Annotated in this window: 50 protein-coding genes (2 of these 50 running past the window's edge); 21 read left to right on the top strand and 29 right to left on the bottom strand. The window is 72.6% G+C overall.

Translation table 11 applies throughout. The annotated features are described in order from the left end of the window. From OHU34_RS23595 to OHU34_RS23550, 10 genes are all read right to left on the bottom strand, one after another. Positions 1-894 carry the 5' portion of a 4-coumarate--CoA ligase family protein gene (locus OHU34_RS23595; protein WP_142264880.1) on the bottom strand. The gene continues 675 nt to the left of window position 1, outside the view, so the window shows 894 of its 1,569 coding nt (coding positions 1-894); it begins with the start codon at positions 892-894; its stop codon lies off the left edge, out of view. A 42-nt stretch (positions 895-936) separates the two neighbouring features. After that, on the bottom strand, positions 937-2,112 hold the full coding sequence (locus tag OHU34_RS23590; protein ID WP_142264881.1) for an acyl-CoA dehydrogenase family protein: 1,176 nt from the start codon (positions 2,110-2,112) through the stop codon (positions 937-939). Positions 2,113-2,193: 81 nt separating this feature from the next. Beyond that, complete coding sequence (locus OHU34_RS23585) at positions 2,194-4,041, bottom strand: acetyl/propionyl/methylcrotonyl-CoA carboxylase subunit alpha (RefSeq protein ID WP_405768169.1); 1,848 nt, start codon at positions 4,039-4,041, stop codon at positions 2,194-2,196. A 5-nt stretch (positions 4,042-4,046) separates the two neighbouring features. Continuing rightward, complete coding sequence (locus OHU34_RS23580) at positions 4,047-5,654, bottom strand: acyl-CoA carboxylase subunit beta (protein WP_405768168.1); 1,608 nt, start codon at positions 5,652-5,654, stop codon at positions 4,047-4,049. Next, a complete protein-coding gene (locus tag OHU34_RS23575; protein ID WP_142264884.1) occupies positions 5,651-7,339 on the bottom strand; it encodes an acyclic terpene utilization AtuA family protein in 1,689 nt (562 codons plus the stop codon). The genes OHU34_RS23580 and OHU34_RS23575 overlap by 4 nt, the downstream gene beginning before the upstream one ends. Then, positions 7,336-8,130, bottom strand: a complete 795-nt coding sequence (locus OHU34_RS23570; protein WP_142264885.1) for a TIGR03084 family metal-binding protein — start codon at positions 8,128-8,130, stop codon at positions 7,336-7,338. The genes OHU34_RS23575 and OHU34_RS23570 overlap by 4 nt, the downstream gene beginning before the upstream one ends. A 134-nt stretch (positions 8,131-8,264) precedes the next feature. Further along, positions 8,265-9,500, bottom strand: coding sequence for an MFS transporter (locus OHU34_RS23565; protein ID WP_200839708.1), 1,236 nt, complete (start codon positions 9,498-9,500; stop codon positions 8,265-8,267). Between the two features lie 135 nt (positions 9,501-9,635). After that, entirely contained in the window at positions 9,636-10,604 is a 969-nt protein-coding gene (locus OHU34_RS23560; protein ID WP_200839709.1) for a DMT family transporter, read from the bottom strand. 151 nt (positions 10,605-10,755) lie between these two features. Then, positions 10,756-11,880 carry a peptidoglycan bridge formation glycyltransferase FemA/FemB family protein gene (locus OHU34_RS23555; protein WP_142264887.1) on the bottom strand — a complete coding sequence of 375 codons (1,125 nt, stop codon included), beginning with the start codon at positions 11,878-11,880 and terminating at the stop codon, positions 10,756-10,758. A 192-nt stretch (positions 11,881-12,072) separates the two neighbouring features. Then, positions 12,073-14,994 carry an FAD-binding and (Fe-S)-binding domain-containing protein gene (locus OHU34_RS23550; RefSeq protein ID WP_142264888.1) on the bottom strand — a complete coding sequence of 974 codons (2,922 nt, stop codon included), beginning with the start codon at positions 14,992-14,994 and terminating at the stop codon, positions 12,073-12,075. A 211-nt stretch (positions 14,995-15,205) separates the two neighbouring features. Here OHU34_RS23550 and serC point away from each other — a divergent pair, with 211 nt between their 5' ends. After that, complete coding sequence (serC, locus tag OHU34_RS23545) at positions 15,206-16,324, top strand: phosphoserine transaminase (RefSeq protein ID WP_054243943.1); 1,119 nt, start codon at positions 15,206-15,208, stop codon at positions 16,322-16,324. A gap of 129 nt (positions 16,325-16,453) precedes the next feature. Here serC and OHU34_RS23540 read toward each other — a convergent pair whose 3' ends face one another. Both OHU34_RS23540 and OHU34_RS23535 read right to left on the bottom strand, forming a co-directional pair. Then, entirely contained in the window at positions 16,454-17,995 is a 1,542-nt protein-coding gene (locus OHU34_RS23540) for a cellulase family glycosylhydrolase (RefSeq protein WP_142264889.1), read from the bottom strand. 154 nt (positions 17,996-18,149) lie between these two features. Further along, positions 18,150-19,166 (bottom strand): WD40 repeat domain-containing protein, encoded by a 1,017-nt coding sequence (locus OHU34_RS23535; protein ID WP_142264890.1) that lies wholly within the window; start codon positions 19,164-19,166, stop codon positions 18,150-18,152. 101 nt (positions 19,167-19,267) lie between these two features. On the opposite strand from OHU34_RS23535, the gene OHU34_RS23530 reads away from it, so the two are divergent. The 3 genes from OHU34_RS23530 (at position 19,268) to OHU34_RS23520 (ending at position 21,705) form a co-directional block, all read left to right on the top strand. Beyond that, positions 19,268-19,942 carry a GDSL-type esterase/lipase family protein gene (locus tag OHU34_RS23530; protein WP_142264891.1) on the top strand — a complete coding sequence of 225 codons (675 nt, stop codon included), beginning with the start codon at positions 19,268-19,270 and terminating at the stop codon, positions 19,940-19,942. A 113-nt stretch (positions 19,943-20,055) separates the two neighbouring features. Next, entirely contained in the window at positions 20,056-20,652 is a 597-nt protein-coding gene (locus tag OHU34_RS23525; protein WP_142264892.1) for a Uma2 family endonuclease, read from the top strand. A 60-nt stretch (positions 20,653-20,712) separates the two neighbouring features. Beyond that, a complete protein-coding gene (locus tag OHU34_RS23520) occupies positions 20,713-21,705 on the top strand; it encodes an aldo/keto reductase (RefSeq protein WP_142264893.1) in 993 nt (330 codons plus the stop codon). A 222-nt stretch (positions 21,706-21,927) separates the two neighbouring features. On the opposite strand, the gene thpR is transcribed toward OHU34_RS23520, so the two are convergent. Then, positions 21,928-22,500, bottom strand: coding sequence for an RNA 2',3'-cyclic phosphodiesterase (gene thpR, locus OHU34_RS23515; protein WP_230195390.1), 573 nt, complete (start codon positions 22,498-22,500; stop codon positions 21,928-21,930). A gap of 51 nt (positions 22,501-22,551) precedes the next feature. On the opposite strand from thpR, the gene OHU34_RS23510 reads away from it, so the two are divergent. Next, positions 22,552-23,097 (top strand): GNAT family N-acetyltransferase, encoded by a 546-nt coding sequence (locus OHU34_RS23510; RefSeq protein WP_142264895.1) that lies wholly within the window; start codon positions 22,552-22,554, stop codon positions 23,095-23,097. Positions 23,098-23,109: 12 nt separating this feature from the next. Here OHU34_RS23510 and OHU34_RS23505 read toward each other — a convergent pair whose 3' ends face one another. Together OHU34_RS23505 and OHU34_RS23500 are read right to left on the bottom strand one after the other, a co-directional pair. Beyond that, positions 23,110-24,474, bottom strand: coding sequence for an MFS transporter (locus OHU34_RS23505; RefSeq protein WP_372481733.1), 1,365 nt, complete (start codon positions 24,472-24,474; stop codon positions 23,110-23,112). 31 nt (positions 24,475-24,505) lie between these two features. Next, positions 24,506-24,943, bottom strand: coding sequence for a MarR family winged helix-turn-helix transcriptional regulator (locus OHU34_RS23500; RefSeq protein ID WP_020130246.1), 438 nt, complete (start codon positions 24,941-24,943; stop codon positions 24,506-24,508). A 152-nt stretch (positions 24,944-25,095) separates the two neighbouring features. Here OHU34_RS23500 and OHU34_RS23495 point away from each other — a divergent pair, with 152 nt between their 5' ends. Further along, complete coding sequence (locus OHU34_RS23495) at positions 25,096-25,278, top strand: CopG family antitoxin (RefSeq protein ID WP_020130247.1); 183 nt, start codon at positions 25,096-25,098, stop codon at positions 25,276-25,278. A 47-nt stretch (positions 25,279-25,325) separates the two neighbouring features. On the opposite strand, the gene OHU34_RS23490 is transcribed toward OHU34_RS23495, so the two are convergent. Further along, a complete protein-coding gene (locus OHU34_RS23490; RefSeq protein ID WP_405768157.1) occupies positions 25,326-26,777 on the bottom strand; it encodes an NCS2 family permease in 1,452 nt (483 codons plus the stop codon). Between the two features lie 117 nt (positions 26,778-26,894). On the opposite strand from OHU34_RS23490, the gene OHU34_RS23485 reads away from it, so the two are divergent. Then, positions 26,895-27,176: a DUF2530 domain-containing protein gene (locus OHU34_RS23485; RefSeq protein ID WP_142264898.1), complete on the top strand. Its 282-nt coding sequence runs from the start codon at positions 26,895-26,897 to the stop codon at positions 27,174-27,176. Positions 27,177-27,307: 131 nt separating this feature from the next. Continuing rightward, complete coding sequence (locus OHU34_RS23480) at positions 27,308-29,674, top strand: HAD-IC family P-type ATPase (protein ID WP_142264899.1); 2,367 nt, start codon at positions 27,308-27,310, stop codon at positions 29,672-29,674. 16 nt (positions 29,675-29,690) lie between these two features. On the opposite strand, the gene OHU34_RS23475 is transcribed toward OHU34_RS23480, so the two are convergent. From OHU34_RS23475 to OHU34_RS23455, 5 genes are all read right to left on the bottom strand, one after another. Beyond that, a complete protein-coding gene (locus tag OHU34_RS23475) occupies positions 29,691-30,503 on the bottom strand; it encodes a hypothetical protein (protein WP_142264900.1) in 813 nt (270 codons plus the stop codon). Between the two features lie 185 nt (positions 30,504-30,688). Continuing rightward, positions 30,689-31,618, bottom strand: a complete 930-nt coding sequence (locus tag OHU34_RS23470; protein ID WP_405768154.1) for a hypothetical protein — start codon at positions 31,616-31,618, stop codon at positions 30,689-30,691. Positions 31,619-31,780: 162 nt separating this feature from the next. Then, a complete protein-coding gene (locus OHU34_RS23465) occupies positions 31,781-32,548 on the bottom strand; it encodes a calcium-binding protein (RefSeq protein ID WP_142264902.1) in 768 nt (255 codons plus the stop codon). A 148-nt stretch (positions 32,549-32,696) separates the two neighbouring features. Continuing rightward, on the bottom strand, positions 32,697-35,900 hold the full coding sequence (locus OHU34_RS23460) for a sacsin N-terminal ATP-binding-like domain-containing protein (protein WP_142264903.1): 3,204 nt from the start codon (positions 35,898-35,900) through the stop codon (positions 32,697-32,699). A 592-nt stretch (positions 35,901-36,492) separates the two neighbouring features. Then, a complete protein-coding gene (locus OHU34_RS23455) occupies positions 36,493-37,455 on the bottom strand; it encodes a DUF3027 domain-containing protein (RefSeq protein ID WP_020130255.1) in 963 nt (320 codons plus the stop codon). A 387-nt stretch (positions 37,456-37,842) separates the two neighbouring features. Between OHU34_RS23455 and OHU34_RS23450 the strand changes: the two genes are divergently transcribed. The 4 genes from OHU34_RS23450 (at position 37,843) to OHU34_RS23435 (ending at position 41,450) form a co-directional block, all read left to right on the top strand. Next, positions 37,843-39,276 (top strand): MFS transporter, encoded by a 1,434-nt coding sequence (locus OHU34_RS23450; RefSeq protein WP_200839710.1) that lies wholly within the window; start codon positions 37,843-37,845, stop codon positions 39,274-39,276. 74 nt (positions 39,277-39,350) lie between these two features. Further along, positions 39,351-39,863, top strand: a complete 513-nt coding sequence (locus OHU34_RS23445; RefSeq protein WP_020130257.1) for a hypothetical protein — start codon at positions 39,351-39,353, stop codon at positions 39,861-39,863. Further along, entirely contained in the window at positions 39,833-40,582 is a 750-nt protein-coding gene (locus OHU34_RS23440) for a futalosine hydrolase (protein WP_200839711.1), read from the top strand. Before OHU34_RS23445 ends, OHU34_RS23440 begins: the two co-directional genes overlap by 31 nt. Continuing rightward, positions 40,572-41,450: a 1,4-dihydroxy-6-naphthoate synthase gene (locus OHU34_RS23435; protein ID WP_405768149.1), complete on the top strand. Its 879-nt coding sequence runs from the start codon at positions 40,572-40,574 to the stop codon at positions 41,448-41,450. Before OHU34_RS23440 ends, OHU34_RS23435 begins: the two co-directional genes overlap by 11 nt. A 41-nt stretch (positions 41,451-41,491) precedes the next feature. Here OHU34_RS23435 and OHU34_RS23430 read toward each other — a convergent pair whose 3' ends face one another. Continuing rightward, positions 41,492-41,875: a cold-shock protein gene (locus tag OHU34_RS23430; RefSeq protein ID WP_020130260.1), complete on the bottom strand. Its 384-nt coding sequence runs from the start codon at positions 41,873-41,875 to the stop codon at positions 41,492-41,494. 181 nt (positions 41,876-42,056) lie between these two features. Here OHU34_RS23430 and OHU34_RS23425 point away from each other — a divergent pair, with 181 nt between their 5' ends. Next, positions 42,057-42,308, top strand: coding sequence for a hypothetical protein (locus OHU34_RS23425; RefSeq protein WP_020130261.1), 252 nt, complete (start codon positions 42,057-42,059; stop codon positions 42,306-42,308). Here OHU34_RS23425 and OHU34_RS23420 read toward each other — a convergent pair. Both OHU34_RS23420 and OHU34_RS23415 read right to left on the bottom strand, forming a co-directional pair. After that, complete coding sequence (locus OHU34_RS23420) at positions 42,284-42,931, bottom strand: HAD family hydrolase (RefSeq protein ID WP_142264905.1); 648 nt, start codon at positions 42,929-42,931, stop codon at positions 42,284-42,286. The genes OHU34_RS23425 and OHU34_RS23420 overlap by 25 nt on opposite strands. 23 nt (positions 42,932-42,954) lie before the next feature. Then, on the bottom strand, positions 42,955-43,953 hold the full coding sequence (locus tag OHU34_RS23415) for a hypothetical protein (protein WP_405768145.1): 999 nt from the start codon (positions 43,951-43,953) through the stop codon (positions 42,955-42,957). Between the two features lie 185 nt (positions 43,954-44,138). Here OHU34_RS23415 and OHU34_RS23410 point away from each other — a divergent pair, with 185 nt between their 5' ends. Then, positions 44,139-46,805 (top strand): helicase-associated domain-containing protein, encoded by a 2,667-nt coding sequence (locus OHU34_RS23410; protein ID WP_405768142.1) that lies wholly within the window; start codon positions 44,139-44,141, stop codon positions 46,803-46,805. A 96-nt stretch (positions 46,806-46,901) separates the two neighbouring features. Here OHU34_RS23410 and OHU34_RS23405 read toward each other — a convergent pair whose 3' ends face one another. Continuing rightward, positions 46,902-47,456 carry a hypothetical protein gene (locus OHU34_RS23405; RefSeq protein ID WP_200839712.1) on the bottom strand — a complete coding sequence of 185 codons (555 nt, stop codon included), beginning with the start codon at positions 47,454-47,456 and terminating at the stop codon, positions 46,902-46,904. 161 nt (positions 47,457-47,617) lie between these two features. Here OHU34_RS23405 and OHU34_RS23400 point away from each other — a divergent pair, with 161 nt between their 5' ends. Beyond that, positions 47,618-49,264, top strand: coding sequence for a DNA repair helicase XPB (locus OHU34_RS23400; RefSeq protein WP_142264908.1), 1,647 nt, complete (start codon positions 47,618-47,620; stop codon positions 49,262-49,264). Position 49,265: 1 nt separating this feature from the next. Here OHU34_RS23400 and OHU34_RS23395 read toward each other — a convergent pair whose 3' ends face one another. Next, entirely contained in the window at positions 49,266-49,448 is a 183-nt protein-coding gene (locus OHU34_RS23395) for a hypothetical protein (RefSeq protein ID WP_020130267.1), read from the bottom strand. Positions 49,449-49,798: 350 nt separating this feature from the next. Here OHU34_RS23395 and OHU34_RS23390 point away from each other — a divergent pair, with 350 nt between their 5' ends. Continuing rightward, positions 49,799-51,871 (top strand): HelD family protein, encoded by a 2,073-nt coding sequence (locus tag OHU34_RS23390; protein ID WP_405772339.1) that lies wholly within the window; start codon positions 49,799-49,801, stop codon positions 51,869-51,871. Positions 51,872-52,059: 188 nt separating this feature from the next. Here the strand turns inward: OHU34_RS23390 and OHU34_RS23385 are convergent, their stop codons facing one another. Then, positions 52,060-52,770, bottom strand: a complete 711-nt coding sequence (locus OHU34_RS23385) for a copper homeostasis protein CutC (RefSeq protein ID WP_142264910.1) — start codon at positions 52,768-52,770, stop codon at positions 52,060-52,062. 122 nt (positions 52,771-52,892) lie between these two features. Between OHU34_RS23385 and OHU34_RS23380 the strand changes: the two genes are divergently transcribed. Both OHU34_RS23380 and OHU34_RS23375 read left to right on the top strand, forming a co-directional pair. Then, complete coding sequence (locus OHU34_RS23380; RefSeq protein ID WP_405768138.1) at positions 52,893-53,537, top strand: hypothetical protein; 645 nt, start codon at positions 52,893-52,895, stop codon at positions 53,535-53,537. Then, positions 53,534-54,043, top strand: coding sequence for a GNAT family N-acetyltransferase (locus OHU34_RS23375; protein ID WP_020130271.1), 510 nt, complete (start codon positions 53,534-53,536; stop codon positions 54,041-54,043). The genes OHU34_RS23380 and OHU34_RS23375 overlap by 4 nt, the downstream gene beginning before the upstream one ends. A 48-nt stretch (positions 54,044-54,091) precedes the next feature. Here the strand turns inward: OHU34_RS23375 and OHU34_RS23370 are convergent, their stop codons facing one another. Both OHU34_RS23370 and OHU34_RS23365 read right to left on the bottom strand, forming a co-directional pair. Next, positions 54,092-54,358, bottom strand: a complete 267-nt coding sequence (locus OHU34_RS23370) for a DUF4031 domain-containing protein (protein ID WP_142264911.1) — start codon at positions 54,356-54,358, stop codon at positions 54,092-54,094. 7 nt (positions 54,359-54,365) lie between these two features. After that, a complete protein-coding gene (locus OHU34_RS23365; RefSeq protein WP_142264912.1) occupies positions 54,366-54,749 on the bottom strand; it encodes a hypothetical protein in 384 nt (127 codons plus the stop codon). A 55-nt stretch (positions 54,750-54,804) separates the two neighbouring features. Here OHU34_RS23365 and OHU34_RS23360 point away from each other — a divergent pair, with 55 nt between their 5' ends. The 3 genes in view from OHU34_RS23360 to OHU34_RS23350 are tightly spaced (at most 51 nt apart) and all read left to right on the top strand, a layout consistent with a single transcriptional unit that may run on beyond the window. Then, positions 54,805-55,698 carry a MurR/RpiR family transcriptional regulator gene (locus OHU34_RS23360; RefSeq protein WP_405768135.1) on the top strand — a complete coding sequence of 298 codons (894 nt, stop codon included), beginning with the start codon at positions 54,805-54,807 and terminating at the stop codon, positions 55,696-55,698. Positions 55,699-55,749: 51 nt separating this feature from the next. Next, on the top strand, positions 55,750-56,685 hold the full coding sequence (gene murQ, locus OHU34_RS23355) for an N-acetylmuramic acid 6-phosphate etherase (protein WP_365118893.1): 936 nt from the start codon (positions 55,750-55,752) through the stop codon (positions 56,683-56,685). Between the two features lie 16 nt (positions 56,686-56,701). Further along, positions 56,702-57,117 carry the beginning of a PTS transporter subunit EIIC gene (locus OHU34_RS23350; RefSeq protein WP_405768133.1) on the top strand. 1,036 nt of this gene lie beyond the right edge of the window, so only the first 416 of its 1,452 coding nucleotides appear in the window; its start codon is at positions 56,702-56,704; its stop codon lies off the right edge, out of view.

Genomic DNA, 57,117 nt, shown 5'->3' with positions numbered 1-57,117 from the left:
CAGGGGCGCGGCCGCGCTGACGACGTACCGCAGGGACGACAGGTCGTACCGGGTGACCGCCGGGTGCTTGGCGAGGGCGAGGACGATCGGCGGGGCCACGTACAGGCCGGTGATGCGGTGGTTCTGGATGGCCGCGAGGAACGTCTCCAGGTCGAAGCGGGGCAGGACGACGACGGTGGCGCCTTCGCGCAGGGGCGCGTTCATCAGGGCGGTCAGGCCGTAGATGTGGAAGAACGGCAGCACGGCGAGGATGCGGTCGCCCGGGCCCACGGACATCGCCGGCCGCAACTGGGCGAGGTTGGTGGCGATCTGCCGGTGGGTGAGCATCACGCCCTTGGGGACGCCGGTGGTGCCGGAGGAGTACGGCAGGGCCGCCACGTCTTCCACCGGATCGATGTCCACCTGCGGTTCCGGGGCCGCCGAGGCGAGCATGTCGACGAGCGAGCGGTGCCCGGCGGCGGTGTCGCAGACGAAGATCTCCTCGACGCCGCCCGCGAGTTCGGCCGCCCGTCGGGCCGTCTGGAGCAGCGGGGAGACGGTGACGATCCAGCGGGCGGCGGAGTCGTCGAGCTGCTTGGCGAACTCCTCGGCGGTGGCGAGCGGGTGCACGGTGGTGACCGTGGCGCCCGCGCGCGTGGCCCCGTAGAAGGCGAGCGGGAAGGCGACGGTGTTGGGGCTGTGCAGGGCCAGTACGTCGCCCTTGCGGAGCCCGGCCTCGGCGAGAGCGGCGGCGACCCGCCGGTGGAACCGGTCCACCTGGTCGTACGTGAGGGTGGTGCCGTCCGTACCGTCGACGAGCGCCGGCAGTTCGCCGAACTCGGCGGCACGGCTCAGCACGGCGTCGTGGATGGGGAGTTCTACGGGCGGGACGTCTGCGAACTCGCTGCGGAACATGGTTCCTCCTCGCGCGCCGGACACAACGGTTGCCGGCTGCGGTCAGTACGACTTGGGCAGGCCCAGGGTCTGGTGGGAGACGTAGTTGAGAATCATCTCCCGGCTCACCGGGGCGATACGAGCCACGCGGGAGGCGGTTATCAGCCTGGCGAGGCCGAACTCGCGCGTGAGGCCGTTGCCGCCGAGGGTGTGCACGGACTGGTCGACCGCCTTCACACAGGCCTCCCCGGCCGCGTACTTGGCCATGTTGGCGGCCTCGCCCGCGCCGACGTCGTCCCCCGCGTCGTACAGCTGGGCGGCCTTCTGCATCATCAGGCGGGCCAGTTCGAGGTCGATGTGGGCCTGCGCGAGGGGGTGCGCGATGGCCTGGTGGGCGCCGATCGGGCTCTTCCAGACGGTGCGGTCGCGCGCGTACTCGATCGCTTTGGAGAGCGCGTGGCGGCCCATGCCGATCGCGAAGGCGGCCGTCATGATGCGCTCGGGGTTGAGTCCGGCGAAGAGCTGGAGCAGGCCCGCGTCCTCGTCGCCGACGAGCGCCTCCGCCGGGAGCCGCACCTCGTCCAGGACGAGCTCGAACTGCTTTTCCACGCTGTCGAGTTCCATGTCGATGCGGCGGCGGGAGAAGCCTTCGGCGTCGCGTGGGACGATGAACAGGCAGGGCTTGAGGCTGCCGGTGCGGGCGTCCTCCGTGCGGCCGACGATCAGGGTGGCGTCGGCGATGTCGACGCCGGAGACGAAGACCTTGCGGCCGGTCAGCAGCCAGTCGCCGCTCGCTGTGTCCCGGCGGGCGGTGGTGGTGATGCGGTGGCTGTTGGAGCCGGCGTCGGGTTCGGTGATGCCGAAGGCCATGAGGCGGCTGCCGTCGGCCAGGGCGGGCAGCCACTCCCGCTTCTGGGCCTCGGTGCCGAAGCGGGCGATGACCGTGCCGCAGATCGCCGGGGAGACGATCATCATCAGCAGCGGGGCTCCGGCGGCCCCGAGCTCTTCGAGGATCAGGGAGAGCTCGGCGATGCCGCCGCCTCCGCCGCCGTACTCCTCCGGCAGGTTGACGCCGATGTAGCCGAGCTTGGCGGCTTCCTGCCAGAGGCCGCGCCGCTCCGAGTCGGAGGCGGCGTCGGAGGCGGAGCCGGAAGCGGATGCGTGGGTGTGGCTCCTGGCGAAGGACGAGACCGCCTTGCGGAGTGCCTTGTGCTCGTCGGATTCGATCAGCGTGCTCAATGTGGCTCCTTCGTCTGCGGGTTCGTCATGGCCGGTCGCGCCCCACGCGGCGGAGCCGCATGATGTGGCGCCCCGCGGCCCCTAGCTCTCCTGCACCACCGCCAGCAGGGTGCCGACCTGCACCTGCTGTCCTGTCGTCACCGGCAGCGCCGTCACCGTCCCCTCCACCGGGGCCGAAATGACGTGCTGCATCTTCATCGCTTCGAGCCACAGCAGCGGTTCACCGGCCCGGACACTCGATCCGGTGATGAGACCGTCCGCGAGCTTGACGACCGTGCCGGGCATCGGCGCGAGCAGGGAGCCGGGGGCGTGCTGGGCCTCCGGGTCGGGGAAGCGGGGCAGCGCGGTGAGGGCGGCGTCGTTGACGTGGACGCGGTCGCCGTAGCGGGCGACCTCGAAGCGGCGCCGTACACCGTCGATCTCCAGGACGACCAGGCCGGGGTCGGCGTGCACCACCTGCACCCCCTCGGCCGTGAGGCCGGTCCGGGTGTGGCGGTAGCGGACCTCCGTCTCCTCGCCCGCCGCCGCGTACCGCTTCGTCTGCGGCTGGGACGGCAGGTTGCGCCAGCCGCCCAGCGGCGAGCGGGTGCGCGCGTCCGCGAGGGCGGCGGCCAGCGGGGCGTACGGGTCGGGCTCCGCGACGGTGAGGTCGCCGAGATGCCGGTCGTAGAAGCCGGTGTCCATGCGGGCGGAGGTGAACTCCGCGTGGCGCAAGGAGCGGACCAGCAGGTCGCGGTTGGTGACGGGGCCGTGCAGGACCGTGCGTTCCAGGGCGCCCGCGAGCCTGCGGATCGCCTCCGCGCGCGTGGGGGCGTGGGCGACGACCTTGGCGAGCATGGGGTCGTAGTGGACGCCGATGTCGTCGCCGTCGCCGAAGCCGGTGTCCAGCCGGACGCCCTCGGGGACGGCCAGACGGTGCAGGGTGCCGGTCTGCGGGGTCCAGTTGTTCGCCGGGTCCTCGGCGTAGAGCCGCGCCTCGACGGCGTGGCCCCGCGCGCGCGGGGGCTCGGGAGCCAGGGCGGCGCCCTCCGCGACCCGGATCTGCTCGGCCACCAGGTCGAGGCCGAACACGGCTTCGGTGACGGGGTGTTCGACCTGGAGGCGGGTGTTCATCTCCAGGAAGTGCGCACGGCCGTCGGTGACGAGGAACTCGACGGTACCGGCGCCGACGTACGAGACGGCCCGCGCGGCACGCACGGCCAGCGCGCGCAGCTCCTGCGCCGTCCGCTCGGACAGGCCCGGGGCCGGCGCCTCCTCGATCACCTTCTGGTGGCGGCGCTGGAGGGAGCAGTCGCGGGTGCCGAGCGCCCACACCGTGCCGTGCGTGTCGGCGAGGATCTGCACTTCGACATGGCGGCCGTTCTCGACGTACGGCTCGACGAACACCTCGCCGTCGCCGAACGCGCTCGCGGCCTCGGCCCGTGCGCCCTCCAGCGCGGCGCCCAGCTCCGCCAGTCGGCGCACGATGCGCATACCGCGCCCGCCACCGCCCGCGGCGGCCTTCACCAGCACCGGCAGGTCGGCCTCCGTCACCTCGTCCGAGGCGAGCGGGGCGAGCCCCATGAGCTGCTTGGCGCGGGTCTTGGACGCCATCGCCTCGATCGCCTCGGGCGGTGGCCCGATCCAGACGAGGCCCGCGTCCAGGACGGCGCGCGCGAAGTCGGCGTTCTCGGAGAGGAAGCCGTAGCCGGGGTGCACGGCGTCCGCGCCCGCGCTGACGGCGGCCTTCACCACGAGTTCGGCGCGCAGGTAGGTCTCCGCGGGCGCGCTGCCGGGCAGCCGTACGGCCGAGTCCGCCACGCGCGCGTGGAGGGCGCCCGCGTCGGCGTCCGAGTGCACGGCGACGGTGCGGATGCCGGCCTCGCGGCAGGTCCGGAAGACGCGGCAGGCGATCTCGCCGCGGTTGGCCACCAGAACGGAAGTAATCATGAGCCTCACATCCGGAAGACGCCGAAGCCACCCCGCGCGCCCTCGAAGGGCGCGGTGTGGACGGCCGACAGGCACAGGCCGAGAACGGTGCGGGTGTCGCGCGGGTCGATGACACCGTCGTCGTACAGCCGCCCGGACAGGAACATCGGCAGCGACTCGGACTCGATCTGCTGCTCCACCATGGCGCGCAGGGCGGCGTCCGCGTCGTCGTCGTAGGGCAGGCCCTTCGCGGCCGACGACTGCCGGGCGACGATGGACAGGACCCCGGCGAGCTGCTGCGGACCCATCACCGCCGACTTGGCGCTCGGCCAGGCGAAGAGGAACCGGGGGTCGTAGGCGCGCCCGCACATGCCGTAGTGGCCGGCCCCGTACGAGGCGCCCATGAGGACGGACAGGTGCGGGACCCTCGAGTTGGCGACCGCGTTGATCATCATCGCGCCGTGCTTGATGATGCCGCCCTGCTCGTACTCCCTGCCGACCATGTAGCCGGTGGTGTTGTGCAGGAAGAGGAGCGGGATGTCGCGCTGGTTGGCGAGCTGGATGAACTGGGCGGCCTTCTGGGACTCCGCGCTGAAGAGCACGCCCTGGGCGTTGGCCAGGATCCCGACCGGGTAGCCGTGCAGGGTCGCCCAGCCGGTGACGAGGCTCGTCCCGTAGAGGGGCTTGAACTCGTCGAAGTCGGAGGCGTCGACGATCCGGGCGATCACCTCGCGCGGGTCGAAGGGGGTGCGCAGATCGCCGGGGACGATGCCCAGGAGTTCCTCCTCGTCGTACTGGGGAGGGTCAGCGGGTCCCGGATCCCGGTACGCCTTGCGGTGGTTGAGGCGGGCCACCACGCGGCGTGCCTGCCGCAGCGCGTCCCGCTCGTCGACGGCGAAGTGGTCGGCGAGGCCGGACACGCGCGCGTGCATCTCCGCGCCGCCCAGTGACTCGTCGTCGCTCTCCTCGCCGGTCGCCATCTTCACCAGGGGCGGCCCGCCGAGGAACACCTTCGCGCGCTCCTTGACCATGATCGCGTGGTCGCTCATGCCGGGGATGTACGCGCCGCCCGCGGTCGAGTTCCCGAAGACGACGGCGACGGTCGGGATCCCGGCGGCGGACAGCCGGGTCAGGTCGCGGAAGACGGCCCCGCCCGGGATGAAGATCTCCTTCTGCGACGGCAGGTCGGCCCCGCCCGACTCCACCAGGCTGATGCAGGGCAGCCGGTTGGCGAGGGCGATGTCGTTGGCGCGCAGGGCCTTCTTCAGGGACCAGGGGTTGCTTGCGCCCCCGCGCACGGTCGGGTCGTTGGCGGTGATCATGCACTCGACGCCCTCGACGACCCCGATGCCGGTGACGAGGGAGGCGCCCACGGTGTACTCGGGGGAGGCGCTGCCCCAGGCGGCCAGCGGCGACAGTTCCAGGAACGGCGTGTCGGGGTCGAGGAGCAGCTCGATGCGCTCACGGGCGAGGAGCTTGCCGCGCGCGCGGTGCCGGGCGACGTACTTCTCCCCTCCCCCCGCCAGCGCCTTCGCGTGCTCGGTGTCGAGGTCGGCGAGCTTGGCGAGCATGGCTTCGCGGTGCGCGCGGTAGTCGGGGCCCTGGGTGTCCAGGGCGGACGTGAGAGCCGTCACAGGAGGGCCTCCGGGATGTCCAGGTGTCGGGAGCGCAGCCATTCGCCGAGTGCCTTGGCCTGCGGGTCGAAGCGGTGCTGGGCGGCGACCCCGGCGCCGAGGACGCCCTCGACGACGAAGTTCAGTGCGCGCAGCCGGGGCAGCGGGTGGCGGGTGACGGTCAGCTCGTGGCTCTCGGGGATGAGCTGCCGGAACCTGTCGGCCGTCAGTTCGTGGGCGAGCCAGCGCCAGGCCTCGTCCGTCCGGGCCCACACCCCCACGTTGGCGTTGCCGCCCTTGTCGCCGCTGCGGGCGCCGGCCACGAGCCCGAGGGGCGCGCGCCGTACGGGGCCGGGGGGTGGCGGATCCGGCAGGTCCGGTTCCGGCACCTCCTGGAGTACGCGGGTGCCGGCGGCCGTGGGCGCGGCGATGGGCAGGCGGCGGCCGTCGTGGAGGACGGCGAGGTGCTCGACGTCCTCCTGCGGCACGTACGCGGCCTCGAACACCCCGTAGGGGGAGCCCTTCCCGGGCGGCGCGAGCACATGGAAGCCGGGATAGCTGGCCAGCGCCAGCTCCACGGCCGCCCCGCTCAACGCCCTTCCCACGGCGTCCGGTTCGGGGTCGCGCACGACGAGCCGCAGCAGTGCGCTCGCGGTCTCCTCGGTGTCGGCGTCGGCCCGGTCGGTCCGGACCAGCTCCCAACGCACCTCGGCGGGGCGTGACTTGAGGAAGACCTGCGCCATCTGTTCCCGTACGAGCGCGGCCTTGGCCTCGATGTCCAGGCCGGTGAGCACGAAGACGACCTCGTTGCGGAAGCCGCCGAGGCGGGTGCGGCCGACCTTGAGGGTCGGGGGCGGGGCTTCCCCCCGCACGCCGTGGATCCGTACCCGGTCCGAGGCGTCCTGGGTGAGCCGTACGGTGTCGAGCCGGGCGGTGACGTCGGGGCCTGCGTACCGGGCGCCCGTCGTCTCGTACAGCAACTGGGCGGTCACCGTACCGACGTCGACGAAGCCGCCGGTGCCGGGGTGCTTGGTGATGACGCAGCTGCCGTCCTCGTGGATCTCGGCGAGCGGGAAGCCGGGCCGCCGCAGGTCACGGCCGCCCTCGGCGAAGAAGGCGTAGTTGCCGCCGGTGGCCTGGGTCCCGCACTCCAGGACGTGCCCGGCGACGACGGCGCCCGCGAGCCGGTCGTACTGCTCGGGGCCCCAGCCGAAGTGGGCGGCGGCGGGGCCGGTGACCAGGGCCGCGTCGGTGACCCGCCCGGTGACGACGACCTCCGCGCCCTCGCGCAGACACGCGGCGATGCCGGAGCCGCCGAGATAGGCATGGGCGGTGAGGCTGCCCGGATACCGGGCGCCGAGGTCGTCGCCCTCGACGTGCGCGACGCGCACCGGGATGCCTAGCCGGTCGGCCAACTGCCGTACGGCGTCGGCGAGTCCGGCCGGGTTGAGGCCTCCGGCGTTGGTGACGACACGTACGCCGCGGTCGTGGGCGAGGCCGAGGGACTCCTCCAGTTGCCGGAGGAAGGTGCGGGCGTATCCGCCGGCGGGGTTCTTCAGCCGGTCGCGGCCGAGGATCAGCATGGTCAGCTCGGCGAGGTAGTCGCCGGTGACGACGTCGAGTTCGCCGCCGGTGAGCATGTCGCGCAGGGCATCGAAGCGGTCGCCGTAGAAGCCGGAGGCGTTGCCTATCCGCAGGGCCGTCACCGGACGGCTCCCTTCGGCGTACGGCCACTGCCGGGCGGGCCCGCGAAGGCCTGGGCGATGTCCAGCCAGCGGTCGGCGTCGGGGCCCTCGGCGCGCAGTGCGAGGTCGGCGCGGTGGGCGCGCTGGGTGACCAGGAGGCAGAAGTCGAGCGCGGAGCCGGTCACGCGGTCCGTGGCGTCCTCGGGGCCGTACATCCACATCTCGCCGGACGGGCCGCGGAGTTCGACGCGGAACTCCTCGAACGGCGTGGGCAGTCCGTGCACGCCGAAGGCGAAGTTCCGGGTGCGGACGCCGAGGCGGACGATGTGCCGGAGCCGGTCGGTGGGTGCGGGCGTCTCGCCCAGCGCGTCCGCCACGTCCCGGCCGTGGGCCCAGGTCTCCATGAGCCGCGCGGTGGCCATGGAGGCGGCCGACATGGGCGGGCCGTACCAGGGGAATCGCGCTCCTTGGGGGGCCGCCCGCAGGGCGTCCGCCAGGGCCTCGCGCCCGGCCCGCCAGTCCGCGAGCAACCGCTCGGGCGGCTTCGCGGCCCCCTCGCGCGCGCCGTTGTCGACGAAGTCCCCGGGCGCGGCCAGCGCCTTCTCGACCTCGCGGGCGAACGCGTCCTGGTCGGTCACGGCCAGCGCTGAGGAGTGGTCGGTCCAGGCGAGGTGCGCGATCTGGTGGGCGACGGTCCAGCCGGGGGCGGGGGTCGGGAGCGTCCACCGCTCGGGACTCAACTCGGCTACCAGCCGGTCGAGTTCGTCACTTTCGGCACGGAGGTCGTCGAGCACGGGCGTCGGGTCGGCCATGGGGTGGAGCATGGCAGCGGGCCAAGAAACAATCAAGCATGCTTGCATGAATTTCCCCAGGGGCCCGCGGGCCGAAGATCGAGCCGACCTTCGAGAGGACAGGACGACCGGCGCTCACGGGAGCGCACGCCCCGTCACCGCCCCGGTCGGTCGGTGGCCGCGGATTTCGGCAGGGCGCCCGGACGCGTACCGGAATCGGCCGGCCGCCGCCCTTCCTCGTGCCTGCCCAGCGCCGCGAGGGTCAGGGTCACGGCGACCGATCCGGCCGCCATCAGTGTCATCGCGGCGGCCGGGGAGGTCAGCTGGGCCAGCGTGCCCGCGAGGACGGCGCCGATGCCCTGGAGAGCGGCCATGCCGGTGACGTGCAGGCCGAGAGCCTGGCCCGCGAGGTCGTCGGGCGTGAGGGACATCAGTCGCTCCTGGAGGACCAGGCTCGCGGCGAAGCCGACGGAGGCGACGGTGACGGCCACGGCCGACAGCGCCACTCCGGGCCGCAGGACGAAGAACAGGTACGGAACCGCCAGCAGCAGGCGCAGCGGGGTCGCGAGACGGGGGCGCACGGTGGGCGGTACCAGGCGGCCCACCGCCATGTCGCCCACGAACATGCCCAGCGCCCCGAACGCGTACAGCAGGCCGGCGGCCCGGGGGGCGTAGGGGACGTAGAGCGAATCGCTCCCGACGATCAGGCCGTTGGGGACCCACAGGCCCAGGTACGTCAGGCGGCGGGGGCGCGAGGACCACAGCAGGGCGTTGGTGCGCCAGGTCGCCGGGACGGACGGGCGGCCCGTGGAGCGCGGCGGGCGGGCCGTGAGGCCCAGGCGGGTGACCAGGGCCGACATCACGTACAGCGCCGCCGCGAGGAGCAGGCAGGTCCGCGGGGACAGGAGCGTCAGCAGTACGCCGCCCGTCGCGAACCCGGCCATCTGCACCAGGCCCCAGAGCATGTTGAACACCGAACGGCCCAGGACATAACCGTCCTTGGACAGGATCTCGTTCAGCAGTCCCCCGCGCACTCCTCCGCCCGGCGACGCGACCAGCCCCTGCAGGAGGACGACGCCGAGGAGCGCCCACACCGGCAGGCCAGGCAGCGCCGGCACCGCCGTGCAGGCCGCGAAGGCGAGGGCGAGGCCGGACAGGACCGCGCGCGGGGGCAGGCGGTCGGCGCCCGAGAGCAGGAACGCGCCCCCCAGCAACTGCGCGAGCTGCGGGCCGAACATGCTCACCGCCGACAGGAACGGGGAGCCGGTGGCCCGGAAGACGAGCGTGCCGAGAGCCAGGCCGCCGATCGTCTGAGCCGCGGCGAAAGCGGCGAAGGAGAGCAGGAACGGAGTGAACTCCGGCGTCCGGAACAAGAAGCGGTAGCTGCGCATGCGTCGAAGTTTCGGAGCACCCGGCGACCCCTGTTCACCGTTTCGCCGAGCCACGAAACGTCGGCCGCACGTCCGGACGGCGGCCGGGCAGGTACTTACGGACGGTGCCCGTCAGGTACTTACGGACGGTGCCCGTCAGGCCTCCGGGACCGCCGACTTCGGCCGCCCCACCTGGGTGCGGACCGCACCCATGCTCGCCGCGACGACCAGGGCGATCGCGGCCGCCTGGATCGTGGTCAGGGCCTGGTCGAGGATGAGGAAGCCCGCGGTGGCGGCGACGGCCGGTTCCAGACTCATCAGGATCGCGAAGGTGGAAGCGGGCATCCGGCGCAGGGCGAGCAGTTCGAGGGTGTAGGGCAGGACCGAGGAGAGCACGGCCACCGCCGCCCCCAGGCCCAGCGTCACCGGGTCGGCCAGTTTGCCGCCCGACTCGGCGAGGCCCAGGGGGAGGAAGAGCAGGGCGCCCACCGCCATCGCCAGCGCCAGGCCGTCCGCCTGCGGGAAACGGCGGCCGGTGCGGGCGCTGAAGACGATGTACGCCGCCCACATCGCCCCCGCCCCCAGCGCGAAGGCGACACCCACCAGGTCGAGGCCGCCGCCCGGCCCGCCACCGTCACCGCCGTGGCCGCCGCCCCCGCTGAGCAGGAAGACGCCCACGAGGGCCAGGCCGGCCCAGACGAGGTTCAGCGCGCGGCGCGAGACCACGACCGACAGCGCGAGGGGGCCGAGGACCTCCAGCGTGACCGCCGCGCCCAGCGGGATGCGGTCCACCGCCTGGTAGAAGAGGCCGTTCATCGCGGCCATCGTGACGCCGAAGACGACGACCGTGCCCCAGTCGGTGCGGGAGTGGCCGCGCAGCCGGGGCCGGCAGATCACCAGCAGGACCACCGCCGCCACCAGCAGCCGCAGCGCGACCACGCCCAGGGCGCCCGCCCTCGGCATCAGCGTCACCGCCAGCGCGCCGCCGAACTGCACCGAGATGCCGCCGGCCAGCACGAGGCCGACCGGGCCGAGGGCGCCCAGCCGACCCGGGGCCCCGGGGGCACCGGTCGCTGTGGCGGTGGGGGCGAGCTGGGGTGTGGCGGCGGTGTCGGGGGCTGTCACGGGCGGTCCTGGGGCTCGGCTCGAGGTGCGTACATCACGCTGCACTGTCAAGTTCAGGGTAATGGACTGGGTCAGGCGTGTGAACCCGTTATGCCACTGTCTCGGGCTGTGAGACGTCGGCCGCCCCCGACGCGGAGCAGGCGGCCGGCGGCTATCTGCGCGCCATGTAGAGGCCCAGCGCCCGGTGCAGCAACTTGTTGAGCGGGAAGTCCCACTCGCCCAGGTACTCCACGGCCTGTCCGCCCGTGCCCACCTTGAAGCGGAGCAGGCCGAGCAGGTGGTTGGACTCCTCCAGGGTGTCGGTGATCCCTCTCAGGTCGTAAACGGTGGCGCCCAGTTCATGGGCGTCGGCCATCATGCGCCACTGCATGGCGTTGTTCGGCTGGACCTCGCGCCTGCGGCCGGTGGAGGCGCCGTAGGAGTACCAGACGTGCTCGCCGACGGTCAGCATGGTCGCGGCGGCGAGAACCTCCCCGTCGTGGTGGGCGAGGTAGAGCCGCATACGGTCGGGATGTTCGGCGTTCAGCGCGCTCCACATACGCTGGAAGTAGGACAGGGGCCGCGGGATGAAGCGGTCGCGTTCGGCGGTCTCGGTGTACAGCCCGTAGAACGCCGGCAGGTCCTCCGCCCCGCCCCGGACGACCTTCACGCCCGCCTTCTCGGCCTTCTTGATGTTGCGCCGCCACTGCTGGTTGAGGCCGCCGTGGACGTCCTCCAGCGTGCGTCCGGCGAACGGGACCTGGAAGACGTAGCGGGGCTGACCGGCCGCGAAGCCGTCCTCGCCGCCCGGCTCGGTCTGCTGCCAGCCGGCTTGGCGCAGCCGGTCGGCGACCTCGAATGCGCGCGGTTCGTACGAGCTCGCCTCGGCGTCCCGCAGCCGGTGGGCGCCCGGGTCGGCGATGGCCGCCTTGACCGCGTCGGCGCTCCAGCGCCGTACGACGACGGGCGGGCCCATCTTCACGGAGAACGCCCCCTGCGCCTTCAGCCACGCGAGCATCGGCTCCAGCCAGCGCTCGACCAGATCCGGCGCGTGCCAGTCGACGAGCGGCCCCTCGGGCAGATACGCCAGGTACTTCCGCAGCCTCGGCAGTGGCCGGAACAGCACCAGCCCCACCCCCACGAGCGCACCCGTCCCGTCGGTCCAGCCCAGGCTCTCCGCCCGCCAGTCCGGCTTCACGTCACCCCACGAAGGAATCTGCATGTGGCTGGCGGAGGGGCGCGCCGCGACGAACGCCAGGTGCTCGTCACGGGTGATGGACTGGACGCGCAGGCTCATACGCGGGGCTCCTTCGAATGACCGTTCGCATCGCCCGTTTCGCATCGCCGGACGACCGTCCCGTCAGCGTAGGAGTCGGCCCCGCCCATCCGGGGCTCAGCCACGCCCGCCACCGCCCGCTCAGGCCACCTCCCCCCTCAGGGCTGCCGCAACGCTCCCTCAGGGCCCCTCGGCGCTCCCCTCGGGGCCACCTCAGCACTCCCTTCGGTGTGCCCGTCCGTCGTCCTCCAGGTGCTCTGCCAGTACCTCCGCGAGGTGCCTGCCTCGGGTCCCCGCCAGCTGCTCCAGCTGGGTGCGGCAGGAGAAGCCGTCCGCAAGGACCACCGCTCCCTCGGGAGCGTCCCGCACGGCCGGCAGGAGCCGCTCCCGCGCGCAGGCAGCCGACACCTCGAAGTGGCCCTCCTCGAAGCCGAAGTTGCCGGCGAGGCCGCAGCACCCGCCGCTCAGGTCGCCGCTGAGACCCGCGGCCTCGCGCAGCCGCCGCTCGGCCGCGTCGCCCAGGACCGCGTGCTGGTGGCAGTGGGTCTGGCCGACCGCCGGACGGTCCAGGCGGGGCGGGGTCCAGTCGGGCGCGTGCCGCTCCAGGGCCTCCGCGAAGGTGAGGACGCGGGCGGCGAGGCGGGCCGCGCGCGGGTCGTCGTGCAGCAGCTCGGGCAGGTCGGTACGCAGGGCGGCCGCGCAGCTCGGCTCCAGGACGACGACCGGCGCGGCCGTCTCCAGCACCGGCTCCATCAGGTCGAGCGTGCGGCGCAGCACCACGCGCGCGTGGTCGAGCTGGCCGGTGGAGACGTACGTCAGCCCGCAGCAGACCCGGCCCCGGCGGGCGGTCAGCAGCGCGGCCGCGTTCCTCGACCGGCCGTCGCCCACCGGCCGGCCCCGCATCCGCAGGGTCGGCGGCAGCGCCACCCGCAGCCCCGCCGCCTCCAGGACCCGTACGGCGGCCCGGCCCACGGACGGCGAGAGGTGCTCGGTGAAGGTGTCGGGCCACAGGACGACCAGGTCACCGCCCTGCCCCTCACCGGGGACGGGCTTCCTGCGCCGCCACCACCCGCTGAACGTCTCCCGTGCCAGCCGCGGGATGTCCCGCTCGGCCGCGATTCCGCCCAGCCGCTTGGCGACGCCCGCCAGCGGGCCGACCGAGGCGAGCGCGTTGAGCGGCGCAGCCGCCCGCAGCCGGCTCACCCACCGCAGCCACACCGGCAGCCGCCCCATGCTGTAGTGGGCGGCCGGACGCCGGCGACCCTCGTAGTGGTGATGCAGGAACTCCGCCTTGTAGGTGGCCATGTCGACCTCGACGGGGCAGTCGGAGCGACAGCCCTTGCAGGAAAGGCACAGGTCGAGCGCGTCCCGGACCTCCGTGGAGCGCCAGCCGTCGGTCACCAGCTCACCGGCCAGCATCTCGTGCAGCAGCCGGGCACGCCCGCGCGTGGAGTGCTCCTCCCGGCCCGTGGCCCGGAACGACGGGCACATCACCCCCGACCCCGCTCCCGCCCCGGGCACCGCCCCCGGCGCGGCCGTCGTACGGCACTTCGCGACCCCGACGCACCGGCGCACCGCCGCCGAGAAGTCACCGCCGTCGGACGGGTAGCCGAAGGCCACGTCGACCGGCTCGCGCGGGAGCACGGCGAAGCGCAGGTTGCCGTCGAGGGGCGCGGGGCGCACCAGCATCCCCGGGTTGAGGAGGTCGTCCGGGTCCCAGACCGCCTTGGCCCGCTCGAACAGGGCGACCATGTCCTGCCCGTACATCTTCGGCAGCAGCTCGGCCCGGGCCTGTCCGTCACCGTGTTCGCCGGAGAGGGAGCCGCCGTGGGACACGACCAGTTCGGCCAGTTCCTCGGAGAACCGGCGGAAACGGGCGATCCCGGCCGCCGTCAGCAGGTCGAAGTCGATACGGACGTGGATGCAGCCGTCCCCGAAGTGCCCGTACGGCGTGCCGCGCAGGCCGTGGTCGGTGAGCAGCACCCGGAAGTCCCTCAGGTACGCGCCGAGCCGGGCCGGCGGCACCGCGCAGTCCTCCCAGCCGGGCCACGCCTCCGTGCCGTCCGGCATGCGGGTCGCCGTCCCGCTCGCGTCCTCGCGGATCCGCCACAGCGCCCGCTGCCCGGCGGGATCCCGCACGATCCGCGCGTCCAGGACGTCCGCCGCGCGCACGACGGCCTCCGCACGCGCGCGTGCCTCGCCCTCCGACCCGCCGCCCGTCTCCACGAACAGCCAGGCCCCGCCCCGCGGCAGCCCGGCCGCCGCGTCCGCGGGCACCAGGTCGGCCGCCATCCCCTCCACCGTCAGCGGCCCGAACGGCAGCAGCCCGGCGGCGGCCTCGGCGGCGGCGCCCTCGTCGGCGTACCCGAGCACCGCGAGCACGCGCGCGCGTGGAGCCTCGACGAGCCGTACGACAGCCTCCGTGAGCACGCCCAGGGTGCCTTCGCTGCCGCAGAAGGAACGGGCGACGTCGGCGCCGTTCTCCGGCAGCAGCGCGTCCAGCGCGTACCCCGAGATACGGCGGGGCAGCTCGGGAAAGCCGGTCCGCAGCCGGGCGAGTTCCCCGTCCACCAGTGCGCGCAGGCCGTCCGGCGCCCCCGCCCACCCCTGCCCGAGCCGCAGCCGCCCCCCGCGCGCGGTGACGACCTCCAGCTCGCGCACACCGTCCGCCGTCGTCCCCCACGCCACCGAGTGGGAGCCGCACGAGTTGTTGCCGATCATCCCGCCGAGCGTGCAGCGGCTGTGGGTGGAGGGGTCGGGACCGAAGCGCAGCCCGTGCGGGGCGGCGGCCTCCTGGAGCCGGTCGAGAACCAGCCCCGGCTGCACGACGGCCGTCCGCGCCCCCGGGTCCAGGGCGACCAACCGGTTCATGTGGCGCGTGAAGTCCAGCACCACGCCGGTGCCGGTGGCCTGCCCCGCGATGGACGTACCTCCACCGCGTGCGACGACCGGTACACCGGCTGCCCGGCACACCTCCAGTACGGCCGCCACGTCGTCGGCGTCCCGGGGCGCGACGACGCCCAGGGGAACGCGGCGGTAGTTCGACGCGTCCATGGTCACGAGCGCCCGGGAGGTGACGTCGAAACCGACGTCACCCCGGACGGCCTTGCGCAGTTCTGCCTCAAGATCCGTCATGACTTCAGCAAACCAGCACGCGTCCGCCCCCGGAGCCCCGTCCGGCGATCGGGGACGAGGCCGTCCGGGCCGAGGGGGCCCGGGGGCACAGCCCCCCGCACGGCGACGCGCACCGCGACCCGCGCCTCGGCGCACACACCACGACACGCGCCCGTCTCACCCGACGGACCAGGTTTCACCCAGGTTTCCCCCACCGGCTAACCTCGCTTCCGTGGCTGAGATCCAGATTCCTGCTGACATCAAGCCCGCCGACGGTCGATTCGGCGCGGGCCCCTCCAAGGTGCGGGTGGAGGCGCTGGACGCCCTGGCCGCCACCGGCACGTCCCTCCTCGGCACCTCCCACCGCCAGGCCCCGGTCAAGAACCTGGTCGGCCAGGTACGCGAGGGCATCTCCGCGCTGTTCTCCCTGCCCGAGGGCTACGAGGTCGTCCTCGGCAACGGCGGCTCCACCGCGTTCTGGGACATCGCGACCCACGGCCTGATCGAGAACAAGTCGCAGCACCTCACGTTCGGCGAGTTCTCGTCCAAGTTCGCGAAGGCCGCCAAGCTGGCCCCGTGGCTGGCCGAGCCGACCGTCGTCTCCGCCGACCCGGGCACGCACCCCGAGCCCGCGGCCGAGGCGGGTGTCGACGTCTACGCCTTCACCCACAACGAGACCTCCACCGGCGTCGCCGCCCCGATCAAGCGGGTAGCGGGCGCCGACGAGGGCTCCCTCGTCCTGGTGGACGCCACGTCCGGCGCCGGCGGCCTCCCGGTCGACATCGCCGAGACGGACGTCTACTACTTCGCCCCGCAGAAGTCCTTCGCCTCCGACGGCGGCCTGTGGATCGGCGTGTTCTCCCCGGCCGCGATCGAGCGCGCCGAGCGGATCCACGCGTCCGGCCGGCACATCCCCGAGTTCTTCAGCCTGCCGACGGCGATCGACAACTCCCGCAAGAACCAGACGTACAACACCCCGGCCCTCTCCACCCTCTTCCTGCTGAACCAGCAGCTGGAGTGGATCAACGGCCAGGGCGGGCTGGACTGGTCGGTGCGCCGCACCGCCACCTCCGCGCGCACGCTGTACGGCTGGGCCGAGGACGTGAAGTACGCCAACCCGTTCGTCACCGACCCGGCCAAGCGCTCCCAGGTCATCGGCACGATCGACTTCTCCGACGACGTGGACGCGGCCGCCGTCGCCAAGGTGCTGCGCGCCAACGGCATCGTCGACACCGAGCCCTACCGCAAGCTCGGCCGCAACCAGCTGCGGGTCGCGATGTTCCCGGCGATCGACCCGGCCGACGTCGAGGCGCTCACCAAGAGCATCGACTACGTGATCGAGAAGCTCTGACCGCTTCGGTACCGCATGAGTACCTCTCAGGTATTCAGGTATTCAGGTATGCCGACGAAGGGCGCCCGGTGCTCACCGGGCGCCCTTCGTCGCGTTCATACCGCCGCGCTGTTCATACCGCCGCGCGGCTCACGCCGCCGTGCAGCTCACGCTCGGCGCACCCCCGCCCCCGGGCGTACCACCGAAGCCGAAGCTCGCCGAACCGCCCGCCGGGACCGCCCCGTTGTGCGAGGCGTTCACCGCGGTGACGCCGGCCCCGCTCTGGGTGTACGAGGCGTTCCACATGCTGGTGATCTGCTGCGCGCCGCTCCAGGTCCAGGTCACCTTCCAGGAACCGATCGCCGTGGTGCCGGTGTTGGTGACCTTCACCTCGGCGTTGAAGCCGCCGCCCCAGTCGCTGCTGACGGTGTAGGCGGCGGCGCAGGAGGCCGTACCGCCACCGCCGCCCCCTCCGCCGCCACCGCCACCGGTCCCCGGGAAGCCGGGCGCCTTGACGCTCGCCAGGTATCCGTCCTTCACGGTGTCGACGCTCTGCCAGTCGTCCTTGAGGATGCCGCCCGTGTCACCCGAGTTGGGGTTCCAGGACCAGAAGGTCCAGTGGAAGGAGTCGGCGCCGTACGTCGACGTCGGCCGGAGGTAACTCACCAGGGCCGCCAGCCACTTCTGGTCCACCGTCGACTGGAGGGTGGTGCCGAACTCGCCCACCCACACGGGCGCGATGTTCTGCTTGAAGATGTAGCCCCAGTACTTGTCCCAGATGCCCGGCATGTTCGCGGGGAACGTCGGGTCGCTGAACCAGCTCTGCTGGGCGACGCTCGTCGCGTAGTCGTGGGCCGAGTACACGACCCTGTTCGCCACGTCGAGCTGTACCGGGTACTGGCCGACGCCCATCAGGTTGCCGCCCCACCAGCCGGAGACACCGTTGAAGGTCTGCACACCCTCGACGAAGATCAGCAGGGCGGGGTTGACGGACAGGACGGCGTTGCCGGCCCGTTGCGCGGCCAGCCGCCAGTCGGTCGCGGTGTCCCCGCAGCCCCAGCAGGCGGGATCGTGGGGTTCGTTGTGCAGGTCGATGCCGACGACGGTGTCCTGGCCCTGGTAACGGGCCGCGAGGGCCTTGAGGTTGGCGATCCACGTCGATTCGGGGACCGCGGCCGTGTACCAGAGCGCCGACTGCCCGCCCCCGTCCGGCCGGTGCCGGTCGAGGATGACCTTCAGACCGTCCTGACCGGCGTACGAGACGATCCTGTCCAGGATCTGGAGCGAGTTCAGGCCCTGGAGGTCGGCGTTCTTGCCGCTGCTGAAGTCGATGCTGTTGGGGACGGTCGTGCTCTTGAAGATGTCGTCGCTGTAGGGGATGCGGATCGTGTTGTAGCCCAGCGTCCTCATCTGGTCGATCATGCTCTTGTAGTCGCGGGACCAGAGTCCGTGGACGACGTAGTTGCCGGTCTCGAAGCCGAACCAGTTGATCCCGGCGACCCGGACCGGCTGCCCGGCGGCGTCCAGGATCTGCCGGCCGCTGGTGTGCCAGTAGCCGGCTCCGGCCTCGGCCGCGACGGTGGCGTCCGCCGCGACGGTGTCCGCCGCGCGGGCCGTCTGCGCTCCGGCTCCCAGCGGTATCAGAAGCGCGGCGGCCAGGCCGCACAGCACTCTTCGCAAGCTGCGGAACAATTCGCTGCTTCCTCTCGGGAGGCGCGGGCCCGAAACGAATGGGAGCGCTCCCATACACCGCGCACCCCCCAGGAAACTGACACACCATGACCACGTCAAGAAGCGCGGCAAGGGTGGCGGCCGCGACGGCGGCAGCAGCGGCGCCCGAAAGCGCTCAGTTGCGGCGCAGCAGCCGGCGGAGGCCGAAGAAGGCGACGCAGACCGCGGCGACCGCCAGTGCGCCGAACTTCACGCTGCCGGTGGCCGAGGAGCCGTCGCCTTCGCCCGAGGCGCTGGAACTTCCGCTCCCGGACGGAGACTTGGCACCCGATGCGGCGCCCTCGGGCGCGTCCTCCGCCACCACGGAGCTCCCGGAACCCTCGCTCCCGTACAGGAGCTCGGTGCCGTCGGCGGAGTAGCTGACGGACTCCCCCTGCCGCTGGAGCGGCACGTCGAGCCGCCCCTCGCGCTTGATCTTCCCGCCGTTCCAGGCGTACGAGATGCCACCGAAGTAGCCGCGGACGGCGAGTCGGGTACCGTCCGGGGAGAAGGCGGCGTCGGTGGCCCACAGGTCGACGGCGGCGACGGGCTTGAAGATGTTCGCCCCGGAGGCGGAGAGGTTCGCCGGCCCCTCGTAGAGGTGCCCGCCGTCCTCCTTCTTGTCGATGATGTAGACGCGTCCGGTCCTGGGGTGCACGAGGAGCGACTCGGCGTCGCGGGCTCCGTCGGAGTACTTCACGACGTACTGGGTGGCCTTGACGGTCTGGTCGACGAGTTTCTTCGGCTCGGGCAGCCGGTAGATCCACACGTACTGCCAGGTGCCGCCGAGGTTGTCGCCGATGTCGCCGACCCAGATCTCGTTGCCCGGCCCGATCGAGATCGCCTCGACGTCGCGGGGCGTGCCGACGCCGGTCAGGGTGAGCCGGGCGACGGTCTTCCCGGTCGCGCTGTCGACGGCGTAGAGGTAGGGGCCGTCGTCGCTGTCGTTGTGCGTCCAGTAGACGCCCGGGTGCCGGCGGGAGGCCGCGAGACCGCTGGACTCGGTGATGCGCGGATCCTCGATGGTGAATCCCTTGTCGCCGTCGGCCGCGTACGCGGCGGGCGCGGTGGACGCGGCGAGCACGGTGAAGGCACCCGAGAGGAGGACTCCGGCGAGAAGGGCTCCGGCCCGGACGGCGAAAGATCGGCGCATGCCCACAAGCCTGCCATCCCGCCCTCCCGTTCACGGATTCGTGGCCGGTCTCACACGCCCCCGGAGGCGGTGATCCTTTGCCGATCCCTCATCATGAGCGGATGCTCAGGTTCATGCCCGTAGGCGACTCGATGACGATCGGCAGCTCGGGCGAGCACACCTGGCGTTACCGCATGTGGCGGCACCTGTGCGCCACGTACGGCGGCCCGTTCACCCTGACCGGCCCCCGCGAGACGCTCTACGACAAGGCGATGGACTCCGCCGCCTCGTACGCCTACGCCGACCCCGACTTCCCGCGCGGTCACCTGGCCGGCTGGGGCGAGGGCTGGCTGCACATGGCCCCGCTGATCGGCGAGGCGGTGCGGACGTCGCGCGCCGACATCCTGCTGGTCTCGCTCGGCCTGATCGACCTGGGCTTCTACACGAACGCCGAGCAGACCGCGGAGAACGCCCGCGCCTTCGCCGCCGAGGCCCGCGCGGCGAACCCGCGGATCGCCATGGTGTGGCTGCCGGTCATCCCCAACGTCCGCGCCGCGGACGACGCGCCCTTCGCCGCACAGGTCGCCCGCTTCAACGAGCTCCTGGCGAAGACGGCCGCCGACCTCAACGAGCCGGGCTCCCCCATCCTCCTGGCCTCGGTCCCGGAGTCCTGGGACATCGACACCGACACCTACGACGGCACCCACCCGAACGCGAACGGCGAGCACCGCCTGGCCTCGGCCTTCGCGGCGGCGATGCACCAGGGGTGGGGACTGGGCGGGGAGTACGCGGGCTGAGGTTCTCGCCCGCGTTCTGGCATATGCGCTCCGCGCCGTAGCCCGGTCACCGTGCGTATCGTTGTACTGCGCGGTGGCACCCACGCATGGGGGCAGCCGGGGAGGAGCGCCAGATGACCATCCTGGAAGACAGGATCGAGATCGACATGGCCGACGAGAACACCAAGCGCTTGGACGAATGGTTCGAGGCGCTTGAGCGACTGCCCGTCCCCGAGGGATACAAGGTCGAGATCGTCGGGGGCAACGTCCACATGACTCCGCAGCGGGACATCCACTGGGAAACCATTCGCGAACTCCTCTGGGCTCTCGAGGACCGCTTCGGGCGGCGGCACGCGCGGGTCTTCTCCGATGTCCGGGTCGACTTCCCCGGTCATCAGAACGGCTTCTGCCCCGATGTGGCCAAGTTCCGCGACGGCGCGACAAAGAACGAAGAAGGCCGCTGGCAATACGACGACATCGAGTTCATCGGAGAGGTCATCTCAAGGGGGACGGCTCCCAACGACTACGGCCCCAAGAAGACTGCCTACGCGGTCGCCGAGGTCCCCGTCTATCTCATTGCCGACCCCTACAAGGGCAGGTGCACCGTCTTCACCGAGCCCAAGGACGGCGACTACCGGTGTGAGCTGCGCGTCGACTACGGGACCGACGTCGACCTGACCACCACCCCCCTCGACCTCACCCTCAACACCGACGAGTTCCCCCGCGACTGACCCGTTCCCCGGCCGGTCCCCCTTGCATGGAGCGCACTCGAAGTCGTTGGCTTGTGCTCCATGAAGTACACGCAGCTCGGACGTACCGGACTCAAGGTCAGCCGCCTCGTCCTCGGCACCATGAACTTCGGCCCGCAGACCGACGAGACCGACAGCCACGCGATCATGGACGCGGCGCTCGGTGCGGGCATCAACTTCTTCGACACCGCGAACGTGTACGGCTGGGGTGAGAACAAGGGCCGTACCGAGGAGATCATCGGCAGCTGGTTCGCCAAGGGCGGCGGGCGCCGTGACCAGGTCGTCCTCGCCACCAAGGTGTACGGCAACATGGCCGCCGACGGCGACGCCTGGCCGAACCACGACAAGCTCTCCGCGCTGAACATCCGGCGGGCCGTCGACGCCAGCCTGAAGCGGCTCGGCACCGACCACATCGACCTCTACCAGTTCCACCACGTCGACCGCAGCACTCCCTTCGAGGAGATCTGGCAGGCCATCGACGTCCTGGTGCAGCAGGGCAAGATCCTCTACGCCGGCTCGTCCAACTTCCCCGGCTACAAGATCGCCCAGGCCAACGAGATCGCCGCCCGGCGCGGCGGCACCATCGGGCTCGTCAGCGAGCAGTGCCTGTACAACCTGGCCGAGCGGCGCGCCGAGATGGAGGTCATCCCGGCCGCGCAGGAGTACGGCCTCGGGGTCATCCCCTGGTCGCCGCTGCACGGCGGGCTGCTCGGCGGGGTCATCAAGAAGCAGGCCGAGGGCGGGCGCCGCGCCTCCGGGCGGGCCGCCGACACCCTTGCCGACCCCACCGCACGTGCCCAGATCCAGGCCTACGAGGACCTGCTGGACAAGCACGGCGTGGAGCCCGGCGAGGCCGGCCTGGCCTGGCTGCTCACCCGGCCCGGCGTGACCGGCCCGATCGTCGGTCCGCGCACCGCCGAGCAGCTCGACTCCGCCCTGCGCGCGGTCGAGCTGGAGCTGAGCGAGGAGCTGCTGTCCGGCCTGGACGAGATCTTCCCCGGGCCGGGGCCTTCCCCGGAGGCCTTCGCCTGGTAGCGGGGGCGCCCCGAAGGGCGGGGGAACTGCGCGACCGGCCGTGCCCGGCAGGCACGCGGCGAACGGCGCGCGGTTCCCCGGCGCTCGGCCCGGCGCTCGGCCCGGCGCTCGGCCTGGCCAGGCCTATCTGCCGACCGCCGCCGCCACGGCAACCACGACGAACAACAACACGAGCGCACCGGCCATGATCCGGTTCCGGGTCTTCGGGTCCACGGGTGGAGCCTAACCGGCCCCGCCGAGCGCCCAGCGCCCGACCGGCTCGTAACGGGGCTGCTCCCCGGGAACACCGGACCTCGGCAGGCTGCTGCGGACCAGCACCAGCTCCTCCACCGTCCAGGTGCGGCCCTCGAAGGCGTCCAGTGCCTCGACGTACGCCTGCACGTCCACCGCCTCGCGGCTGCGGGCCAGTGTGAGGTGCGCCTTGTAGCGGCGGTGCTCCCCCATCTCCACGCCCGCCTTGCGGGCCGCCGCCTCCGCCCGGTCGGCCAGCAGGCGCAGCGCCGGTACGTCCCCTGCGGCCCCGGCCCACAGCGCCCGCCCGTGCCCGAACTGTCCCCCGCCCCGCACGGCCAGCGCGAAGGGCGTGCCGCGGTGCGCGGCCCGCCCCAGCCGTGCCGACAGCTCCGGTACGAGGTCGTCGTCGACCTCGCCGTAGAAGGCGAGGGTGAAGTGCCAGCCGGGGCGGCCCGTCCAGCGCAGCCCGTCCGCGCCGGGCAGCGTGTGCAACCGGGCGACCTCGGCGGCGAGTTCGTCGGCGATGTCGTCCGGGGGCAGCACGGCGGCGAAGAGTCTCATGCCCCCGATCTTCCCGGTCGGCGGGGCCGTCCGCCCGGCATGATGGGCGTCATGCGGATCACCATCAGAGAAGGCGGACCCGACGACGTCCCCGTGATACTCGGCATGCTCGACAGCAGCGTGGAGTGGCTGGTCGCGCAGGGGCGCCCCGGCCAGTGGGGGACGAATCCCCTGTCCCGGAGCCCGAAGACGGTGGAGTCGGTCGCCCGGTACATCGACGAGGGCTGGGCGTACGTCGCCGAGGCGGACGGCGTACCGGCCGCCACCCTCACCCTCACCGACTCGCCCGGCGCGTATCTGGCCCATCTCCCGCCGCCCGGGGAGCCCGAGCGGTACATCCACTGGCTCGCCTCCGACCGCCGTTTCAAGGGCCACGGGGTGGGCAGCGCCCTGCTCGCGCACGCCGCCGAGGAGACCCGGCGGGCGGGCGTCGGCCTGCTGCGGGTGGACTGTTACGCGGGCGACGACCGCAAGCTCGTCGCGTACTACGAGGCCAACGGCTTCACCGCGACCGAGGCCTACACCGTCGGCGAACACGCGTGGCCGGGCCAGGTGCTGGCCCGGAGGGTGCGGCCCCCTGCCGCATCCTCCGGGTGACGCCGTACGACGTCAGGCCACGGCGGCGAGTTCCCGGGCCTCCCGGGGCACGAACCGCACGCTCGGGTGGCCGTGGTTCCAGCCCACCGCCAGGCGCAGGTTGCCCATCCGCGCCAGGACCAGGCCGATGGTGACGGCCGCGGCGGCCGAGACGGCGCCGCCCGCCGCCAGGCCCGCCCGGACGCCGTACGCGTCGGTGATCCAGCCGGCGATCGGCGCGCCGATCGGGGCGCCGCCCATGAACACCATCATGTAGAGGGCCATCACCCGGCCGCGCATGGCCGGGTCGGTGCTCATCTGGACGCTGCTGTTGGCGGTGACGTTGACCGTCATGCCGAACATGCCGATCGGGGCCATGAGCAGGGCGAACAGCCACAGGGAGGGGGCCATGGAGGCCACGATCTCCATCGTGCCGAAGGCCACCGCCCCGGCGACCAGCACCCGCATCCGGGCGGTGCCGCGCCGGGCCGCGAGCAGGGCGCCCGCCAGGGAGCCCACCGCCATCAGCGTGTTGAAGAGGCTGTAGGAGCCCGCGCCCGCGTGGAAGACGTCGTCGGCGAAGGCCGAGAGGTAGACGGGGAAGTTGAAGCCGAAGGTGCTGACGAACCCGACCAGGACGATCGTCCAGATCAGTTCGGGGCGCCCGGCGACGTACTGGAGCCCCTCGCGCAGCTGACCCTTGCCGCGCGGGGCACGCTCGACGGCGTGCAGGTCGCGCGAGCGCATCAGCAGCAGGCCGGCGAGGGGGGCGACGAAGGACAGTCCGTTGAAGAGGAACGCCCAGCCGGTCCCGACGCCGGTGATCATCACGCCTGCTACGGCGGGGCCGACCAGCCGGGCGGACTGGAAGTTCGCGGAGTTGAGGCTGACCGCGTTCTGGAGCTGGTCGGGGCCGACCATCTCGGAGACGAAGGTCTGGCGGGCGGGGTTGTCCAGGACCGTCGCGAGGCCCACGGCGAAGGCGGCGACGTAGACGTGCCAGACCTGGACGTGGCCGGAGAGGGTGAGGACGGCGAGCGCGATGCCGGTGAGGGCCATCGCGGACTGGGTGAACAGCAGTGTCCGGCGCTTGGGCAGCCGGTCGACGAGCACGCCGCCGTAGAGGCCGAAGAGCAGCATGGGCAGGAACTGGAGGGCCGTCGTGACGCCGACGGCGGTCGCGGAGCCGGTGAGGCTGAGGACCAGCCAGTCCTGGGCGATGCGCTGCATCCAGGTGCCGATGTTGGACACGACCTGGCCCATGAAGAACAGGCGGTAGTTCCTGACCTTCAGAGAGCTGAACATCGACGACTTGCGGGCGCCCGCGGCGGGCAGCTCGGCAAGGGTCTCGTGGGTGGTCGGCGCGGGGGCGGAGTCTGCTCCGGATCCCGAACTCAAAAGGGTCGCCTCCTCAAGGCCTGACGGCTGTCTACAGGTGTGCGAGTTTCTCCAGCACGGGGGCGGCGGCGCGCAGTTTCGCCCACTCGTCCTCGTCGAGGCCGTCGACCAGAGTGGCCAGGAAGGCGTTCCGCTTGGCGCGGCTCTCCGCGAGCATGGCCTCGGCCTGCTCGGTCTTGGTGACGACCTTCTGGCGGCGGTCCTCGGGGTGCGGCTCCAGCCGGACCAGACCCTTGGCCTCCAGCAGCGCCACGATGCGGGTCATCGAGGGCGGCTGCACGTGCTCCTTGCGGGCGAGCTCGCCCGGGGTGGCACTGCCGCAGAGGGAGAGGGTGCCGAGCACCGACATCTCGGTGGGGCTCAGCGACTCGTCGACCCGCTGGTGCTTGAGGCGACGGGACAGCCGCATCACGGCTGAACGCAGGGAGTTCACGGCGGCAGCGTTGTCGCCATGGGTGAGGTCAGGCATCTCTTTAGGATAACTCATTACCCTGGCTAAACAAGCTGGGGGGTGCCGGGATTCCCCGTGACCCCGGCCACGGAAACCTCGCCATCACTCGAACGAGTGAGTAGGCAGCGGAAAGAGACCGGACTGCGGTACGTGCCCGCGACCCTCGTCTCATGGGGACCAGTGTGCTCAGCCTGCGGATAGACGAGGAGCTGCTCGAACGGCTCCGGCAGCATGCCGCGAAAAGGGGAATGAGCGTCCAGGACTATGTCGTCCAGACGCTCATTCGCGATGACTTCGACGAGCGGTTCCAGACCGCCGTCGAGGAGACGGAGAAGTTCTACGGGCTCACCTGAGCCACCGCCGCGGGCGGGCGGGGATCAGGTGAGGCCGAGGGCCGGCATCAGGTGAGGCCGAGGGCCGGCATCAGGTAGTAGAAGGCGAAGACGGCGGAGACCACGTACATGGGCACCGGGACCTCCCGGCCACGCCCGGCCGCCAGGCGCAGCAGCACGAAGGTGATGAAGCCCATGCCGATGCCGTTGGTGATCGAGTAGGTGAACGGCATCATCACCATGGTGATGAAGGCCGGGATGGCGATGGTGAGGTCGGCCCAGTCGATCTCCTTGACCGAACCGGCCAGGATCAGGAAGCCCACCGCGAGCAGCGCCGGGGTGGCGGCCTGGGACGGGACCATGGTGGCGACCGGCGTGAGGAACAGCGCGACGGTGAAGAGGCCGCCGGTGACGACGTTCGCGAGGCCGGTGCGGGCGCCCTCGCCGACGCCGGCCGTGGACTCCACGAAGGCGGTGGTGGCGGAGGAGGAGCTGGCACCGCCCGCGGCGACCGCCAGGCCGTCGACGAAGAGGACCTTGTTGATGCCGGGCATCTCGCCCTTGGCGTTGGTCAGCTTGGCCTCGTCGCTGACGCCCATGATCGTGCCCATCGCGTCGAAGAAGCACGACAGCAGGACCGTGAAGACGAAGAGGACGCCGGTCAGGACGCCGACCTTGCCGAAGCCACCGAACAGGCTGAACTCGCCGATGAGCCCGAAGTCGGGGGTGGCGACGGGGTTGCCGGGCCACTCGGGGGTGGTGAGACCCCAGGACGGGATCGTCGCGACCGCGTTGATGATCAGCGCGAGGACGGTCATCGCGACGATCGAGATGAGGATCGCGCCGGGCACCTTGCGGGTGATCAGGGCCAGCGTGAGCAGGGCGCCCAGGATGAAGACGAGGACCGGCCAGCCGTTCAGGTGACCGTCGGCGCCGAGCTGGAGCGGGACGGTGGTGTGGGCGGCGTCCGGGATGCGGCTGACGAAGCCGGAGTCGACGAGCCCGATCAGCATGATGAACAGGCCGATACCGATGCTGATCGCCTTGCGCAGGCCGAAGGGCACCGCGTTCATGACGCGCTCACGCAGACCGGTGGCGACCAGGAGCATGACCACGAAGCCCGCGAGCACGACCATGCCCATGGCGTCCGCCCAGGACATCCGGGGGGCGAGCTGGAGGGCGACCACCGAGTTCACGCCGAGGCCGGCGGCCAGGGCGATGGGTACGTTGCCGATGACGCCCATGAGGAGCGTGGTGAAGGCGGCCGTGACACAGGTGGCGGTGACCAGCTGACCGTTGTCGAGCTGGTGCCCGTACATGTCCTTCGCGCTGCCGAGGATGATCGGGTTCAGCACGATGATGTACGCCATCGCGAAGAAGGTGGCGAAACCACCCCGGATCTCACGGGGCAGCGTGCTGCCCCGTTCGGTGATCCTGAAGTAACGGTCGAGGGCGCCGAAGAGGGGCGTGGCTCCCGGCTGTTCAGGGGCGGGGATCTTGGCGGGGGCCGACGTGGGCATCTTTTGGCGTTTCCTACGAAGAGAAGTGGTCAGTACCAAACCGTTTCAGTATGAACATATAGCGTTCGGATCGGCCATCTCCGCGCGTAGACCCGACCGCCTCGTAAGCTGAGCACCATGAAGAAGTGGATCCCTGAACACGAGGCGCCGGAGCCCCTGGAGGGCCCCGTGGTCGCCACCGTCACCGGCGGCACGATCCTCTGGTTCGTCCTCTTCCTCGTCCAGCTCCCCTTCTACGGCTGGTACGACGACCACGGCCACCTGTGGTGGATCTGGACGTGCCTCGCGGGCGCCGGACTCGGCCTCATCGGCATCTGGTACGTCCGCGGACGGGACGCTGCGATCAAGCGGGACGCGGCGAGCGGGCCGACCGGGCCCGCGGGCCCGGTCACCGACTAGGGGCTGTCCCCCAGGCCGGTCCCGGGCCGCTACTACCGAGGTACTGGACGCCACCGCGCCCGTCCTCCCGAAGTCGGATCTTCGGCATCCTCGGGGGGTGAACCCCCAGATCCGCACGTACCGTCGATCCCATGGCCCACACCGACGCCCCCGCCTCCGTGCCCACGGCGACCGGCCTCACCGCCGCCGAGGTCGCGGAGCGCGTCGCGCGTGGCCAGGTGAACGACGTACCCGTCCGCAGCAGCCGCTCCGTCGGCGAGATCGTCCGGGCGAACGTCTTCACCCGGTTCAACGCGATCATCGGCGTCCTCTGGGTGGTCATGCTGTTCGTCGCCCCCATCCAGGACGGCCTGTTCGGCTTCGTGATCCTCGCCAACACCGGCATCGGCATCATCCAGGAATGGCGGGCGAAGCAGACCCTGGACTCCCTCGCGGTCGTCGGCGAGGCCCGGCCCACCGTCCGCCGCGACGGCACGGCCGTCGAGGTCTCCACCGCCGCACTCGTCCTGGACGACCTCATCGAGATCGGCCCCGGGGACAAGGTCGCCGTGGACGGGGTGTGCGTCGAGGCGGACGGGCTGGAGATCGACGAGTCACTGCTCACCGGCGAGGCCGACCCCGTCGTCAAGCGGCCGGGCGACCAGGTCATGTCGGGCAGCTTCGTGGTGGCCGGCGGCGGCGCCTTCCAGGCCACGAAGGTCGGCCGGGAGGCCTACGCCGCCCAGCTCGCCGAGGAGGCCTCCCGCTTCACGCTCGTCCACTCCGAACTGCGCTCCGGCATCTCCACGATCCTCAAGTACGTGACCTGGATGATGGTCCCGGCCGCAATCGGCCTGGTCGTCACGCAGCTCTTCGTCAAGAACAACGACCTCAAGGAGTCCATCGCCCGCACCGTCGGAGGCATCGTCCCGATGGTCCCCGAGGGGCTCGTCCTGCTCACCTCGGTCGCCTTCGCGATCGGCGTCATCCGACTCGGCCGAAAACAGTGCCTGGTGCAGGAGCTGCCGGCCATCGAGGGTCTCGCCCGCGTCGACACGGTCTGCCTGGACAAGACCGGCACGCTCACCGAGGGCGGCATGGACGTCACCGGGCTCAGCACGCTCGACGGCTACGACGAGTCGTACGTCCGCCGGGTGCTCGGGGCCCTCGGCGAGTCCGACCCGAGGCCCAACGCCTCCCTGCAGGCGATCATCGACGCCTATCCGGACGTCGAGGACTGGCGCTGCACCGAGTCGCTGCCCTTCTCCTCCGCCCGCAAGTACAGCGGCGCCAGCCTCAGCGAGGGCAACGGGGAGAACGGCACCTGGCTGCTGGGGGCGCCGGACGTGCTGCTGGACGACGGCGATCCCGCCCTCGCCGAGACCGAGCGGCTCAACGAGCAGGGCCTGCGGGTGCTCCTGCTGGCCCGCGCCGCCCGCGACCTCGACGACCCCGAACCCGCACGCGGCGCCAGGCCCGCCGCACTCGTCGTCCTCGAACAGCGGCTGCGGCCGGACGCCGCCGACACCCTGCGCTACTTCGCGGAGCAGGACGTCCGCGCCAAGGTCATCTCCGGCGACAACGCGGTGTCGGTGGGGGCGGTGGCCGCGAAGCTCGGGCTGGACGGCCGTACGGTCGACGCGCGCCGGCTGCCCGCCGAGCAGGAGGGCATGGGCCGGGCGCTGGACGAGGGCACGGTGTTCGGCCGGGTCACCCCGCAGCAGAAGCGGGACATGGTGGGCGCGCTCCAGTCGCGCGGGCACACGGTCGCGATGACCGGGGACGGCGTCAACGACGTCCTCGCGCTGAAGGACGCCGACATCGGCGTCGCGATGGGCTCGGGATCCGAGGCCACCCGGGCGGTCGCGCAGATCGTGCTGCTGAACAACAGTTTCGCGACCCTGCCGTCGGTGGTGGCGGAGGGCCGGCGGGTCATCGGCAACATCACCCGCGTGGCGACCCTGTTCCTGGTCAAGACGGTCTACTCGGTGCTGCTGGCCCTGCTGGTGGTCTGCTGGCAGGTCGAATACCCCTTCCTGCCCCGGCACCTGACGCTGCTGTCCACCCTCACCATCGGCATCCCGGCCTTCTTCCTCGCCCTCGCCCCCAACAAGGAACGGGCCCGGCCGCACTTCGTACGACGGGTGATGCGGTACTCGATCCCGGGCGGGGTGACGGCCGGGGTCGCGACCTTCGTCACCTACCTGATCGCCCGTCACCACTACACCGGCGCGGGCTCGTTGGAGGCCGAGACCAGCGCCGCGACCCTCACGCTGTTCCTGATCTCGATGTGGGTGCTGGCGATCATCGCCCGGCCCTACACCTGGTGGCGGGTGCTGCTGGTGGCCTCGATGGGCGCGGCGTTCGTGCTGGTGCTGGTGGTCCCGTGGCTTCAGGACTTCTTCGCGCTGAAGCTGATCGGGATGACCATGCCGTGGATCGCGGTGGGGGTCGCGGCGGTGGCGGCGGTCGCCCTGGAGTTCTCCTGGAAATGGGTCGACCGCCGTTTCCCGGCCTAGGTGGCTGCGTGACGCCTTACTTGACGTCGACGAAGTCGCCCGCCGCGCTGACCGCCGGGGTCGTCGTGGTGCCGGCGAAGCTGTAGCGGTAGTAGCCGTCGGCGGCGGCCTTGACCGTGGTCTTCAGGGCGCCGGTCGAGCTGGTCTTCACGGTCTTGACCGTGGTGTAGGTGGTGCTGCCCTTCTTCTTGAACTGGAGCTTCACCGGCTGGGCCGCGTAGCCGCCGAGCTTGTTGGTGTCCCAGTTGGCGCGGGTCAGCTTGCCCGTGACGGTGAGGGTCTTGCCCTTCTTCACCGGCTCCGGAGTCGCGTCGGCCGTCAGCTGGGCCTGGCGCTGCACGTTGACGGCGCCCAGGTTGCTCTGCCACTTGAGGTCGGCTTCGCCGGTGGCGTCGTGCGGGACGGCGAGCGCGCCGACCTTCCACGTGCCGGCCTGGCTGTTGGCCAGGTCGTCGTACGCGCTGGAGACGGTGGGCCGGAACTGGATCTTGGCGGTGCAGCTGAGGACCGTCGTGGAGACGGCCTTGCAGGTGCCCGGCTCGTCACCGGCGATGATCTGGGCGTTCTCGTTGAGCGTGGTGCCCCGGTAGAGCATCGGGCCGTTGTCGAAGGAGCTCGCGCTCAGGCTCGCGGGCTTCGTCACGGTGTACGTGGCGGTGACGGTGACCTTGGCCGAGGGGCCGACCACGACGGCCTTGCCCGCGTTGACCTTCATGTTGGAGAAGGTGACGTTCGGCGCCGCCGTCGGGGCGGCCTGGGCGGCCGGGACGGCGAGGGCGGACAGGGCGAGGGCGCCGGAGGAGGCGACCACGAGGGCGCGTATGCGCATTGCGTTCCCCAGATGGGAGAGAGATCTCGGAGTCTGTTGACTCATCGGGTGAGATCCATGACGGACGGGGCCAGTTGTGCGGCGCAAGGTAAGAGTTGCGCCAGAGCGCCGAACGGCCGGCCCCGGAAATCCGGAACCGGCCGTTCTCCGCTACGGCGTCCTGCTTGTCGCTTGACGTACGACGACTACTTGACGTCGATGAAGTCGCCCGCGGCCTTGACCGCCGGGGCGGACGTGGTGCCGACGAAGCTCCAGCGGTAGTAGCCGTCCACGCTCGCCTTGACGGTGGTCTTCAGACCGCCGGTCGAGGTGGTCTTGACCGACTTCACCGTGGAGTAGGTGGTGGAGTTCTTCTTGCGGAACTGGAGCTGGGCGTAGACGCCGGAGTAGCCGGTGTACTTGGCGGTGTCCCAGTTGGCACGGGTCAGGCTGCCCGTGACGGTGATGGTGCTGCCCTTCTTCACCGGCTCCGGCGCCGCGTTGACCGTCAGCTTGGACAGCCGCTGGAGCTTGGTGGTGGCCAGGGCGTCGCCCTCGGCGTAACCGACCTTGGTCCAGTCGATGTCGTCGTCGGTGTACGGGTCGACGTCGTTCCAGTCGATGACGTAGCCGAGCGCCTTCCAGGTGGTGGCGTCGGCGTTGTAGAGCTCCTCACCCGGGAGGATGTCGATCGTGCCCTTGCAGGAGGCGACCGTGGCCGAGGTGTTGGTGCAGGTGGGCCAGTCGTCGCCGACGAGGATGTTGGTCGGGTCGTTGAACGCGCCGCGGTAGATGATCAGGTCCAGCTCGGTGTCGTCCGCGGTGACGTCGACGCCCGCGCCGTGCGTGACCGTGAAGGTGACCGGGGCCGTGACCTTGCCACTGATGCCGGCGACGATCGGCTTGCCGCCGTTGATCCTGACGTTGCCGAACTTGGCGTCCAGCGCGTACGGGGTGCCGGTGTCGGCGGGGGTCGAACCGGTGAAGGCGCTCTTGCCGGAGGTGGCCGCGTGGAGGGCCTTCAGGGTGTCGACGGGGTTGTGCGAGTCGCTGCCGGTGGCCTGCGCGGCCGGCACGGCGAAGGCGGACAGGGCCAGGGCGCCGGTGACGGCGGCCACGGTGGCTCGTATGCGCATGAATGTCCCAAGGGGATCAAGGGGCTCTCCGGGCGGGTGTCACCAGCGAGCCCAAGTGGTCGACGAGCCTGTCGGCTCGCATGATCAGATTCCTGAAACCGGAAAATGGTTGTACGGAAAACTGCCGCCCGGACGGGCAGCCGTTCTCGAGTGCGCCCGTGCCTACTTGACGTCGACGAAGTCGCTCGCGGCCGTGACCGCCGCCGTGTTCGTGGTGCCCACGAAGGTGTAGCGGTAGTTGCCGTCCGCCGTCGCCTTGACGGTGGTCTTCAGACCGCCGGTCGAGGTCGTCTTGACGGTCTTCAGGGTGCTCCACTTGGTGGAGCCCTTCTTCTTGTACTGGAGCTGCACCGACTGGGCTCCGTAGCCGCCGAACTTGAGCGTCTCCCAGTTGGCGCGGGTGAGGGAGCCGGTCACGGTGATGGTCTTGCCCTTCTTCACCGGCTCCGGCGTCGCGTTGACCGTCAGCTTGGAGAAGCGCTGGAAGTGGAAGGAACCGGCCTTCTCCTTCCACACGAAGTCGCCGTCGTTGGCGTCGATCCACGCGTCGACGTACCAGGTGCCGGCGTTCTTGTTGCTGAAGTAGTCGGTCCTCGGGTCCACCTTCACGGAGGCGGTGCACGTGGAGGTGGTGGTGCTGACCTTCTTGCACGTCGGCGTGCCGGTCATCTCGAAGCCGTAGTCGGGGCCCGTCAGCGTGAAGTGCTCGGCGCTCTTGATGCCGGAGTTGTCCGTGGCGGTCACGCTGATGGAGATGGTCTTCGCCGCGTTGGTGGAGACGGGCACCTTGTTGTCACCGTCGACGACGACCTTGGTGATCCGGGTGTCACCGCTGCCGCCGTCGCTCGGCGCGGCCTGCGCGACGGGAACGGCCAGGCCCGCGAGGGCCAGAGCGCCGAAGGAGACGGCGGCGGTGGCGCGGATGCGCATAGGTTTTCCCCCCGTTGAGAATCACGATTCACGGGAAGAGACTCGTACCCCAGTGCGACGGTTGCACGTTCGATGGAGAAATTACGGAGAAGATGTGAGCGCCCCCGCGGATGACCGCGAGGGCGCTCGAACGCGGACCGCGACGCCGTCAGTCGAACCAGCGGTCGCGGGCCAGCTCCGCGGTCCGTGACGGGTCCTCCAGCAGGGCGGCGACCTCGAAACGGCGCGGCCACTGCCGCGCCGCCCAGGCCAGGCCGGCGGCGACGCCCTCCAGGGTCGCGGCGTGCAGAACGCCGTCGTCGGTCAGCCGCCAGTCGATCTCCACGCCGTCCACGACGAGCTCCTCGTGCTCGACGTACGTGCCAGGAGTGCGCGGCCCGAGCAGCGCCCGCACCGACTCCGGTACGTCGTGCTCGACACCCTCGGAGTCGACCTGCCCGGTCACGGACTCGCTCAGCCGCCGCACCTGGAACAGCTCGGCCAGCTCGGCGGCGTGGGACGGCCGTACCGGAAGCAGCGGCACACCCTCGGTGAAGGGCAGCAGATCGGGCGAGTCGACGACGACGGCCTCGGCCGCGTCCACGACCTCGACCCGCCCGTCGACGACCGCCCGCAGGTCGTCCGGGAGGGTCACCTGCTCGGGATCCAGCTCGGCCAACGCACCGTAGAGGCCGTGCAGTTGGGAGGCCGCGACGGATCGTTCCGGGTCGGCGAGGCGGTCGAGGAGTTCGGCGGCGCCGCCGGGCTCCTCGAGCAGCGCGGCCACGGAGGTCCGCACGCCGAGGGCGTGCAGCACCTGCTCGTCGTCGAAGCCGGCGGCGTCGGCCTCCTCGTACAGCCCGTGCAGGAGCGGATCCCCGCCGGCCGCGAGCAGACCGGCCGGGCGGCGGCCGTCGAGCACCGGGTTCCCGCGCAGCCACCAGGCGGTGTACGGCCGGACGACCTCGTGGGTGCCGTCGGGCAGCAGGATCCGCACGGGCTGGGTGAGGGCGTCCCGCAGCGGCGGCCGGGCGAGCAGCGCGAGGGCCTGGGGCCAGCGGTCCTCGTCGACGAGGTCGAGGTCGCGGACGGCGACCAGCTCGGTGGCGACGGGAGGCACCGGGCTGTCGGGGAACCGGTCGAGGATGTCCTCGCACCACACGTCGACGGCGTCCAGCAGGCCCGCGTCGTCGGGCTCGGCGAAGTCCCCTTCGCGGGGCTCCAGTTCGTCCGGGTCGAGGACGACGTCGGTGGCGCGGACGAGCGCGAAGTTCGCGAGAACACCACAGGCGGCGAGGGGCTGTTCGCCCCACCGGTCCGCCAGTTCGGCGTCGACGAAGGCGAGTTCGTCCTCCCGGACGACGGAGGCGAACGGGCTTCCCGGCAGCACCAGTTCACCGGCGGGGACGAGTTCGCCCTCCTCGTCGGGCAGCGCGAGGGCGCCGAGCCAGGGTTCGTCGCCGGGGTCCAGACCGGCGTCGCGGACCAGCGCGAGCACGGTGTCGGCGAGTTCCTCGGCGTCCGGGGTGTCCTGCTCGTCCCAGGCGCCGCCGTCGTCGTCCAGGGACGCGGCCACGGCGGCCCGCACCTGCGGCGTGGTCAGGACGGCGCGGGGGGTGGCGGGCAGCGCGCCGAGCTTCTCCAGGAGGGGGTGCGCGGCGTCCCGGTGGGCGACCTTGAGGCCGAGGCGGGCGAGGATCTCCGGGTCGGGACCGGCCCCGTCCGCGGTGGGCAGCAGCACCTGGCGGGGGCCGATGGTGGTCCGCATTCCCCCAGTACCGAAAGCCTGGGAGGTACCCCCGGCCAGCGGTACCGGCAGCCCCGAGAGCCGGTCCGGGTCCACACCGGCCAGGCTGTCGTAGAGCCGGTACCACCACTGCGGGTCCTTCTCCAGGCCGGCCAGCCGGTCCACCGCGTCGGCGAGCGGGATCCGGGCGACGCCCAGCGTACGCAGCTCGACGCGCCGCTCCAGTCCGGCGGGCAACAGGGTGGGCAGCACCTCCGCCAGCACCCGTACGGTGTCGGCGCCGGCGCCCTCGACGACCTCGGCGTCCCGGGGCCGCAGCGCCTCCGGAAGCTCGATCACGCCGACCCCGTCGGCCCCGTCGCCTTCCCCGTCCTCGGGGACTGGCCGGACGGCGGGCGGCAGGAATGCGGTCCGCGGCAGCCGCTCCAGGATCGCCTGGCGGAGCGCCCCGTCGAGCTCCCCCTTGCCCAGCGGCCCGGGCACGAGGTCGATGATCCCCGCGCCCACCGGCCGCCAGCCCGCGAGGAGTTCGGCGTACGCGTCGGCCGCGCGCCGCACCAGGTGGTCGGTGAGCGGGCCGGGGGCGGCGTGCCGGCGGGTGGTGTCGAGCGGGAAGGAGGCGATGAGCAGGGCGGGGACGCCGAGGGGCTCGTCGCTGGGGGTGGGGGCGTGCACGACGGGGGTGGTGCGGGGCCTGGCGGGCGAACCGTCGTCGTCGACCGGTACGGCCCAGGTGACCGACCAGTGGGGACGCAGCCGCTCCTCCACCGGGCGGTCGACGAGGAGGTCGGGCGTGAGGGGGCCTTGCACGGCGGCGACGCGCCAGCGGGTGGTCCCGTCCCGCGTGTCCGCCACGACGGTGAGGGCGTCGTCGTCGGCGTCGGTGTCCCGGCGCAGGACGCGGGGCGCGTCGTCGCCGATCTCGATCACCACCTCTTCCAGGCCCGGGAGGGCGAGCAGGAGGGCGTCGTCGACGGCGGTGAGGAGGCGTTCGGCGAGGTCGGCGGCCGCGGTGTCCCGCAGCGGCAGGATGACGGCCGTGTCGTACGGGTCCGGGGCGGTGCCCTGGGCGGCGAACGGCAGCCGGAGCAGGGGCACATGCCCGTCCCGCCGCCGGACCTCGTCGCCGAGCCCCGGGCTGTGCCGGGCGGTCTCGGAGGCGAGCGCGCGGGCCTCGGCCAGGTCCCAGCGGACACCGCCGTGCCGCCCGACCACGGCGGGCTCGTCGGTGACGGCGAGGACGGCGGCGAAGCCGACACCGAACCGCCCGACGGCCACGGCCGACTGCCGGGCCTCGCGCTTGGCGGAGGCGCGGAGGGTGGCGAGGGACTCCACACCGGTGGCGTCCAGGGGCGCGCCGGTGTTGGCGGCGACGAGGACGCCGTCACGGAGGGTGAGCCGCAGCCGCCCGGGCACGTCGGCCCTGGCCGCGGCGTCGGCGGCGTTCTGAGCGAGCTCGACGACGAGCCGGTCCCGGTACCCGCCGAGGACCAGGTCCTCCTCGGCGTTGGCGTCCTCCCGGAAACGGGCGGGGCTCGTCGCCCAGGCGTCCAGGACTCCGCGACGCAGGCGGGCCGTGCCGAAGGGGTCCGCGCCCTCGGGTGCCGGCCGCACGAACTTGCTCACGTTCACTCTCCTCATCGGCGTGGGCTCGAAGGTACCGCGAGCCGAAGCACCGCCAGACCGTCCCACGAACCCGTCCCGGGAGCCCGGCCACCCCTCACATCACAATCACACAACAACTGAGCCCCCACAGGCCACAAGACCCTCACCTGGGCTCCCCCAGCCCCTCGCAGAACACCGGGTGCAACGGTCAGGGCGGGACGTCGGGGTGCTCTGGAGGGGCCGCTGGCGGCCCTGAGGCCGGCCTGTGGCCCGGGGGCCGGGGCGGGGCTGGGCTGTGGGCCCTGGGGCTGGGCTGTGGCCCTGGGGCCGGGCCGCCCCGGCGCTGGGCTCAGCCCTGGCAGCCGCCCGCTCGGGCCCGCAAGGCCGGATCGGCCCGGAGAGGGATCCGCTCCCCGCGGCGGGCCTGGGCCGGGGCCGCCTTGGCGCTGGGCGCCCTGAGGACCGGGCTGAGCGCCTGGCAGGCGGCCGATGCGGCCCCGCAGGGCCGGATCGCCCGGAGAGCCCGCGCGGCACCGCAGAAACCCGGCCGGCCCCGGTAGGGAGCCGGATCGGCCCCGGTGGGAGGACGGCACGGTCCCCGGTGGGGGCGGGGCTAGGAGTGGCCCAGTTCTGCGGTGTCCTCGTCCGTTTTCTCCGGGACCGAGCCCGAGTCCGCCGCCGGGCGGAGGGGGAACGGGTCGACCCGGGTCTCGTCGATCACCGGCGGAGCGGGCCGCGGGGGCGTCGGCATGACCGCCGCCTCCGAGTGGCCGCCGCAGCCGTACGCCAGGGAGACCACCCGGCCGTCGGCCGGGGAGAACTCGTTGGCGCAGACGCCGAAGGCCTGCCCGAGGGAGCCGCCGATCGGAGTGAGGAAACCGCAGCTCACACAGGACGCGGGGGCCGCCTGGGCCATGGGCGTCTTGGGGCCGAAGCCGTCCTCCCAGCGGTCGGCCGCGGTGTGCAGGCCGTAGCGGGAGAGGACCCGGGCGCGACGCAGGCCCAGTTCCTCGGCGACCGCGGCGATGGTGCCCCGGCGCGGAGCCGACGGAAGGGCCGCGGGCGGGGCCGGCGTCACCTCCGCGTCCTCCGCCTCCACCAGCTCGGCCATCTCCTCGGAGAGGGGCGAGTTCGGCGTCGGCTCGTCCGAGTCGAAGTAACCCGGCTGGAGGCGCGGATCGTCCTCACCGGTGTAGCCGGGCTCCAGACGCAGATCCTCCGCGTCCGTGGGGAGGAGGTCGCCGGGGCCCATGTCGCCGGGGCGCAGCCGGTCGCTCCACGGAACCCATTCGGGAGCCAGGACCGCGTCCGGGCCGGGAAGCAGGACCACCTCGTCGAGCGTGACGACCTTGGCGCGCGAGGCCCGCGCCACCGTCGCCGCCCAGCGCCAGCCGCGGTAACCCAGTTCCTTGCACTCGAAGTAGTGGGTGACCACCCGGTCGCCCTCGGAGAGCAGCCCCGCATGCTCGCCGACCACGCCGGGGGCGGCTGCCTCCTCGGCTGCGGCGCGTGCGAGGTCGACGGCCTCGGCGCACAGGCGGTCGGGGGTGCGGCTTCGCGTGGTCGCTGCGCTCACAGGTATCGCTTCTCTCCTACGCCGTCTCTCGGTGCGCCGGCCTGAAGGCGGCGGGTGCGGACGGAGCGGCTGGGGGTACCTCCCAGGCTCTTCAAGCACTGGGGGAGTGCCGCGTCGACGTCCGCGCCCGATCGCGCTCGGGCGCACCTGCTGTCATCCATTCTGCGGGATGGCCGGGAGGCGCGCGGCCGAGAACAATCGCCACGGCGCGCTACGCACGCTACCTGCTCGCGGACGCTCGGCCTACACCGACGGGACGTTTCCCGCTCACAGAAGCCGCCGAACCGCCGCCGAACCCTCTCCCGACCGGCCCGGCGCGGCGACGATCACACGCCCATACGCGCGGTAACCGCACTACGTACCGCTTTTCCGGGGCACTATGACGGGGTGGCAGCCGCGAGGACACCCCAGGGCGCCACCGGGATCGGTGCGACGAAGGGGAACAAGGGGAGGAGCCGGGTGAGCGGTTCGGGCCGGATCAGCGGGTCCGTCCGCGCGGTCGGCCGTGCCCTGCACTTCCCGTTCACCGGCACCGCCCGCGGGATCCGGAAGGCCACCCACGCGCACGGCGCCGGCGAGTCCGGCCTCGGCAAGCTGATCGAGCTGCACGGCGTGAACGGCGCCGGCGATGTCATGATCACCATCGCGCTCGCCTCCACCGTGTTCTTCTCGGTGCCCACCGACGAGGCCCGCGGGCGGGTCGCGTTGTACCTCGCCATCACCATGGCCCCCTTCACCGTCCTCGCCCCCGTGATCGGCCCCCTGCTGGACCGGCTCCCGCACGGGCGGCGCGCCGCCATGGCCGGGTCCATGCTGGCCCGCGCGCTCCTCGCGCTCGTGCTGTCCGGGGCCGTCGCCACCGGCAGCATCGAGATGTATCCGGCCGCGCTCGGCGTCCTCGTCTCCTCCAAGGCGTACGGCGTGGTCAGAAGCGCCGTGGTGCCCCGGCTGCTGCCGCCCAGGTTCTCCCTGGTCAAGGCCAACTCGCGGGTCACCCTCGGTGGTCTCCTCGCCACCGGGATCGCCGCGCCCGTCGGGGCGGGACTGCAGGCCCTCGGGCCGCGCTATCCGCTCTACGGCGCCTTCGTGATCTTCGTGGCCGGTACGTTCCTGTCCTTCTCGCTGCCCCGCAAGGTCGACTCCGCCAAGGGCGAGGCCGTGGCGCTGCTCGCCGCCGACGAACAGCATCTGCACGGCCCGCACCGGCAGCCGGTGAAGCGGCCGGGCCTCAGGACGGTCGGCATCGCCGTCACGCACGCCCTCGCCGCCAACGCCGCCCTGCGCTGGCTGTCCGGGTTCCTGACCTTCTTCCTGGCGTTCCTGCTGCGCGAGCACCCGCTGACGGGGCAGAGCGCGGCCGTGTCGCTGGGCATGGTGGCGGTGTCGGCGGGCGTGGGCAACGCGCTCGGGACGGCGGTGGGGGCGTGGCTGCGTTCCAAGGCCCCGGAGCTGATCATCGTGACGGTCGTCGCCGTCGTGCTGGGCGCGGCGATCACCGCCGCGGTGTTCTTCGGGGCGTTCCTGGTGGCGTGCATGGCGGCGGTCGCCGGGTTCTCGCAGGCCCTGGCCAAGCTGTCCCTTGACGCGCTGATCCAGCGGGACGTGCCGGAGCTGGTGCGCACCTCGGCGTTCGCCCGCTCGGAGACGCTGCTCCAGGTGTGCTGGGTGTTCGGCGGCGCGGTCGGCATCGTGATGCCGCTGAACGGCGCGCTGGGCCTGTCGGTGGCCGCCGCGGTGGTCGCGCTGGGCTGGCTGACGACGGTCCGCGGTCTGCTGTCCTCGGCGCGGCACGGGAGCGGTGCGAAGCCCCGCGTGGCGTAACCGCGTGGCGTAACACACAGCCACGTCGCCCCCCACGTAAAGAGACGGCCGGGCGTGCCCGATAGCCTTCCGCCATGACCACGATGCCCCGCGGCGGAGCCGCTGATGTACCTGGCGTTGCGCGACGCCGCCGCGTCGTCGCCGCCGCCGGCGCCGTTTCCGCCGGCCTGCTCGTCCTGTCGGCCTGCGACAAGCCGACGCCGCTCTCCACGATCACCGTCGGCCGCACCTCGGTCAGCTCCGAGGCCACCTGTGGCGGGGAGGGTGACACCCTCCAGGCCGCCGCGCTGACCAAGTGCCTCGCGGACAAGGACATCAAGTCGATCACCGTCGACCCGGACGAGACCGTCCGCTTCGGCGTCGACCCCGACGTGGCCGACAAGCGCTGGACGATCCTGATGAACGGTCAGCCGCTCACCGAGGACAGCGACAAGACCTACCGCACGATCCCGGGCAGCGTGTTCTTCAACGCCCAGTACGGCGCCCAGGGCGACTCCACCCTCGTCTCCATCAAGGCCGGCGACGGGAAGAAGGACAGCCAGGCGGTGACCGGCCTGTGGTCGTTCAAGCTCAAGAAGGACGACTGACCACGTCCCGCACCCGCGTCCTCGTGGCCACCGCCGTCCCCGCCGAACGGGACGCGGTGGCCCGGGCGCTGTCCGGGCCCGGCCGCGAGATCCGGCTGCCGGGGGTGACCCTGCACCGCGCGGACGAGCCCTGTGACCTCCTCGCCGCCGGGGTCGGCCCGGCCCTGGCCGCCTCCTCCGTCTCGGCCGCCCTCACGGTCGCCGCGCTGAGCGGCGACCCCTACGCTCTCGTCGTCTCGACGGGCATCGCCGGCGGCTTCGCGCCCGACGCCCCCGTCGGCTCCCTGGTCCTCGCCGACGAGATCACCGCCGCCGACCTGGGCGCCGAGACCGCCGACGGCTTCCTGCCCGTCACCGAGCTGGGCTTCGGCACCGTCACCCACCGTCCGCCCGAGTCCCTCGTACGAGAGACCGCGGCCGCCACCGGGGCCCTGACCGGCGTCGTCCTGACCGTCTCGACGGTCACCGGCACCGCCGCCCGGGCCGCCGCCCTGCGCGCGCTGCACCCGCGCGCCCTCGCCGAGGCGATGGAGGGCTTCGGGGTCGCCGAGGCCGCCGCCGCGCACGGCGTACCCGTGCTGGAGATCCGCGCGGTCTCCAACCCCGTCGGCCCGCGCGACCGCGACGCCTGGCGCATCGGCGCCGCGCTCGCCGCCCTGACCACGGCCTTCGGGAAGCTCACACCCGTCCTGGAGAGTTGGAACCCACATGACCGGTGACGATCTGAAGATCGCGTACTCGCCCTGCCCGAACGACACGTTCGTCTTCGACGCCCTCGCCCACGGCCGGGTGCCGGGCGCGCCCGGCTTCGACGTGACGTTCGCGGACATCGACATCACCAACGGCATGGCCGAGCGCGGTGAGTTCGACGTGCTGAAGGTGTCGTACGCCGTGCTGCCGTACGTCCTCGACGCGTACGCGCTGCTGCCGTGCGGGGGCGCGCTGGGCCGGGGCTGCGGCCCGCTGGTGCTGACGCGGGAGGGCGGGAGCGCCGGGGGCTCCGACGCGGTCGGCGGTGCGGGACTGACCGGCCGCACGGTCGCCGTGCCGAGCGAGAGGTCGACGGCCTACCTGCTGTTCCGGCTCTGGGCGGCGGAGCAGGTGCCGGGGGGCGTCGGCGAGATCGTCGTCATGCCGTTCCACGAGATCATGCCGGCCGTGCGGGACGGAAAGATCGACGCGGGGCTGGTGATCCACGAGGCCCGCTTCACCTACCGCGACTACGGGCTGCACAAGCTCGCGGACATGGGCGAGCACTGGGAGTCCACGACCGGCCTGCCGATCCCGCTCGGCGCCATCATCGCCAAGCGCTCACTGGGCACGCAGGCCCTCACCCGGCTCGCCGACTCGATCCGCGCCTCCGTACGCGCCGCCTGGGACGCCCCCGAGGTCTCCCGCCCGTACGTCATGGAACACGCCCAGGAAATGGACCCGTCCGTCGCCGACCAGCACATCGGTCTGTACGTCAACGAGTTCACGGCGGACCTGGGCGAGGACGGCTATGCGGCGGTCAGGGGATTGCTGACGCGTGCGGCGGCCGAGGGGCTGTTGCCGCCCCTCGGCCCGGATGCACTCGATTTCCCGTAACGCCCTCGCGGGGATACCGATTTTCCGCCCGGCGGTACCGGTCAGACGTCCAACTGGTCGGCGACCGCGCGCAGCAGTCCGGCAATCTGCTTGCCGGAGGTCTTCTCCGGGTATCGGCCCTTCTCGAGCATCGGCGTGATGTTCTCGAGGAGGGTGGTCAAGTCCTGCACGATGGAAGCCAGTTCGTCGGGCTTCTTGCGCTGTGCGGCGGCGACCGAAGGGGTCGGGTCGAGAATGACGACGGAGAGGGCCTGGTCGCCGCGCTGTCCGGCGACGACGCCGAACTCCACTCGCTGGCCCGGCTTCAGTGCCTCGACTCCGGCAGGCAGGACGGAGGAATGGACGAAGACGTCACCGCCGTCGTCACGGGAGAGAAAGCCGAAGCCCTTCTCGCTGTTGAACCACTTGACCTTGCCGGTAGGCACGTCTGTCCTCGTCCTCGTACTCGTCGGAAAGCTGCTTCTCGACACCGAAACAGCTCTGAACGGCTCTGGATAGCACTCGGGCGGGTCGACCACGACCCGCCGGTACCAAGGCTAATGGTCTTCGGGCCGGTGACAAGACGTCCCCCGGTTGTTCCTTCGCGCAGGGAACTACCCTGGTCCGGTGCGTGACAAAACCCAAACGAATTCCGCCGCTCCCGGTGACCGACTGATCCGTGCCGGCGCCATCGTCTTCTTCGTCGGCGCTGTGGCCACACTGGTCACAGTCGCCCCACTCCTCCTCGATACGACGCCTTTTCCGACCTACATGTTCGGCTTGAGCATGCTCATGGGCGTCGGATTCCTCGTCGCGGGCGCCGGCGTCCTGCAATCGGTCGCCGCGGGCCGGCGTCAGGCGCGGGGCGCCGCGCGGTAGGCATCGAGGTGACCGGCCAGCCAGGCCGGGAACTCGGTGAGGTCGGCGAGCACGACATCCGCACCGGCCGTCCGCAGTTCCTCCGCACCGATCGGCCCGGTCGGCACGGTCACCGACAGCGCCCCGGCGGCGCGCGCCCCGCGGACGTCGCCCACGTGGTCGCCGACGTAGACGCTCGCGCCGTGCTCGCGCAGCGCCTCCGCCTTCTGTTCGGCCCACAGGTTGCCGATGACCGCGTCGGGACCGAGGCGCAGATGCTCCACCTGGAGCTTGGCGTTGGGCTCGTGCTTGGCCGTGACGACGATCGCCCGCCCGCCGGCCGCCCGCACCGCCGCGACCGACTCGCGGGCGCCGGGCAGCGCGGTCGCGCCGGTGACGCCGTGCTCGGGGTACAGCGAGCGGTACAGGTCGGCGACGGCCGCGACCCGCTCCGCCGGGTACCAGTGGGCCAGCTCGGTCTCGGGCGGCGGACCGAGCCGGGTGACCACCAGATCGGCGTCGATGTACGTCCCTGTCCGCTCGGCGAGCGCCACATAGGTGGCGCGGATACCGGGCCGGGAGTCGATGAGGGTCATGTCGAGGTCGAAGCCGACGGTGATCACGGGTGACGTCATACGGCCCATTCTGCCTGGCCGGTACACCCTTCCTACCTCGGCTTCTGTGACCGCCAGACCAGGAACAGCGCCGACGCGACGGCCGCGCCCCGGATCACCCACGGCCAGGTCTGGGCGACGGCGTCGTTCATGTGCCCGTCCGCGATGGGGTCGCCCCAGCGCCCCTCGGACCGCCCCCACAGCCAGACGAGCCCGGCCGTGAGCGCGAGCCCCGGCAGCCACATGACGGCGAACTTCGTCTCCCGTTCGGTCAGCCGGCGCGAGGCGTAGGCGAGGAGCCACCCCAGGATCAGCCCGAACCAGTTCCCCAGCGCCGCGCCCACGACGAGACAGGCGGCGGCGATCAGCAGGAGGGGGTTGCTCCAGCGAGCCCGCTCACCGGAGGGCGAGCGCCGAAGGAGGCGCAGCCGGCGCCGACGGCCACCGCCCTCGTCCGCCTCCCCCTCGACCTCTTCCGCACGCTCCTCCCCCGCCGCTTCCTCGTCCTGCGGTTTCCCGGGCCGCGGGGGCTTGAGCAGGTCCGGGATCTCCACTCCGCCGACGAACCCCGGCACGTCCTCGCCGATGCCCAGCGGAGTCGGCTCGCTCAGCCACCAGTCGGGCGCCTCGCGGCTGTCGCCCAGCTCGTGCGCGGGGGCGCGGTGCGGCGGTGACGCCACGTCGGAGGGGGCAGCGGGAGGCGGCGTGCCGGTCCGGGGCCGCGGCACGACCCGCCGGATCCCCTTCGGCCGCTCCGGCTCCTCCTCGCGGTCGCGCTGCGCGGGCACGGAGGGCGCGGGCGTCTGCGGCGCGTCCCCGGCCCGGCCGGCCGCCGCGGCCGCGACGATGTCGTCCGGGCTGCCGAGGCGGTCGATGATGCGGCGGACGGCGGCGGGCGAGTCGACGACCGCCTTCGCGCGGCGCCGGTCGATCTCGTTGCGCAGCTCGGAGACGAGCCGCATCCGGGTGGCCGACGACAACTGCCGCTGTTGCGCGACATCCCCGACCCGGCTCAGATACTCGTAGACGACTTGGTCGCTCTCGATCCCCACGGGAAGAAGCTACCGCTTCTCCTCACCCCCACCGCCTCCTCCGGACCGACGGGCGGGGCGCCGGCGGTCGAGCGCCGGTCCGGACATCCGGCCCGTCCGGCGATCGAGGACGAGGCCCCTTCAGGGCCGAAGCGGGGGTCCGGGGGCGCAGCCCCCGGGGGACGCCAACCGCTACCGTGGGCAAGATGAGCACCGAGGACCAGCGGGCCCCCCGCTCCCTAGCGGCAGCGCTCCGCGCCCGGGACGACACTTCCCTTGCCGTACTCCTGCGCGCCCGCCCCGACCTCATCACCCCGGTCCCCACCGACCTCACCCAGCTCGCCACGCGCGCCGGCACCCGCGCCTCCGTCGTCCGCGCGCTGGAGCGGCTCGACCGGTTCGCCCTCCAGACCGCGGAGGCGCTGGCCGTGGCCGGCGACCCGGCGACGTACGCCGAACTGCTCGGGCTGATGGCCGGCGACGCCCGCGACCGGGCGGTCGTCGACGCCCTGCCCGGCGCCCTGACGGCCCTGCGGGAACAGGCCCTGGTCTGGGGCGACGAAGGCAACCTCCGCCTCGTCCGCACCGCCCTTGAACTGCTCGCGCCGTCCGCGCAGCACCCCTCCCCGACGGGGCTCGGGCCGAGCGTGCGGGAGGCGACGGCGGGCATGTCACCGGGCCGGATCCAGGAGCTGGTCGCGGCGGCCGGGCTGCCGTCCACGCACGACTCGGTGTCCGCCGTCGGCGCGCTCACCGCCCTGTTCACGCACCGCAAGAAGATGGCCGCCCTGCTCGCGAAGGCGCCCGCCGACTCCGTCGACGTCCTGAAGCGGCTGATGTGGGGGCCGCCGTACGGGCAGGTCACGGCGGATCCGGCGGCGCGGCTGCGCTGGCTGCTCGATCGCGGACTGCTGCTGCCCACGGCGCCCGGGACCGTCGTCCTGCCGCGCGAGGTCGCCCTGCATCTGCGCGAGGGCCGGGCCCACCGCACGGCCGAACCCGTGCCGCCCACCGTCGAGCCGGTCGCCACGCATCGTCCCCAGGTGGTGGACGCGACGGCGGCCGGACAGGCGTACACGACGCTGGCGACCGTGGAGGAGCTGCTGAAGGACTGGCACGAGGGCGGCCCCGCGGTCCTGCGGGCCGGCGGGCTGAGCGTGCGCGACCTCAAGCGGACGGCCGTCGCCCTCGACGTGTCCGAGCCGATGGCCGCGTTCTGGGTCGAGCTGGCGTACGCGGCCGGACTGCTCGCCTCCGACGGGGAGGCCGACGAGCGGTACGCGGCCACCCCGGAGTACGACGAGTGGCTGGAGCGGCCGCCCTCCGACCGGTGGGCGCAGCTCGCGCAGGCGTGGCTGGCGGCGACCCGGACGTCCGGGGTGGTCGGCGGCCGGGATCTCAAGGAGCGGGCCCTGTCGGCGCTGGGGCCGGGCCTGGACCGGTCCGCCGCGCCCGAGGTGCGTCACCGGGTGCTGACCCTGCTGGCCGGGCTGCCCGAGGGTGCCGTCCCGGACCCGGAGGCGGTGCTGGCCCGGCTGCGCTGGGAGCGCCCGCTGCGCGGAGCGCAGGGACAGCAGGGCCCGCAGGGGCAGCAAGGGCAGCAAGGGCAGCAAGCTGCGCAGGGGGCTCAGGGCGACGACGACCTGCGCTCCCGGCTGGCCCGCTGGACCCTGACGGAGGCCGAACTCCTGGGCGTGACCGGCCGGGGCGCGCTGTCGGCGCACGGACGGGCCCTGCTGGGCGCGAGGTCCGCGCCCAGACCCCCCGCCACCGCCACCCCCACTCCCACTCCCACCGCGCAGGACGACCCGACCGGACGGAGCGGTCCGGCCGGTCCGGCCGGTCCCGGCGACAAGCTGCCCGCCCCGCACCGCGCGGCCGCCGCCGCCGGATCCACGGCCACGCCTCTCTCGCCTCCCGAGCAGGCCGTGGCCACCGCGGCCGCCGCCCGTCTGCTCGCCCCGCTGCTCCCCGAGCCCCTGGACCACGTCCTGCTCCAGGCCGACCTGACCGCGGTCGCCCCCGGCCCGCTGCGGCGCCCGCTGGCCGACGTGCTGAGTGTCCTCGCGGACGTCGAGTCCAAGGGCGGCGCGACCGTCTACCGCTTCACCCCAGGCTCGGTGCGCCGCGCCCTGGACGCCGGCCGCAGCGCCTCCGACCTGCACGCCTTCCTCACCGAGCACTCCCGTACACCGGTTCCGCAACCGCTGGCGTACCTGATCGACGACGTGGCCCGCCGGCACGGCCATCTGCGGGTGGGCGCGGCCTCGGCCTACGTCCGCTGCGACGACGACGCCCTGCTGAACGAGATCCTCGCCGACAAGCGCGCCGCCGCCCTGCGCCTGCGCCGCCTGGCCCCGACGGTGCTCGCGACCCAGGCCGACCCGGCGGCCCTCCTCGATGGCCTGCGCGCGATGGGCTTCGCGCCCGCCGCCGAGTCGGCCGAGGGGGACGTCCTGATCACCCGCGCCCATGCCCACCGCACCCCGCCGCGCACGGCTCCCGAGCCGGTGCCGGACGGTCCGCCGGTGCCGGACACCACGCTGCTCACCGCGGCGATCCGCGCGATCAGGGCCGGCGACCTGGCCGCCACGACCCCCCGCAAACCGACGGAGGACGCCGCCCCGCTCGCCCCCGGCGAACTCCCCCGGACCAGCTCCGCCGAGACCCTCGCCACCATGCAGGCCGCCGTCCTCACCGGCGAGGCCCTGTGGATCGGCTACGTCAACGCCGAGGGCACCGCCAGCCAGCGCGTCATCGCCCCGGTCCGGGTGGAGGGCGGCTTCGTGACGGCGTACGACCACACGGCGGACGAGGTCCGCACCTACCCTCTGCACCGCATCACAGGCGTCGCGGAACTGGCGGACGACTGACCCCGGCGGGCCCGCCGCCCGGCCGGAAACCAGCGGGCACACGGCAGTCGGGCCGGAAGCCGCCGATCGATGGTCGACGGGCCGGGGCCCGGCCGGTCAGCACTCGCCGATCGAGGCGTCCGCGGGCAGGCCGAAGTGGGCGCGGGCCGTGGCCTCCAGGGCGTGGGGCGACATCGGGTCCTGGAGGGAGGACCGGGTGAAGACGCCGAAGTGGGACTCCGTCCAGCGCCCGTACCCTTCGCCGTCCGGCGGCTCCTCCCGGGCGACGACCCGGTAGCCCCCGGCGGCCGCCTCGTCCCGCTCCAGCCGCACCACCTGCGGATACTGCCCGGCCCCGCACTCGACGAGGCTGTCGTCCTGCACCCCGTACTCGACGCACAGCGTGTTGACGCCGGCCCGCACCACGCCCGCGTGCTCCTCCAGTTCGAGGGCCTTCGCCTGGCAGAACCAGCGCGCCCCGAGCGCGGGCACGGTCTCGCCGTGACCGCTCCCCCGCGACTCCGCCGCGATCCTGGCCTCGATCACCGGCCGTACCTCGCTCCACAGCCCCCCGTCGATGCCCGCGGGCCACATCACCCAGGTGCCCGTGGCCGCCAGCACCGCCGCGGCTCCCACGCCGACCGCACCTCTGCGGAACGACAGGACCGACATACCGTGACTCCCCACCGCGTCGCGCCCATCGCGCTGCTCCCCCGGTCAGACCCACGAACGCAGGTCAGGGTTGCGCAGGGCCGCCGGGAAGAAGCGGGCCACCGCTACGGCGCGCCGTACGGCACACTGGAGGTTTGGCCCGTGCGGAAGGGATGGCGTACGTGAACGGACCGCTGATCGTCCAGTCGGACAAGACTCTGCTCCTGGAGGTCGACCATGAGCAGGCGGACGACTGCCGTCGTGCCATCGCGCCGTTCGCGGAGCTGGAGCGGGCGCCGGAGCACATCCACACCTACCGGCTGACCCCGCTGGGCCTGTGGAACGCGCGGGCCGCCGGCCACGACGCCGAGCAGGTCGTGGACGCGCTCGTGCAGTACAGCCGCTACCCGGTGCCGCACGCGCTGCTCGTCGACATCGCCGAGACGATGGACCGCTACGGCCGTCTGACCCTGAGCAAGCACCCGGCGCACGGGCTCGTGCTCACCACCACCGACCGGCCGGTGCTGGAGGAGATCCTGCGCTCCAAGCGGGTCGCTCCGCTGGTCGGCGTGCGGATCGACCCGGACAGCGTCGCCGTGCACCCCTCCGAGCGCGGGCAGATCAAGCAGACGCTGCTGAAGCTGGGCTGGCCGGCCGAGGACCTCGCCGGGTACGTCGACGGCGAGGCGCACCCGATCGAGCTGGACGAGGACGGCTGGGCGCTGCGGCCCTACCAGAAGCAGGCGGTGGAGAACTTCTGGCACGGCGGCAGCGGGGTCGTGGTGCTGCCGTGCGGCGCGGGCAAGACCCTCGTCGGCGCCGGGGCGATGGCCCAGGCGAAGTCGACCACGCTGATCCTCGTCACGAACACCGTCTCCGCGCGGCAGTGGAAGCACGAGCTGGTGAAGCGGACGTCGCTGACCGAGGAGGAGATCGGCGAGTACAGCGGGACGCGCAAGGAGATCCGGCCGGTCACGATCGCCACGTACCAGGTGCTGACGACCAGGCGGAAGGGCGTCTACCCGCACCTGGAGCTGTTCGACTCCCGGGACTGGGGGCTCATCCTCTACGACGAGGTGCATCTGCTGCCGGCGCCGGTCTTCAAGTTCACGGCGGATCTCCAGGCGCGCCGCCGCCTCGGACTGACCGCGACCCTCGTCCGCGAGGACGGCCGTGAGTCGGACGTGTTCTCCCTGATCGGGCCGAAGCGGTTCGACGCGCCGTGGAAGGAGATCGAGGCGCAGGGCTACATCGCGCCCGCCGACTGCGTCGAGGTCCGGGTCAACCTGACGGACTCCGAGCGGCTGGCGTACGCGACCGCCGAGGCGGAGGAGAAGTACCGCTTCTGCGCGACGACGGCGACGAAGCGGAAGGTGACGGAGGCACTCGTCCGCCGCTTCGCGGGACAGCAGATCCTGGTCATCGGCCAGTACATCGACCAGCTGGACGAGCTGGGCGAGCATCTGAACGCCCCCGTGATCAAGGGCGAGACCTCCAACGCGCAGCGCGAGAAGCTCTTCGACGCCTTCCGGGAGGGCGAGATCAGCGTGCTGGTGGTGTCCAAGGTCGCGAACTTCTCGATCGACCTGCCGGAGGCGACGGTCGCCATCCAGGTCTCGGGCACCTTCGGCTCCCGCCAGGAGGAGGCCCAGCGTCTGGGCCGCGTCCTGCGCCCCAAGGCGGACGGCCACCAGGCCCACTTCTACTCGGTCGTGGCACGGGACACCCTCGACCAGGACTTCGCCGCGCACCGCCAGCGCTTCCTGGCGGAACAGGGCTACGCGTACCGGATCATGGACGCGGACGAACTGCTCGCGGGTGGGGCCTGAGTCACCTGCGGCGGCGGACGCCCGCTTCCTCGCCGTACTCGCCCAGGATGATCACGTCGAAGGCGGCGCCCGCGAAGACCTTCACGGCGCGCAGGGCGTCGCCGAGGCGGTGGCGGTGTATGTCGGACAGGGAGGTCGCGCCGGACGGGCGACCGGGGGCCGGGGTCAGGGTCGCTGCACTCATGTCTCCATGATGGGCTCCGGGGCATAAAGCGGGCATCGGTCCCAGGTCCCCATTCGGCCTACTCCTCGGGTACACCTGCGGGCGGGGGTCTCCCCTACGGGACGGAGGGGCGTCGGGTAGGGGTCCCACGGGGGTGCGGCCGGTCCCATCGGGGGTACGGCCGGGTCCCGTCGGGGTGGCGGCCGGCTAAATGCGTTGGCACGCTCCTCCGCCGTTCACCTACAATCTCCGCTCTTGCCCGCCTCCCTTCCCGGAGTGCCGCCGTCCGGACGGAAACCGGACGGACCCACCGCAGCGCCCACCTCAGCCGGTCCGGAGGCACCCCCTTGTCCACGCCGCTCACGCCGTCCATGCCGTCCATGCCGTCCACGCCTGTCGACGACGATCCGCTCGCCCGCGAACGCGCCCACCTCGCCTCCTCCCGGGGTGCCCTGCGTGCCATGCGCGAGGACGCCGAGTCCCTCGACATCAGCGACGTCACCGCGAACTGGGTCAACGCCCAGATCCTGGAGCGCCAGATCGAAGAGCGGATCAAGGCGCTCGCCGACCTCAGCGACACCCCGCTGTTCTTCGGCCGGCTCGACTACCTGCACGCTCCCGGCGCCGAGCAGGCGGAGGGCGCGGAGGGGGAGCAGTTCTACATCGGGCGTCGGCATGTGCACGACGGCGACGGCGACCCGATGGTCATCGACTGGCGTGCGCCGGTCTCGCAGCCGTTCTACCGGGCCTCGAAGAAGGATCCGATGGACGTCGGGCTGCGCCGCCGCTTCGGTTACACCGGCGGCGCCCTCACCGCCTACGAGGACGAGCACCTGTCCGACCCGGCGGAGGCGGCACGGACCAGCAAGCTGCTCCAGCGGGAGATCGAGCGGCCCCGTGTCGGACCGATGCGGGACATCGTCGCCACCATCCAGCCCGAACAGGACGAGATCGTGCGCAGCGGGCTGGGCGGCACGGTCTGTGTCCAGGGAGGCCCGGGGACCGGTAAGACGGCCGTCGGTCTGCACCGGGTGGCGTACCTGCTGTACGCCCACCGCGAGCGGCTCGCCCGCACCGGCACGCTGGTCATCGGACCGAACCGGTCCTTCCTCCACTACATCGAGCAAGTGCTGCCCGCACTGGGCGAGTTGGCGGTACGCCAGGGCACGGTCGACGACCTGGTGGCCCATGTGGAAGTGCGCGGCACGGACGACGCGGCCGCGGCGGTCGTCAAGGGCGACGCGAGGATGGCGCAGGTGCTGCGGCGGGCCGTGTACGCGCACGTCAGCATGCCGAGCGAACCGCTCGTCGTCGTGCGCGGCTCGCGGCGGTGGCGGCTGCCGGCGTACGAACTCGAGGAGATGGTCCGGGAGTTGCTGGAGCGGGACATCCGCTACGGCGCCGCCCGCGAGGCGCTGCCGCAGCGCATCGCGCACGCCGTCCTGGTGCAGATGGAACGCTCGGGGGAGGCCCCGGACGACCGGGTGCAGGACGCCGTCGCCCGCAACAGCGCGGTGAAGGCGGCCGTGAAGGAGGTCTGGCCGGCCGTCGATCCGGCGAAGCTGGTGCTGCGGCTGCTCACCGACGCGGACTTCCTCGCCGAACACGCGAAGGGTGTGCTGAGCGAGGACGAGCAGAAGACGATCCTGTGGGCCCTGCCGGGATCCGGCAGAAGGCCCGCCCGGTCCGTGAAGGCGGCCCGATGGTCGGCGGCGGACGCGGTGCTGATCGACGAGGCGACCGACATCGTCGAGCGCACCCACTCCCTCGGCCATGTGGTCCTGGACGAGGCGCAGGACCTGTCCCCGATGCAGTACCGGGCGGTCGGCCGCCGCTGCACGACGGGTTCGGCGACCGTGCTGGGCGACCTGGCGCAGGGCACCACCCCGTGGGCGACCCGGAGCTGGCAGGAGGCCCTCGGTCACCTGGGCAAGGCGGACGCGGTGATCGAGGAACTGACGGCCGGTTTCCGCGTGCCGACGGACGTCATCACCTACGCGTCCCGCCTGCTCCCGCACATCGCGCCGGGCCTGACCCCCGTCGCCTCGGTCCGCGAGAACCCCGGCTTCTTCGACCTCCGGCCGGTCACCGGCACCGCCGAAACCGTCGCGGCCTGCGAGGAGCTGCTGCGCAACGAGGGCTCGACGGGCCTGATCGCGGCCGACGCCCGGATCCCGGTCCTGGCCGAAGCGCTGACCGCGTCGGGCATCGGCCACCTGGCCCCCGGCGAGGAGACCACGGCCGAGACCCGCCTCACCCTGGTCCCGGCGTCCCTGGCCAAGGGCCTCGAGTACGACTACGTCGTCCTGGACGAACCCCAGGCGGTGGTCGACGGCGAACCGGACGAGCGGACCGGCCTGCGGCGGCTGTACGTGGCGCTGACCCGAGCGGTATCGGGCCTGATCGTGACCCACACGACCCCCCTGCCACCCCAGCTCGCCTGAGCCACCCGAGACCGGCCCAGGACCGGACCCGGACCCGCACGGCCCCCGCCGTCGGCCCGCCCGGCGAGCCCGGGACCGGCGTCCGATCGCGCCGTGCACGGCCTCGGGGCCGGACCCGTTCGGCCGGTCGGCACCGGCACCGGCACGGCACCGGGCCGGGCCGGCTCAGCCCGCCCGGCCTGCTCGTCCTACGCGTTCGGCTCGCCGTCCACCGCTCGTCGCCACTCGCCCACGGCCTGCGCAGACACGGGCCCGGTCCAGCCCTCCGGTCGGGCCGCGCCGCCGATGTGGAAGGCGTCGACGCCGGCGGCCGTCAGCACCGGCACATGGTCGAGGCGCAGCCCGCCGCCGACGAGGAGCTGCTGTTCATAGCCCTGCTCCCCCTGCCGTGCCGCCTCCGCGAGCAGGGTGGGCAGGCCCGCGTCGACGCCGGTGGCGGAACCGGCCGTGAGATAGGTGTCCAGTCCGGGCAGGCCGTCCAGCTGCTTGCGCAGCGCGTCGCGGTCGCCGGCGTGGTCGAGGGCGCGGTGGAAGGTCCAGCGGCAGCCGTCCAGCTCGGCGACGACCCGCTCCACCGCGGCCAGGTCCACCCCGCCCTCCGCGTCGAGGAACCCGAGCACGAACTCGTCCGCGCCGGCCGCCCGCAGCTCGCCGGCGACCCGTACCAGGGAGTCGACCTCCTCGGCGGCTCCCGCCGCGAAGCCTTCGGAGCGTCTGAGCATCACGCGCAGGGAGAGGTCGACGGCGGCCCGGATCCCGGCGAAGACCGCGACCGGCGGGGTGAGCCCGTCGGCGGCCATGTCGGTGACCAGCTCGAGGCGGTCCGCGCCTCCGGTCCGGGCGGCGACGGCGTCCTCGACGTCGAGGGCGATCACCTCCAGAACTGCACGCTTGCTCATGGCACCCCATTCGTCTGCTTCATCGGCTGCGTCGGCTTCGCCGGCTTCATCGGGCGACTACAGGTCTAGTCCAATTCAAGAATACGCCGGAGAACCCCGTCCGTACGCGCGACAATGGGGCCATGGCCGATCTCGACGCCCTGCGCACCCGTTTCAGCCACACCCTGGACAGGACCCGGGGCCCGGCCGGTGGCCCGGACCCGGAGCCGTACGCCGACGACCTCCTCACCCGCTGGCAGGAGCCGCAGCGCCGCTACCACACGCTCACGCACCTCACCGAGGTCCTCGACCGCGTCGACGTCCTCGCGGAGCACGCCGCCGACCCGGACGTCGTCCGGCTGGCCGCCTGGTTCCACGACGCCGTCTATCTGCCCGACCGGTCCGAGAACGAGGAGCGCTCCGCCCGCCTCGCCGAGCGCGCGCTGCCCGAGGCGGGTGTGTCGCCGGAGCGGACCGCCGAGGTCGCGAGGCTCGTCCGGCTCACCGTCACCCACGATCCGGCCGACGACGACCTCGACGGCCAGGTCCTGTGCGACGCCGACCTCGCGATCCTCGCCGCGCCGCCGACCGCGTACGCCGCCTACACCGCCGCCGTCCGCGAGGAGTACCACTTCGTCCCCAGCGACGCCTTCCGGGCCGGCCGGGCGGACATCCTGCGCCAACTCCTCTCCCTGCCACGGCTGTTCAGGACGCCGTACGCGAGCGAGCGGTGGGAGGCCACGGCCCGCTACAACCTGCGGGGCGAACTGGAACTGCTCACCTCGTGACCACCGCGCGCATCCCCGCCGAACGCCTCACCCTCGAAGGCGTCACGCCCTCCGCCGCCGCCGGACTGCGGGCGGGCGGCGGCGGAGGCTTCGTGTGGCTCGACGGCGGACCGTTCGAGGGGACTCGGGACGCCGCGGGAATGATGGTGCGGGCGTACGTGTCCGGCACGCACCGGCCGGAGTTCGGCCTGTACGTCCTCGTACGGCGGGCGGACGGCCGGGCCGTCGGCAGCATGTGCTTCCACACGGCTCCGGACGAGGACGGCCGCACGGAGATCGGCTACGACCTGGTCGAGGCCGCCCGCGGCCACGGCTACGCCACCGAGGCGCTGCGCGCGCTGGCCGGCTGGGCGCTGGCACGCGACGACGTACGGCGCCTGTTCGCGGTCGTCGAGCACGCCAACGGCCCGTCCCGGGGTGTGCTGGAGCGGGCCGGGTTCGTCAAGGTGGCCGCGGGCGACGAGGAGGACGCGTACGAGCTGCGCGGGCCGGAGCACCTGCCGTAGGACGCCCCGCGCCGGCCTGCCCGCACCGCCCGCCCTGCGCCCCGGCGCCTACCCGCCGGCGCCCTTGCGTCTGCGCAGGCCGGCCGCCGTCAGCAGGCGCACCACCTCGCGGCTGCTCACCTCGACCGCGCCGGCCGCCACCACCTCGGCGTAGCGGTGCGACGGAATGTCGTAGTGATCGCGCTCGAAGGCACGCCGCGGGACGCCCAACCCCTCGGCGAAGAGGTGCAGTTCACCGTACGAGACATCGCTCACGAGGTGGGACCACATACGGCCGTGTCCCGGCCAGGCCGGCGGGTCGATGTAGACGGTCACGGGAGCCTCACGAGGACGGGTCGCCTCCCAGGGCCGGACCCAGCGAGCCCACCGAGGCGACCTTCACGCCCGCCTTGTGGCACACCCAGTGCGGGTCGGGCCCGAGTTCGGGCTCGACCTCGAGCGCGTGCGGGTCGCCGGAGCCGCAGACCGGGCAGATCGGCCAGCGCCCGTACCGCTCCAGCAGCGCGTCCTGCACGTCCTGCGCCACGAGTCCGGCCACGTACGGCACGCCGTCCGGCCACTGCTCGACCCACCAGCGCCGCTGCACGACGGAGTCCTCGACCAGCGACACCACGTCCGCGGCTGCGACCTCGCCCGAGGCCAGATCGGCCAGCACGAGGGCGCGTGCCGTGTGCAACGCCTGTTCCAGGGGGCTGATGGGGTCCATGCACCCATTGTGCGCACTCTTGACCCCGAGCCCGAACAGAAAATAGCTTTCAGAGGTGACCAAGGCAGTGAAGGAAACCTTCAGTCCCGACCCTGCCGCCCTCGCAGCCAAGGTCCGCACCCTGGCCCCTTCCCTGACCCGCTCCATGCGGCGCGTCGCCGAAGCCGTCGCGAACGACCCGGCGGGCTGCGCCGCCCTCACCGTCACCGGCCTCGCCGAACTCACCGGCACCAGCGAGGCGACCGTCGTGCGCACCGCCCGCCTGCTCGGCTACCCCGGCTACCGCGATCTGCGGCTCGCCCTGGCCGGGCTGGCGGCACAGCAGCGGTCCGGGCGGGCGCCCGCCCTCACCACCGACATCGCGGTCGACGACTCCCTGGCGGACGTGGTCGCCAAACTCGCCCACGACGAGCGGCAGACCCTCGCCGACACCGCCGCCGCCCTCGACACCGCCCAGCTGGAGGCGGCCGTCACCGCCGCGGCGGCCGCGCGGCGCATCGACGTGTACGGCGTCGGGGCGTCCGGGCTCGTCGCCCAGGACCTCACCCAGAAGCTGCTGCGGATCGGGCTCCTCGCGCACGCCCACAGCGACACCCATCTCGCGGTGACGAACGCGGTCCAGCTGGCCTCCGGTGACCTCGCGATCGCCATCACGCACTCCGGCGCGACGCGGGACGTCATCGAACCGCTGCGGGTGGCGTTCGAGCGCGGGGCCACCACAGTCGCCGTCACCGGACGGCCGAAGAGCGCGGTGACGCAGTACGCCGATCATGTGCTGGCCACCTCGACCGCGCGGGAGAGCGAGCTGCGCCCGGCGGCGATGTCGTCCCGCACGAGTCAGCTGCTGGTGGTCGACTGCCTGTTCGTGGGCGTGGCCCAGCGGACCTACGCGACGGCCGCGCCGGCGTTGGCCGCGTCGTACGAGGCGTTGGCCCACCGGCACCGGTAGACCGTGGAGGTGCAGACAGTTGCCCGACCCGCACCGGAAAGAGCCCTCCCGATGACCTCCCAGCCCGACCCCAGTGAGCTGCGCGCCGCGCTCGAATCCCTCACCACCGAGGCGTTCCGCCCCGACCTCGCCGAGATCGACCGGCTCCCCACCCTCGACATCGCCCACCTCATGAACGAGGAGGACACCGACGTCCCCGCCGCCGTCGGTGTGCGGCTTCCGCAGATCGCCGCCGTCATCGACGCGGTCGCCGCGCGCATGGCACGCGGCGGACGGCTGGTCTACGCCGGTGCCGGTACCGCCGGGCGGCTCGGGGTGCTCGACGCCTCCGAGTGCCCGCCGACCTTCAACACCGCGCCCGGCCAGGTCGTCGGACTGATCGCGGGCGGCCCGTCGGCCGTGGTCACCTCCGTCGAGGGTGCCGAGGACTCCGCGGAGCTCGCCGAGGCGGATCTGGCCGCCCTCGCGCTCACCCCCGACGACACCGTGATCGGCGTCTCCGCCTCCGGTCGCACCCCCTACGCCGTCGGCGCCGTGCGGTACGCGCGGGCCCGGGGCGCCCTGACCGTCGGGCTGGCCTGCAACCCGGGCAGCGCGCTGGCCGCCGCCGCCGAGCACGGGATCGAGGTGGTCGTGGGGCCGGAGCTGCTCACCGGCTCCACCCGGCTGAAGGCGGGCACGGCCCAGAAGCTGGTCCTGAACATGATCTCGACGATCACGATGATCCGGCTGGGCAAGACGTACGGGAACCTGATGGTCGACGTCCGTGCCTCGAACGAGAAGCTGCGCGCCCGTTCCCGGCGGATCGTGGCACTGGCCACCGGGGCGGACGAGCCGGAGATCGAGGCCGCCCTCGCGGCCACCGACGGCGAGGTGAAGAACGCGATCCTCGCCCTGCTGGCCGGGGTCGACGGGCCGGCGGCCGCCCGCCTTCTGGAGGAGTCCGGGGGACATCTGCGCGCCGCGCTCGGTGCGGCGCGCGGCTGAGCCGCACGCTCGGGGGGTGCGTATCGACTCCTCTTCCACAGCCGCCGCGATCCTGCCCCTGGTGGGCGGCCCGGCGAACGTCACGTCCGTCACCCACTGCATGACCCGGCTGCGGCTGGGCCTCGCCGATCCGTCCCACGCGGACGAGGACGCGCTGCGGGCGCTGCCCGGGGTGCTCGGGGTCGTCGTCGACGACGGCTCGTACCAGGTGGTCCTCGGGCCCGGCGTGGTGACACGGGTGACGGCCGAGTTCGAGCAGCTGCTCGCCCGGCCGTCCACCGCCGACGAACTGGGCGCGCGCGGGGCCGAGTTGCGGGAGGAGCGGCGCAGGGGCAACGCGACTCCGTTCAAGGCCGGTCTGCGCCGGCTGGCCGCCGTGTTCGTCCCGCTGATCCCCGCCCTCATCGGCTGCGGGATCCTCGCCGGGATCAA

The organism is Streptomyces sp. NBC_00080 (assembly GCF_045041255.1).
GTDB lineage: Bacteria > Actinomycetota > Actinomycetes > Streptomycetales > Streptomycetaceae > Streptomyces > Streptomyces coriariae.
The sequence above is the reverse complement of the archived record's forward strand: the minus strand, read 5'-3'. Positions and strand labels throughout refer to the sequence as shown.

What these genes read in the sequence shown, in the direction of transcription:
- OHU34_RS23500 (WP_020130246.1), bottom strand. Translation starts at nt 24,943, where the DNA reads ATGCCTGACCTCACCCATGGCGACAACGCTGCCGCCGTGAACTCCCTG.
- OHU34_RS23380 (WP_405768138.1), top strand. Translation starts at nt 52,893, where the DNA reads ATGGCCGATCTCGACGCCCTGCGCACCCGTTTCAGCCACACCCTGGAC.
- OHU34_RS23485 (WP_142264898.1), top strand. Translation starts at nt 26,895, where the DNA reads ATGAAGAAGTGGATCCCTGAACACGAGGCGCCGGAGCCCCTGGAGGGC.
- OHU34_RS23495 (WP_020130247.1), top strand. Translation starts at nt 25,096, where the DNA reads ATGGGGACCAGTGTGCTCAGCCTGCGGATAGACGAGGAGCTGCTCGAA.
- murQ (WP_365118893.1), top strand. Translation starts at nt 55,750, where the DNA reads ATGACCTCCCAGCCCGACCCCAGTGAGCTGCGCGCCGCGCTCGAATCC.
- OHU34_RS23490 (WP_405768157.1), bottom strand. Translation starts at nt 26,777, where the DNA reads ATGCCCACGTCGGCCCCCGCCAAGATCCCCGCCCCTGAACAGCCGGGA.
- OHU34_RS23510 (WP_142264895.1), top strand. Translation starts at nt 22,552, where the DNA reads ATGCGGATCACCATCAGAGAAGGCGGACCCGACGACGTCCCCGTGATA.
- OHU34_RS23470 (WP_405768154.1), bottom strand. Translation starts at nt 31,618, where the DNA reads ATGCGCATACGAGCCACCGTGGCCGCCGTCACCGGCGCCCTGGCCCTG.
- OHU34_RS23555 (WP_142264887.1), bottom strand. Translation starts at nt 11,880, where the DNA reads ATGAGCCTGCGCGTCCAGTCCATCACCCGTGACGAGCACCTGGCGTTC.
- thpR (WP_230195390.1), bottom strand. Translation starts at nt 22,500, where the DNA reads ATGAGACTCTTCGCCGCCGTGCTGCCCCCGGACGACATCGCCGACGAA.
- OHU34_RS23570 (WP_142264885.1), bottom strand. Translation starts at nt 8,130, where the DNA reads ATGGCCGACCCGACGCCCGTGCTCGACGACCTCCGTGCCGAAAGTGAC.
- OHU34_RS23475 (WP_142264900.1), bottom strand. Translation starts at nt 30,503, where the DNA reads ATGCGCATACGCGCCCTCGTGGTCGCCTCCTCCGGCGCCCTCGCCCTG.
- OHU34_RS23385 (WP_142264910.1), bottom strand. Translation starts at nt 52,770, where the DNA reads ATGAGCAAGCGTGCAGTTCTGGAGGTGATCGCCCTCGACGTCGAGGAC.
- OHU34_RS23390 (WP_405772339.1), top strand. Translation starts at nt 49,799, where the DNA reads ATGCCGTCCATGCCGTCCACGCCTGTCGACGACGATCCGCTCGCCCGC.
- OHU34_RS23550 (WP_142264888.1), bottom strand. Translation starts at nt 14,994, where the DNA reads ATGACGGATCTTGAGGCAGAACTGCGCAAGGCCGTCCGGGGTGACGTC.
- OHU34_RS23365 (WP_142264912.1), bottom strand. Translation starts at nt 54,749, where the DNA reads ATGGACCCCATCAGCCCCCTGGAACAGGCGTTGCACACGGCACGCGCC.
- OHU34_RS23525 (WP_142264892.1), top strand. Translation starts at nt 20,056, where the DNA reads ATGACCATCCTGGAAGACAGGATCGAGATCGACATGGCCGACGAGAAC.
- OHU34_RS23445 (WP_020130257.1), top strand. Translation starts at nt 39,351, where the DNA reads ATGACCACGATGCCCCGCGGCGGAGCCGCTGATGTACCTGGCGTTGCG.
- OHU34_RS23530 (WP_142264891.1), top strand. Translation starts at nt 19,268, where the DNA reads ATGCTCAGGTTCATGCCCGTAGGCGACTCGATGACGATCGGCAGCTCG.
- OHU34_RS23465 (WP_142264902.1), bottom strand. Translation starts at nt 32,548, where the DNA reads ATGCGCATCCGCGCCACCGCCGCCGTCTCCTTCGGCGCTCTGGCCCTC.
- OHU34_RS23535 (WP_142264890.1), bottom strand. Translation starts at nt 19,166, where the DNA reads ATGCGCCGATCTTTCGCCGTCCGGGCCGGAGCCCTTCTCGCCGGAGTC.
- OHU34_RS23405 (WP_200839712.1), bottom strand. Translation starts at nt 47,456, where the DNA reads ATGTCGGTCCTGTCGTTCCGCAGAGGTGCGGTCGGCGTGGGAGCCGCG.
- OHU34_RS23395 (WP_020130267.1), bottom strand. Translation starts at nt 49,448, where the DNA reads ATGAGTGCAGCGACCCTGACCCCGGCCCCCGGTCGCCCGTCCGGCGCG.
- OHU34_RS23435 (WP_405768149.1), top strand. Translation starts at nt 40,572, where the DNA reads ATGACCGGTGACGATCTGAAGATCGCGTACTCGCCCTGCCCGAACGAC.
- OHU34_RS23520 (WP_142264893.1), top strand. Translation starts at nt 20,713, where the DNA reads ATGAAGTACACGCAGCTCGGACGTACCGGACTCAAGGTCAGCCGCCTC.
- OHU34_RS23480 (WP_142264899.1), top strand. Translation starts at nt 27,308, where the DNA reads ATGGCCCACACCGACGCCCCCGCCTCCGTGCCCACGGCGACCGGCCTC.
- OHU34_RS23420 (WP_142264905.1), bottom strand. Translation starts at nt 42,931, where the DNA reads ATGGGCCGTATGACGTCACCCGTGATCACCGTCGGCTTCGACCTCGAC.
- OHU34_RS23410 (WP_405768142.1), top strand. Translation starts at nt 44,139, where the DNA reads ATGAGCACCGAGGACCAGCGGGCCCCCCGCTCCCTAGCGGCAGCGCTC.
- OHU34_RS23585 (WP_405768169.1), bottom strand. Translation starts at nt 4,041, where the DNA reads ATGATTACTTCCGTTCTGGTGGCCAACCGCGGCGAGATCGCCTGCCGC.
- OHU34_RS23565 (WP_200839708.1), bottom strand. Translation starts at nt 9,500, where the DNA reads ATGCGCAGCTACCGCTTCTTGTTCCGGACGCCGGAGTTCACTCCGTTC.